The organism is Streptomyces sp. NPDC085946 (assembly GCF_044540485.1).
GTDB lineage: Bacteria > Actinomycetota > Actinomycetes > Streptomycetales > Streptomycetaceae > Streptomyces.
The window spans coordinates 168770-223923 of record NZ_JBITSF010000015.1 but is presented as its reverse complement, the minus strand read 5'-3'; the positions used below and the strand labels follow the sequence as shown (position 1 = coordinate 223923).

Genomic DNA, 55154 nt, shown 5'->3' with positions numbered 1-55154 from the left:
TCCCGCACCGGAAGATCGCCTACAAGCAGGTCACCCTGCCGGCGCTGATGACGCTGCACACCGGTTACTGGACGTTCACCGAGACCGAGACCGGGACCGCCGCGTCCTCGCAGCACACCGTCACCCTCAACACCGAGAACATCGCGCGGATCCTCGGCGCCGACGCCACCGTCGCCGACGCCCGGGAGTACGTGCAGTCGGCGCTGAGCACCAACAGCCGGGCCACCCTCGGCCACGCCAAGGACTACGCGGAAGCCAGGGCCTGACCATGACCGGGGACCGTACCGCAACCGAGGTGATCGTGGTCGGCGCGGGCCCCGTCGGGCTGATGCTCGCCGGGGAACTGCGCAGGGCAGGCGCGGACGTGGTGGTCCTCGAGAAGCTCACCGCGCCGACCACCGAGTCCCGGGCGTCCACCCTGCACGCCCGGACCATGGAGATCCTCGACAGCCGCGGCCTGCTGGAGCCGCTCGGCGAGGTGCCGAACGACCGCAGGGGGCACTTCGGGGGCATCCCGCTCGACCTCACCCTGCCCGGCCGCCACCCGGGCCAGTGGAAGGTCCTGCAGACCCGGCTGGAGGAGCTGCTGGGGCAGTGGGCGACGGACCTGGGAGCGGACGTCCGGCGCGGTCACGAGCTGACCGGGCTGGCCGTGACCGCGGACCACGTCGACGCCGACGTACGCCTCCCGGACGGCACGACGGGGCTCTTCCGGGCCCGGTACGTCGTCGGCTGCGACGGGGAGGACAGCGCCGTGCGCCGCCTGGGGGGCTTCGCCTTCCCCGGCACCGACGCGGAACGCGAACTGCTGCGCGCCGACGTGGCGGGCATCGAGATCCCCGACCGCCGCTTCCAGCGGCTGGCGGGCGGACTGGCGATCGCCGCCCGGCGTCCCGACGGAGTGACCCGGGTGATGGTGCACGAGTTCGGGGCCCGGCCGCGCGGCTCGCAGCCGCGGTTCCAGGACGTCGCCGACACCTGGAAGCGCGTCACGGGCGAGGACATCGGCCACGGCACGCCGCTGTGGGTGAACTCCTTCGGCGACGCCTCCCGGCAGGTCACCCGCTACCGCGACGGCCGGCTGTTCCTGGCCGGTGACGCGGCCCACCAGAAGATGCCCATCGGCGGGCAGGCGCTCAACCTGGGGCTGCAGGACGCCGTCAACCTCGGCTGGAAGCTGGCCGCCGCGGTGCGGGGGCGGGCCCCCGAGGGTCTGCTCGACAGCTACCACGACGAGCGGCACGCCGTCGGCCGCCGGACCCTGAGCAACATCCGGGCGCAGGCGCTGCTGCTGCTCGGGTCCGCCGAGGTCGAGGCGGTCCGGCAGGTGTTCGGCGAGCTGGCCGCCGGGAGCGCGAACGCGCGCGCCCACCTGGCCGGCATGATCTCCGGCCTCGACATCCGCTACGACGTGGGGGGCGGACGGCATCCGGTGCTGGGCCGGCGTCTGCCGCACGGCACCGTCACCACCTCCCACGGCACCGTCACCACCGCCGGTCTGTTGCGCGCCGGGCGCGGGGTGCTGCTCCTGCTGCCGGGCGGCGAGGCCCGCCGGGAGGAGCTGCGCGTCCTCGCCGCCCCCTGGGCGGACGTGGTGGACACGGTGACGGTGACCGCCGCCTCCCTGTCCGAGGACCTCGTGCCGGACCCGGGCGCGCTCCTGGTGCGGCCCGACGGTCACGTGGTGTGGACCGACGGCGGGGACACGGACAGCACGGACAGCACGGACAGCAGGGACACGGACATCACGACAGCTCTGAGCCGCTGGTTCGGCCGGCTCCCCGGGGTGAACAGGGCCGCGGCCGAGCGCCGGGCCCCGGCGCCCGCCACCGGGCCGGCGCGGCGGGACACGCAGGCCACCGCCACCGCGCGGGCGATGAGGACGACAAGAAATCGGAGTACACACATGAGCAGGCTCACGGGCAAGACCGCGCTCGTCACCGGGGCGAGCCGTGGCATGGGGCGTGCCACCGCCCTGCGGCTGGGGCAGGAGGGCGCGCTCGTCGCCGTCCACTACAGCACCAGCCAGGAGGCGGCCGAGGAAGTCGTCACGCTGATCGAGAAGGACGGCGGCCGGGCCTTCACCGTCCGAGCCGAGCTCGGCGTCCCCGGTGACGTGCACGAGCTGTTCCTGGGTCTGGAGAGCGGACTGCGCGAGCGCACCGGGAGCACGGATCTCGACATCCTGGTCAACAACGCCGGTGTCATGGGCGGCGTCAAGCCGGAGGACACCACCCCGGAGCAGTTCGACCGGCTGTTCGCCGTCAACGCCAAGGCGCCGTTCTTCCTGATCCAGCGGGCCCTGAAGAACATGCGCGACGGCGGACGCATCATCAACATCACCTCCGGTCTCACCCGCTTCGCCAACCCGGACGAGATCGCGTACGCGATGACGAAGGGCGCCGTGGACCAGCTGGCGCTGCACTTCGCGAAGGCGCTGGGCCCGCGCAACATCACGGTCAACAGCGTGGCGCCCGGCATCACCCGCAACGACAACCCGGTCTTCGGCATGCCGGAGGTGGTGGAGCAGATGGCGCAGCTGTCCGCCTTCAACCGGGTCGGCGAACCGGAGGACGTCGCCGACGTGGTGACGTTCCTCGCCACCGACGAGGCCCGCTGGATCACCGGCTCCTTCGTCGACGCCACCGGGGGCACCCTGCTCGGCTGAGACCGGCCCGAAGACGGGACGGCCGGCGGCCCCCGCCGGCCGGTGGCCGGCCGCCGCGCGCCGCGGCCGGCCGCCCCCTCCCCTGCTGTCACCGACCCCTACGGCTGAACGGGACCATGACCTCTTCGACGCCCTCCCGGACCACCGTGCCCACCGCGGCCGGCGAACGGTGGAGCCCCGCGCTGTGGGGCCTGCTGTTCGTGCTGGCGGGCAACATGCTCATCGACGCCTTGGAGGTGTCCGTCGCGCTGGTGGCGCTGCCCGCCATCGGCGACGACCTCGGCCTCGCCGTGCCGCAGGCGCAGTGGGTGGTCAGCGGTTTCGCCGTCGGCTTCGGCGGTCTGCTGCTGTTCGGCTCCCGCCTGGTCACGCTGCTCGGCCGCCGCCCCGTCTACCTCGCGGCCCTGCTGCTCTTCGCCGCGGCGTCCCTGGCGGGCGCCGCCGCGTCCGGCGGGCCGCTGCTCATCGGCACCCGCCTGGTGAAGGGCTGCTGCGCCGCGCTCACCGCGCCCACGGGGCTGGCCATCATCCTCGCGGTGTTCCCCGAGGGCCCCGCGCGCGGCAGGGCGGTGTCGGTGTACTCCTTCTTCGGCGCCGCCGGCTTCTCCGCCGGGCTGCTGCTGTCGGGGCTGCTCACCGAGGTGAGCTGGCGCTGGGCGTTCGCCTTCCCCGCCCCGGTCGTGCTGCTGCTGTTCGCGGCCGGGCTGCGGCTGATCCCGCGCGACGCGCCGGCCGGGGCCCGCACCGGCCGGTACGGCGTCCCGAGCGCGCTCGGCCTCACCGGCGCCACGCTGCTGCTGGTGTACGCGATCGCCTCGGTGCCCGCCACCGGCTGGCAGCACCCGCGGACCATCGGCGCGTTCGTCCTCGCGGCGCTGCTCGCCGTGGTGTACGTCCGCGGCGAACTGACCTCGGACAAGCCCCTGTCGCACCTGGACCTGCTCGCCCGGGGGCCCCTGGTGCGCTCCGCGGTCGGCGCCGCGGCGCTGAACGGCTCGTACCTGGGGCTGCTCCTGCTGAGCACCCTGCACCTGCAGCAGCGCGCGGGGTTCGGCCCGCTGCAGACCGGACTCGCGTTCCTGCCGGCCAGCGTCCCGCTCGCGCTGACCGCGCTCCACTCCGGGCGCGTCGCGGCGCGGTTCGGTCCCGCCCGGCTGATCGCGGCGGGTGCCGCCGCCGCGCCGGCCAGCTACCTGCTCTATCCGCGCGACGCACCCGCGCAGGTGCGCTACGCCACCGACGTACTGCCCACCATGCTGCTCGTGGGGCTGGCGTTCGTGCTCGCCTTCGCGGCCTTCCACCTGCAGGCCACCGGTTCGGTGCCCGCGCCCCGTCAGGCGGAGGCGAGCGGGCTCTACCAGACCGCCGTGCAGCTGGGCGCCGCGCTCATGGTCGCGCTGACCTCGGCGCTGTACGGCGTGGGACACGGCCCTGCCCTCTGGCTGGTCACCGCCGTCGGACTGTTCGGCTTCCTGGTCGCCCTGAGCGGGCTGCTGCCGCGGCCGGCGCGGGGTGCCGGCTGATCCACCACGTCTCGGAACGAAGGGAACACCATGTCGCACGAGGCTGCGCCGCGCGCGGTGACCGCGGGCCGGGTGCGCGAGGACCGCCGCGGCCCGGCCGTCCAGGCCCCGCCGCGGCACGACCGGAGCGGCCCGGGGGCGGGCGCGGCGGCACCCCGGCACGGTCGCGCGGGCCCGGCCCGATGACCGTCCGGCCGCAGGACGCCGTCGGCGGGGCACCCGCGCGGGCCCGGTTCACGGTCAGCCCGGACCGGCTCGACCTGTACCTGGTGCACAGCCCGCGGGGCCGCGCGGCGCGGGCGCTGGACCGCTCGGACCTCGACGAGGCCGAACGGCGCAGGGCCGCCTCCTTCGTCCGCCCCGACCAGGCGCTGCTCTACACGACCGCCCACATCGCGCTGCGCCGGCTGCTCGGCCGCTACACCGGCGTCGCGCCGAGGGACCTGCGGTTCGTGCGCGAGCCCTGCCCGGGCTGCGGTGCGCCCCACGGCCGTCCCGCGCTGGCCCCGGCCGAGCCGCCCCTGCACTTCTCCCTCTCCCACAGCGGCGGGATCGCCCTCGTCGGCGTGGCGGCCGTCCCCGTCGGCGTGGACGTGGAGCGGCTGCCCCGCGAGGAGACCGTCGAGATCTGCGCGGCGGCCCTGCACCCGCGGGAGCGTGCCGAGCTCGCCCGGGCGCCGCGGGAGGACAGGAGAGAGGTCTTCGGCCGCCTGTGGACCCGGAAGGAGGCATTCCTCAAAGCGCTGGGAACGGGGCTGAGCCGCTCCCCGGCGCGCGACTACCTCGGCGCCGACCGCGGCGGGCATCCGCCCGGCTGGACCGTGCTCGACGTGGCCTGCCCCGCGACGCACACCGCGGCGGCGGCCGTGCGGGGGACGCCTCCGCGGTCCGTCGGCGTCCACCGGCTCGACGGACGGTGGCTGGGCGTCCCGGACAGCGCGGGCGGCGACCCCGTCCCGCCGCCCACGACCCCCTGACGGCACCACCCCGCCCTCACCACTACCAAGGGAGACACCCCACCATGCCCACCGAAGAGAGCCTCCGGTCCCGGACGGAGGAACTGACCGCGATCAAGGAGTCGGCGCGGAGCGGGCCCGATCCGGCCGCCACCGAACGCCAGCACGCCAAGGGCAAGCTGACCGCGCACGAACGCATCGAACTGCTCCTGGACAAGGGGTCGTTCACCGAGGTCGAGCCCCTGCGGCGGCACCGGGCGAGCGGCTTCGGCCTGGAGCACAAGAAGCCGTACAGCGACGGTGTCGTCACCGGCTGGGGCACCGTGCACGGCCGTACGGTCTTCGTCTACGCCCACGACTTCCGGATCTTCGGCGGGGCGCTCGGCGAGGCGCACGCGCAGAAGATCCACAAGGTCCTGGACATGGCCATGGCGGCCGGCGCACCGGTGGTCAGCCTCAACGACGGCGCGGGCGCCCGCATCCAGGAGGGCGTCACCGCCCTGGCCGGGTACGGGGGCATCTTCCAGCGCAACACCAAGGCGTCGGGCGTCATCCCGCAGATCTCGGTGATGCTCGGCCCCTGCGCGGGCGGCGCCGCCTACAGTCCCGCCCTCACCGACTTCGTGTTCATGGTCCGCGAGACCTCGCAGATGTTCATCACCGGCCCCGACGTCGTCAAGGCCGTCACCGGCGAGGAGATCACCCAGAACGCCCTCGGCGGCGCCGACGTGCACGCCGGCACCTCGGGCGTGGCGCACTTCGCGTACGACGACGAGGAGCACTGCCTGGAGGACGTGCGGTACCTGCTGTCGCTGCTGCCCGCCAACAACCGGGAGCTGGCGCCCGCCGTGCCCTGCACCGACCCGGCGGACCGGCCGGGCGACGCCCTGCTCGATCTCGTCCCGGCCGGTTCGGGGCAGGCCTACGACATCCGCAAGGTCATCGAGGAGATCGTCGACGACGGGGAGTTCTTCGAGGTGCACCCGGCGTGGGCCACCAACCTCGTGTGCGCCCTGACCCGCCTCGACGGCCACGTCGTCGGCATCGTCGCCAACCAGCCCGCCGCCATGGCGGGTGTGCTGGACATCGAGGCCTCCGAGAAGGGCGCCCGGTTCGTCCAGTTCTGCGACGCGTTCAACATCCCCCTGGTCACCCTGGTCGACGTGCCCGGCTTCCTCCCGGGTGTCGACCAGGAGCACAACGGCATCATCCGGCGCGGGGCCAAGCTGCTGTACGCGTACTGCAACGCCACCGTGCCGCGGATCTCGCTGGTCCTGCGCAAGGCGTACGGGGGCGCCTACATCGTCATGGACTCCCGCTCGATCGGTGCCGACCTGACGCTGGCCTGGCCCACCAACGAGATCGCGGTGATGGGCGCGGAAGGCGCGGCCAACGTCGTCTTCCGCCGCGAGATCAACGCCGCCGACGACCCCGAGGCCGTGCGGAAGCAGCGGATCGCGGAGTACAAGGCGGAGCTCATGCACCCCTACTACGCGGCCGAACGCGGCCTGATCGACGACGTCATCGACCCCCGTGAGACCCGGTCCGTGCTGATCCGCTCGCTCGCCATGCTGCGGGCCAAGCACGCCGACCTGCCGACGCGCAAGCACGGCAACCCCCCGCAGTAGACAACGGCACGACAGGGAGCAACGACCGTGACACCACCCCTCGGGCCGCCGGCCCGGCAGTGCCAGAAGGCGCTGAACACCCTGCACTCCACCGTGTACTTCAGCCCCGACCTCGGCCGGGAGCTGGCCGGCCGGGGGGTGGACGACCCGATGGACTGGTACCTGGCGGGCCGGGCCGCGGCGCTGGGCCGGGTGGGGCCGGGAGTGGTCACCGCGGTGTTCCACACCTTCCGGTACGACCTGATCGCCCGGCATCTGCCCGCGCTCTGGGACCGGGTGCCCCCGGAGCAGGCGCTGGCCGCCCGGCTGCGCGCGGCCGACGCCACCTTGCGCCGGGTCCTCGGGCAGGAGGCGCTCACCGCACGCCCGATGCGGGACGCGGCCCGGCTGGCGCTGCGGGCCGTGGAGGCCTGCGGCCGTCCCGGGCGCCCGCTGTACGCCGCCCACGCCGATCAGCCGGTGCCCGAGGAACCGCACCTGGCGCTCTGGTACGCGGCCACCCTGCTGCGCGAGCACCGCGGCGACAGCCACGTCACCGCGTTGTGCGCGGCGGGGTTGGACGGGATCGAGGCGCTGGTCTCGCACTGCGCGAGCGACGAGGGCATGCCGCGCGAGGTGGTCATGACCAAGCGCGGCTGGACCAAGGAGGACTGGGACGCCGCCGAGGAACGGCTGCGCGAGCGCGGGCTGATGGCCGCGGACGGGACCCTGACGCCGCGGGGCGTGCGGCTGCGCCGGGAGCTGGAGGAGGAGACCGACCGCGGGGACCGCGAGCCGTACCGGCACCTGGGCCCGGCGGGGGTCGCGGAACTCACCCGGATCACCGAGGAGTTCGTACGGAAGGCGGCGGCGTCCGGCGCGTTCCCGCCGGAACTCCAGGGCTTCTTTCTGCCGCCGGCCCGTCGGCCGGACGCCGGGCCGTCCGCGGATTTGACGAAGACGTGACAGAGCGGCAGACCCCTTTGACACGGCACTCCTTGCACGAAGCCCGGCAGCCGAAGAAGCTGGTCGTCGGTGGTTCCCGGTCGTTCCGCCGACCCGCGGGGCGGCCTCGGACCCGGCCTTTCCCCGCCCCGCGGACGGCCGGCGCAAGGGCCACCACGGCTCCGGCGGGGGCCACGCGCCCCGGCCGGCGGCGCATGGCCGCCGCGGACCGGCCCGGCGCGTTCCCGGACCTGCCGGGACGCCCGGAGGGGCGGGACACGACCGTCCCCGGAGTCCCGGCGCGGGCACGGTGCCCGGCCTGCCGGGCAGTCACCGGGCGGAACAGCGCCCCGACGCCGGCGGAACAGCCACATCCTCATCTCGCGAGGGAGCACTCATGCCCGAACGGAACATCGTCCTGATCACCGCGGCGACGGGGAACGCCGGGCCGCACGCGGCGGCCCACCTGCTGGAGGCCGGTGCCCGCGTCCGGGCGCTGGTCCTCCCGGACGATCCGAATGCGGGCCGGCTGCCCGAGGGGGTCGAGATCCACCACGGCGACCTCGGGGACCCGGACAGCCTCGACGCCGCCCTGGAGGGCGTCGACGGTGTCTTCCTCATGTGGCCCTTCTTCTCCCTGCCGGTCGACACCGCGCCGGCGGTGCTGAAAAAGATCGAGGCCACGGCGCGACGCGTCGCCTTCGTCTCGTCGGTCGGTGTGCACATCGGCCTCGAACCCGTGGACAACAACTGCCATGCCTACATCGAGCACCTGCTGGAGCGGACCAGCCTGGAGTGGACGTTCCTGCGCATGACGGGGTTCCACTGCAACGCCATGGCCTTCGCCGAACAGATCCGCAACGGCGACGTGGTGCGGTACCCGTACGGTGCGGCCACCCGCACCCCCGTGCACGAGTCGGACCTCGCCGCCGTCGGTGCCGAGGCACTCACCAGCGACGGACACGGCCGGAAGAAGTACCTGGTCAGCGGGCCCGAGGAGCTCTCCCAGGCAGCGCAGGTGCGCATCATCGGCGAGGTGACCGGGCGGGACCTGCGCTGGCAGGACATCCCCCGCGACGCCGCCCGGCAGGCGATGGTCGACAGCGGCTGGCCGGCCGCGTACGTGGACGGGTCGCTCGACTACTTCGAGGCCCTCAGCAAGGAGCCCGAAGCGAGTTCGAACGTCGTGGAGGAGGTGACCGGCAGGCCGGCCCGGACCTTCCGGTCCTGGGTCGTCGAGCACGTCGACGCCTTCCGCTAGTGCCGCCGGCCACCGAGCCGTCCTCCCGGACAAGGACAGCACCCCGATGACCGCCGTCAGCAGCACGTCCCTCCAGGTCGAGACCGCTCTCGACGCCACCCGCGCCCACTCCCGCATCGGGTTCACCCGGTTCCGGCGGGCCGCCGAGCGGGCCACCGCGGGCATGGCGGCCGCCGGCACCGAGGAGGGCCCGTGCTGGACTTCGGGCGCGCCCTTCACGTGAACACCTTCGAGACGCACCGCCTCCTCGCCGCCGCGGTCCGGCCGGCCGCCGAGGCCGGCGTCCGGCCGGACCCGAACGGAGCCGGGGAGCTGCGGGCCGGGCCGGCCCGAGTGCGGGCTCCCGGGATCCGCACGGTGCCGGTGTTCCGCTCCGCCGGCGCGGTCGTCCTCAACGGCGCCCAGCCGGAGGAGGCCATCGAGCGCGCCTTCGAGGCCGCCTCGGCCGGCCTTCGAACCCACATGCCACCCACCGCCCTTTTCCTCCTCACTCTGGAGAACGCATGAGATCAGGACGCACACGTCTCGCCTGGGTCACCACCGCCGCCGGTGCGCTGCTGGCCCTCACCGCCACGGGCCCGGCCACCGCCGCCGCCCAGCCCGTGACCGCGCCCCCGGCCGCCGTGGTGCAGTCCGCAACGGAGGACCAGGGCCTCCAGGTCCTGGACGTCAGGTCCTCCGCCTCCGGCCTGGAGGCGCCGGCCACCGCGCGTCCCGGCCCGGCCTCGTTCCGCGTGTCCACCACGGACCCGGCGTCCGGCTGGATATCACTGGTTCGCCCGGAGCCCGGGGTGACCTTCGAGAGCTTCCGCTCCTCCCTCGTGAAGATGATCAGCACCGTCGGACCCGACATCGTCGCGGGCAGCGCCGAGATGCGGCAGAAGGCGAAGCTGCTCGGCGGCACGGTCATCCACCCGAACCTCCCGGCGTCCTTCACCACGACGCTCGCCCCGGGCACGTACTGGCTCTTCGACTACCTGCACGTCCAGGGCGAGAACCCGCGCCACACCGTCCTCCAGGTCGGCGGCACTGCGCTCACCGGCGCCGTGCCCGTTCCCACCGCCACCCTGACCGGCAAGATGATCGACGGCCGGCCGCGCTGGATCCTCGACGGCACCGTCCGGGCGGGCCGTCCCCTGCTGCTCCGCAACGCCATGACCGAGGGCAGGTACATCGAGGCCGTCCTGTTCCGCCTCGCCGACGACGTCACCGAGCAGGACGTCCGCGACTACATCGCCGACTTCGGCGACACCGGCACCTTCCCGGACTACACCGGGCCCCTCGCCCTGGACCAGGGAACCGGCGGTCTGCCCCTGACCGCCGGGGAGAGCACGCTGCTCGAACTCACGCTGCAGCCGGGCCGCTACGTCGTGGTCGACTTCCTGAAGGACGCCAAGGACGGCAGCAGCCTCATCAAGGACGGCCACTGGAAGATCTTCGAGGTCGAGTAAGACCGGAGGCCCGGCGCGCCGGGAGCTCGGCGCACCGCTCGACCCTCTCCCAGGCTCACCGGGCCGCACCGGCCCGGAGGCGGCCCGGTGAGCCCCGCATTCCCCCCTGTCCCGTGGGGAGCCCCTGTCCTCCCCCGGGCCCGTGACGACGGAGGCGATGACCATGAACCTGTCCGAGACGCTCATCCGCATCGAGAGCGGTGCCCCCGACGACGACGAACTGGCCGCGCTCACCGCGGTGTTGCTGGCCCGGATCGCGGCGCCGGCGCACGACGCCGACGCGGGCACGGACACGGGCCGGAACGTCGCCCGGTGGCGCCGCCTGGAGCGGATGCCCGGCCCCCGCATCCCCCACAGCTGGCAGAGCGCCACCGGGCGCACGAGCGGGTGGGCCGCGTGACCGAACGGCAACAGGCGCCCGACCTGGCGGAGTTGCTGGACACCGGTGCCCGGCCGGTCCGTGCCCTCACCCTCGACGCCGGCGGCGTCGAGATCTCGGGTCTGCTCGCCGTGCCGCGGGACCGGCCGCCGCGGGCCGTGGTGGTCGCCGTGCACGGTGGCGGCATGCGGGCCGGCTACTTCGACAACCGGTCCCGCCCCGGGCTCTCGCTGCTGGCCCTGGGAGCCGAGCTCGGCTACACCGTGCTCGCCGTGGACCGTCCCGGCTACGGCCTGTCCGCCGCCCGGCTGCCCGAGGGGCAGACGGTCGAGGAACAGGCGGCCACCCTGCACACCGCCCTGGCCGGCTTCGCGGCCGGCCACGACACCGGCGCGGGGTTCTTCGTGGTGGCTCACTCCTACGGGGGCAAGATCGCCCTGGCCGCCGCGGCGCAGGACGGCGGCGACGCCCTGATCGGCCTGGACATCTCGGGCCTGGGCAGCCGGTTCGCCGTCGAGCCGCACCAGTTGCCCGGCGCGGAGGGCGGCGGGGAGTGGCGCCGGCACTGGGGCGCCCTGCGGCTGTATCCGCCGGACGCCTTCCGGCTCAGCCGCGGCCTGGTCTCCCCGGTGCCGGCCCGGGAGGCGGCGGAGGGGCGCCTGTGGCCCGAGCGGTACCCGGGGATCGCCGCACGGGTCCGGGTGCCGGTCCGTTTCACCTTCGCCGAGCAGGAGCAGTGGTGGCGGTGCGACGAGGAGGCCCTGGCGGCGCTCAGGCGCCCGCTGGCCTCGCCCCGGGTGGTGATCGACCGCCAGCAGGACGCCGGGCACAACATCAGCCTCGGATGGGCTGCCCGTACGTACCACCTCCGCGCGCTGGCCTTCCTGGAGGAGTGCCTCCTGGCGCGGGACGCGGCGGCCCCGGCCGCCCGCCCGCGGATCGGGCAGACGCGGACGGTGTCCGACGCGATGGAGGAGCTTGATGCTGCGCTGCGCTGACCCCCGCGGAGAAAGCGGTAGGCCGGGCACGGACCTGGGTCCGCTCCGCCTGGAGTACCGGGTCCTGGCCCGTGAGGAGCACCCCCGCCCTCCGCGGCCCGCGTTCCTGGCCGGTGAGGAGGGGGAGACGCCCGACCCCCACATCTTCCGCGGAACCGACTGAGCCGGTCCGGTGGGAGGAGCGATGACGAGCCGGCAGGCCGGCTCCCGGCGGCGGCGCGGGGCCGCGCGGACGGTACGGGCGCGATGAGGGGCACCCTCGCCGGCATGTTCCAGTCCCTGACGGTCCGCAACTTCCGGCTGTTCGCGGCGGGCCAGATCGTGTCCGTCGGCGGCACCTGGATGATGGTCGTGGCCCAGGACTGGCTCGTGCTGTCCCTGACCGGCGACTCGGCCTCGGCGCTCGGGGTGATCACCGCCCTGCAGTTCGCGCCGCTGCTGCTGTTCACGCTGCACGCCGGGGGCCTCGCCGACCGCCGCGACAAGCGCCGGCTGCTGATCGGCGCGAACCTGGCCTCCTGCGCGCTGGCCGCGCTGCTCGGCGTGCTCGTCCTGGCCGGTGCGGTACGGCTGTGGCACGTCGGCCTGTTCGCGCTGGGGCTCGGCCTGGTCAACGCCGTCGAGGTGCCGGCGCGGATGTCGTTCGTCAGCGAGCTCGTCGGCACCGACCTGCTGCCGAACGCCTCCGCGCTGAGCGCCGCCTACTTCAACTGCGCGCGGGTGCTGGGCCCGGCGGTGGCCGGTCTGCTGATCGGCTGGTGCGGCACCGGCACGGTGATGCTGCTGAACGCGGTCAGCTATCTCGCGACGGTCACCGGGCTGTGGCTGATGCGCCCCGCCGAACTGCACCGCACCGCCCACCGGCCCCGGCGGGCACGGGTCACGGACGGGATCCGGCACGTGGTGGCCCGGCCGGACCTGCTGCTGCCGATGGCCCTGGCCGCGGTGATCGGCATGCTGGGCTTCAACTTCCAGCTCACCCTGCCGCTGCTCGCCAAGACGGTCTTCCACGCCGACGCCGCCGCCTTCGGACTGCTGACCACGGCGATGGCGGCCGGCTCGCTCGGCGCGGCCTTCGCCACGACGCTGCGCCGGGGCAGGCCACCGCTGCGCCGGGTCATCGGCACGGCGGCCGCGTTCGGCGTCCTGGAGTTCCTCGCGGGTCTCGCACCGACCTACACCACGGCCGGCCTCATGCTGTTCCTCACCGGCTTCGCGTCCGTGTACTTCGCGCAGGCCACCAACCACCGCATCCAGCTGGGCGCCGATCCGGCCTACCGGGGCCGGGTGCTGGCCCTCTACACCCTCGTGTTCCAGGGCACCACCCCGCTCGGGGCCCTCCTCCTCGGCGCCCTCAGCGAGTCCCTGGGAGCCCGCTCCGGCCTCCTCGCCGGCGGAGCCGCCTCCCTCCTCGCCGCCCTCGCCGCCCTCGTCGCCCACCGCGTGACCGGACGGCGGTCGCCGGCCGGGGACGCGTGGCACCCACCGCTCGACCGCCCCGCCGGAGCGCCGGGACGGGACCGGGCGGCTCCGTAGGGCGGGTCGGGCCACGTCGGCGTCTCGCCCGCAAGATGTTGAAAGAGTTACCAGTGTTTTTTGTGAGGTTTGTGCATACTTCGCCCGGTTCAGGTGACCTTGATGGTGAGCCTGAACCCGAGGGAGATGGTGACATGACCGCCAAGGAAACGCTGGTGAAGGAAGCCGTCGAGATCCCGGCCGTCGACGTCGAGGCGGTGCTGGACCCCGTCGAGTGCGACGGCGTCTACCGCGACAGCCGGCAGTGCGGCGCTCTCACGCTGCAGCAGGGAAGCACCGGACTGCTCCTGTCCCCGCCGCTCCCCCGCCCGAAGAAGAGCTGAGCGAGCCCGGGAGCGCCTCACCGTCGACGTGGCCTCCGCCCTCCGGGGCGGAGGCCACGCGCATGCGCGGCACGGTTCCGGCACGGCTCCGGACGCCGTCCCGCGCGTCGCCGGCCGGTGTGCCGGGCCACCCGTACGGCCGAACCGTCTCGCTGCCACGTGGCATGTCTGACACGGTCGAACGGGGGCAAACGGACACGCGCAACACCTTGCAGACCGACTCAGGAGCCGAGGTAGAACACATGACGCAGGACCTGACCCCGAAGTACACCGTTCCCGGCATCGAGCGCGAGGCGGCCGGGAGGCTGATCGGCGTGCTGCGCACGCGTCTGCACGCGCTCAACGATCTCCACCTGACCCTCAAGCACGTGCACTGGAACGTCGTCGGCCCGCACTTCATCGCCGTGCACGAGATGGTCGACCCGCAGGTGGACAGCGTGCGCGAGATGGCCGACGACGTCGCGGAGCGCATCGGCGCCCTCGGCGGCGTGGCCCAGGGAACGCCCGGCGCGCTGGTCGCGGAGCGGCACTGGGACGACTACTCCATCGGCCGGGCCGACGCCATCGCGCACCTGGCCGCCCTCGACCTCGTCTACACCGGGGTGATCGAAGGCGTGCGGGAGGCCATCAAGGTGGCCGGCGAGCTCGACCCGGCGACGGAGGACCTGCTGATCGGCCAGCTGCGCGACCTGGAGAAGTTCCAGTGGTTCGTGCGGGCGCACCTGGAGAACTCCGGCGGGAACCTGGCCACCGCGGGGGCGCACTCCGAGACCGAGGCCGCCGAGCGGGGCGCGGACCTGGGCTGAGCGCCCAGCGGTGAGCCGCCTCGGGGCGGGCACCGGACGCCGGTCGGCGCACCGGCGTCCTCCGCCCCGGCACCGGCCGCGGGCGGGGCCCGGTGCCTGCACCGGCACCGGCCGCGTCCGCTCATTCCGCGGCGTCGGCCGCGCCGCCGAGGACCTCGACGGTGCGGGTCACCGAGTCGTAGCTGCGGGCACCGGTGAAACTCGCCTCCCACGGATGTGCCAGCTCCGGCGGGAGGAGATGGGCGGGCCACCGCACCGACGTGTCGCGCGACCGGGCCAGGGTCAGATGGGGCACCCAACGGCCGGGCGCGTGCAGGGGGTTGAGGTGACCGCCGTCCGCGGCCAGCGTCTCCCACACCCGGCGGTGCAGGGCGGCGAGCTCCGGTCCGGCGGCGACGCGCCAGGCGAGGACACCGGTGCGTCCCGAGAAGCGCAGCAGCCCGTCCAGCCGGAACGGCGTGGGCAGGCCCTCGGCCAGGAGGTCCGCGAGCGCCGCCCGGGTGGCGGGCAGCAGGTCCTCGCACGTCGCGAGGGTCAGGTGGGGCCGATTGGTCGGGTGCCGGTGCGTGGCGAGACTGGGCAGTCCGGCGGCGGCGATCGCGCGCCACGTGTCCCGGACGAGCAGTTCGGTGGCGGTGTCCGGCAGCAGTTCCACGGTGCGCACGACGTCAGCGTAGGCGGCGGGGCCGCGGACGGGACGACCGCGGCCCGGGTGTCGTCTCCCCGGCCGGCGGAGGGCTACGGGGCGGGCACCGGTCAGTGACCGCGGGCCGCCCACTCCGCGAGATGAGGGGCCTCGGCGCCGATGGCGGCGTCCGGGCCGTGTCCGGTCCGCACGTCCGTGGCGGTGGGCAGGACGAGCAGCCGGTCGCGGACCGGGCGGATGACGGCCGGGAAGTCCGAGCACGACCGGCCGGCCGCGCCCGGTCCGCCGGCGAACAGCGTGCCGCCGACGGAGACGGTGCCCGGGCGGAGCACGTGGAGGCAGATGCCCCCGGGTGTGGCCGGGGTGGGGAGCACCCGCGGTTCGGTGCCGGCCACCTCGATGCGCTGGCTGCCGGAGGGGGGCCGCCGGGAGCGCGGTCGGGGTGGGTGCGCTTCCACAGCAGCAGGTCGTCGTGGTGGCGCCGGCGCGCTCCGCGAGGGCGGGCGCGGCGTCGATGTGGTCGTCGTGGGCGTGGGTGCGGACGACGGCCGTCAGGCGGCGGTCGCCGACGGCCTCGGCGATGGCGTCGGCGTCGTGGGCGGCGTCGATGGCGTCGGCGTCGTGGGCGGCGTCGATGACGACGGCCTCGTGGTCGTCGCCGACGATCCGGATGTCGTCGTCGATCTCCCAGGTGCCGCCGTCGAGGGTGAACGTGCCCGAGACGACCGCCTGTCGGATGCGGATGCCGCCATCCGAACGTCATCACCGAGCGCAGGACGTCGCCCTTGCGCACGCGCGCGAAGGCGTCCTCGGCCTCTCCCAGGGCGATGGTCCCGGTGACGAACGCCTCCGGGTCCAGGCGGCCTCGGAGGGCGGTGCGGGCCGACGAGCACCGAGGAGTCGCGGGAGGGCCGGCAGGCCGGAGGGCCACGCACGGACGCCCCGTACTCCTACGGCACGCTCCCGCACCCTCGGCCGGCGGCGGTCACGCTTCTCGCCGGGCGTCGATCTCCGCGACGAGGGCCTCGACACGGGTCCTGATCTCGTCGCGGATCGGGCGGACGGCCTCGACGCCCTTGCCGGCCGGGTCCTCCAGGGCCCAGTCGAGGTACTTCTTGCCGGGGAAGACGGGGCAGGCGTCGCCGCAGCCCATGGTGACGACGTAGTCCGACGCCTGGACGGCCTCGGTGGTGAGGATCCTCGGCTCGGCGGCGGAGATGTCGACGCCGACCTCCTTCATGGCCTCGACCGCGGCCGGGTTGACCCGGTCGCCGGGTACGGAACCGGCGGAACGGACCTCGACGCGGTCACCGGCGAGGTGGGTGAGGAAACCTGCGGCCATCTGCGAGCGGCCGGCGTTGTGGACGCAGACGAAGAGCACGGAGGCGAGCGGAGCGGAGGACATGCGTTCTTCCTTAGGTCGGCCACGGGCCTTCAGATCAGCCCCAGCTGGTATCAGCGCGGGATGATGTGACAGTATCAGCCCATGATGACGTCAGTCGACACTGACCTGATCAGGGTGCTGGCCGACCCGCTCAGGCTCCGGATCGTGACCCTGCTCGCCCGCGAGACGCTGTGCACCACCCACCTCGTCGAGGAGACCGGTGCCCGGCAGACCAACCTCTCCAACCACCTGAGGGTCCTGCGCGAGGCCGGGGTCGTCGACACCGAACCGTGCGGGCGCTTCACCTACTACAAGCTCCGCCCGGACGTCATCGCCCGACTCGCCGGGCAGTTCGCCGACCTCGCCGAACAGGCCCGCACCGCCGCCGACAACAAGAGGGCCTGCCCGTGACCCGCACCGAAGCACCCGCGACGACACGCGAGGCGTCCGTCTTCGCCAAGCTCTCCGCCCTCGACCGCTACCTCGCCGTGTGGATCCTGCTCGCCATGGCCGCCGGTCTCGGACTCGGGCGGGTGGTCCCCGGCCTGGACGACGCGCTGGCGAAGGTGGAGATCGGCGGCATCTCCCTGCCGATCGCGCTCGGCCTGCTGATCATGATGTACCCGGTCCTGGCCAAGGTCCGCTACGACAAGCTCGACGCCGTCACCGGCGACCGCAGGCTGATGGTCTCCTCCCTGGTCGTCAACTGGGTCCTCGGCCCCGCGGTGATGTTCGCGCTGGCGTGGATCTTCCTGCCCGACCTGCCCGAGTACCGCACCGGGCTGATCATCGTCGGCCTGGCCCGCTGCATCGCCATGGTGATCATCTGGAACGACCTCGCGTGCGGCGACCGCGAGGCCGCCGCCGTCCTGGTGGCGCTCAACAGCGTCTTCCAGGTCCTCGCCTTCGGCCTGCTCGGCTGGTTCTACCTCGACCTGCTGCCCGGCTGGCTGGGCCTGGGCGACGGCGAGCACCTGGACATCTCCATGTGGAAGATCGCGCTCAACGTGGTCATCTTCCTCGGTGTCCCACTGCTGGCCGGCTTCCTGACCCGCCGGATCGGCGAGCAGAAGATGGGCCGCGAAGGCTACGAGCAGCGCTTCCTGCCGAAGATCGGCCCGTGGGCGCTGTACGGGCTGCTGTTCACGATCGTCGTCCTCTTCGCCCTCCAGGGGAAGAGCATCACCTCGCAGCCGCTGGACGTGGCCCGGATCGCGCTGCCGCTCCTGGTCTACTTCGCGGTGATGTGGTTCGGCACCTTCGCCCTCGGCAAGGCCCTCGGCCTCGCCTACGACCGCACCGCCACCCTCGCCTTCACCGCCGCGGGCAACAACTTCGAGCTCGCCATCGCGGTGGCGATCGCCACCTTCGGCGTCACCTCCGGCCAGGCCCTCTCCGGCGTCGTCGGCCCGCTCATCGAGGTCCCCGTCCTGGTCGCGCTGGTCTACGTATCCCTCGCCTGGCGGCGCAAGTTCACCGTCGCGCCGCTGGGTTCATGACCAAGCACACCGATGTGGTGGTGGTCGGCGGCGGCCAAGCGGGGCTCGCCGCCGGCTACCACCTGCGCCGCCAAGGCCTCGACTTCGTGATCCTGGACGCCGAGGCGGCGCCGGGCGGGTCCTGGCAGCACATGTGGGACTCGCTGCGCCTGTTCTCCCCCGCCGCGCACTCGTCGCTGCCCGGCCGGCCGATGCCGGTCCAGCCCGGTGCGACGTACCCGGACGCCCGGCACGTCGTCGCCTACCTCGCCGACCACGAGAAGCGCTACGCCCTGCCGGTGCACCACGGCACCCGCGTGGTGGCCGTCCGCCGCGACGGCGGCCGGCTCCTGGTCGAGGCCGACACCGGCACCTGGCGGGCCCGGGCCGTGGTGAGCGCGACCGGCACCTGGTCGCGCCCGTTCGTCCCGGCCGTTCCCGGCCGGGACGTCTTCACCGGGCGGCAGCTGCACACGGTGGACTACCGCCGGCCGGACGACGTCCGGGGCCGGGTCGTCGTGGTCGGCGGCGGGAACTCCGGTGCGCAGATCGCCGCCGACCTCGCCCTGGCCGGGGCCGACGTGACGTGGGCGACCCGGCGCCCCCGCGCTTCCTGGCCGACGACATCGACGGCCGGGCGCTGTTCGAGGTGGCCACCGCCCGGCGCCGCGCCCTCGACGAGGGCCGTGGTGACACGGGCGGGGTCGCCTCGCTCGGTGACATCGTCGCCGTGCCGCCGGTACGCGCCGCCCGCGACGCCGGACTCCTGCGCACCCGGCCGATGTTCAGCCGGCTCACCGCGACCGGCGTCCGCCGGGCGGACGGCAGCCGGGCTGAGGCGGACACCGTCGTCTGGTGCACCGGCTTCCGGCCCGCCCTGGCCCACCTCGCCCCGCTCGGGCTGCGCGGCCCGCGCGGCCACGTAGCGACCGCGGGAACGCGGGCGGCCGGCGAACCCCGCCTGCACCTGCTCGGTTACGGCGACTGGACCGGCCCGGCCTCCGCCACCCTCATCGGCGTGGGCCGCACCGCCCGCGAGGCCGCACAGCGGATCGCACGCGACCTGGACGGCTGAGCCGACGGCCGGCCCGTTCGCGCACGTCGTCGTGGACGAGGCGCAGGAACTGACCGACGCGGAACGGCAGATGCTGCTGCTGCGCTGCCCGTCGCGCAGCTTCACCGTCGTCGGGGACCGCGCCCAGGCGCGGCACGGGTTCGCCGGGTCGTGGCGGGAACGGCTGGAACGGGTCGGGTTCGACCGGATCGAGTCGGCTTCCCCGAACGTCAACTACCGCACGCCCGAGGAGGTGACGGCGGAGGCCGAGCCGGTCGTCCGGGCCGCGGTCCCGGACGCCGACGTCCCGGTCTCCGTCCGCAGCGGCGGCGTCCCCGTCGTCCGCGGAGCCGCCGCGGACCTGCACGCGGTCCTCGACGCCCGGCTCGCCGCGCACGCCGACGGCATCGCCTGCGTCATCGGCGATCCCGCCTTCCCGCCGTCGACGCCCCGCGTCCGGTCGCCGGCCCCGGAGCTGTCGGAGGGGCTGGAGTCCGACCTCGTCGTCCTCGTCGACCCGGAGAAGTTCGGCGAGGGCGTCGCGGGGGCGGTCGACCGCTACGTCGCGATGACCCGGGCGGCCCGGCAACTCGTCCTCACGAGTTCCTGACGTCACCGGGCCTCGCCGGGCCGGTGACGACCGGGTGCGCCTCGGGGCACCCGCGCCCGCACCGGCCCGGCCCGGACGGCGTGCTCCCGGGACCGGGCCGGACGCGTCCGCCGGTCAGTCGAACACGGCGGAGAACATGCCGGGTTCGTAGGAACCGCCCTTCTGGTGCACGATCACGGCGAGCCGGTTGGCCGCGTTGATCAGGGCGACCAGGCAGACCAGCGCGGCGATCTGGTCGTCGTCGTAGTGCTTGCGCACCTGGGCCCAGGTCTCGTCGGACACCCCCTGGGAGGCGTCGGCGAGCCGGGTGCCCTCCTCGGCGAGCGCCAGCGCGGCCCGCTCCGCCTCGGTGAACACGGTGGACTCGCGCCACGCGGCGACCAGGTGGAGCCGGACCGCGCTCTCGCCCGCGGCCGCGGCCTCCTTGGTGTGCATGTCGATGCACCAGCCGCAGCCGTTGATCTGGCTGGCCCGCAGCGACACCAGCTCCTGCGTGGACCTCGGCAGCGGCGACTGCTGGATCACCAGCCCGGCGTTGGCGAACCGCTTGAAGAACCTGGTGGCGATCTCGTTGTCGAACAGGGTGAAGCGGGTGTCCATGACTCAGTCCTCACTCGTGGTCGTGCACGGGACGAACACGAGATGCCGGCGGGCCGCCGCGTGTGACGGTCCGGCGCTGTGACGTACGCCACCGCCCTCAGGGGCGGGTGCCGCGGTGCGGTTCACGCGCGGGGATCGGGCAGCACCTCCGACGCGGACTCGATGACCCGCTCCACCCGCAGGGTCAGGCAGTGCACGGTGCCGGCCCGGGCGACCAGGACGTCGGGGACGTCGGCCTCGTAGAAGCGGAGGTACCCGACGGTGCCGGTGCTCGTGGTGCGGCGGCCGAGCCACAGCACCATCCTGCGCAGGTCGTCGAACTCGTCGGGATGGGCCTCCGACCGCACGGTCAGCGCCCATCCCCACCCGTCGCGGCGGAGCTCGCCGACCAGTACGCCCCCGACCCGCCGCGCCGGTCCCCGGGCGTCCCACAGGGGATACGCGTACGCGCCGCGGTCACCCGCGTCAGAGGTACCGCCTTCCTCCCCCAAGTGCCAGCGGATCAGGGCGAGTTCCTGCGGCGGCAGGGTGTCCGGCAGGTCGAGGGTGAGCTGGAACTCGTAGACGTCGGCCATGACCGGAGGGCAGGCGGCCACCGCGCGGGGCGGGGCGGTGGGGCGTCCGGCGGCACCGCTCGCGGGCCCGCCCCGTCAGTGCTCGCGCGGGGGAAGGCCGCAGAGGCCGGTGTCGCGCAGGACGCGGTCGACGGTCGCCGTCAGCGCGCTGTCGGCGCCGATCACGGTCTCGGCGCCGCCGGGCAGCAGGTCGAGGGGCCTGTACCAGTCGCGCAGCTCCGCCTCGCCGAACTCCAGCGCCTGCGGCTTGGTGGCGTGCCGGGCGAGGGTCTCGGCGAACGGCACGTCCAGGTAGTAGGCGTGGGTCGGACCCCGGTGCTCGGCGCGCAGCCGGGCGAGCATCTCGCCGTAGTGGTCGGCGTGGAGGATGCCCTCGACGACGACGTGGTAGCCGGCGTCCAGGGCGTAGCGGGCGACGGTGTCGATGAGGCCGATGTTCGCCGCGCCGGGCCGGTCGCGTTCGCGCAGGACGACGCGGCGGAGGTTGTCCTGGCCGACCACGGCCAGGCCGCGGCCGAACCTCTCCCGCAGGCCGGCCGCGACGGACGACTTGCCCGAGGCGCTGTTGCCGCGCAGCACGACCAGCCGGGTGTCCCGGGTTCCCGTCATCACGGCGGTCAGGCTATCGGGGCCGGCGCCCGCCTGTGCCGGGGCTCGGCAGTGGTCGCCGACGGCACCGCACAGGCTGCGCGGAAACCGGGCCGAAGCAGCCGGACTGTCACCAGAGAGGCGCCGGAGTCGTCCCACATGGCCGATATCACCGGTCTTCCTGTCGCCGGGGCGCGGTGTGACGCGCGACGACCTCGTCGTGACAGCAGTGGTGGCCTGCTGCGGCGGACGCCGGCCCGCCACCGTGGAGCCGGCCGGCACCCCCGAGTCCGGCGCCCGGCCTGGCAGGTGACGACAAGCCTGCCCACGTGGCGACCATCGCGCTTCGGCTCACTACCGGGGCCCGCTCCCGGGTGGGGCCGCGGCCGTCAGAGGTCGAAGTCGACGTGCTCCACGTCGGTGAACTCGACGTCGAGGCCCCGGGCGCGCCGGTTGCGGTCGCGGAAGTAGATCTCGCCCAGGCCTTCGGCCGTGATGGCGCGCAACTGCTGTTCCGTGGCGCCCTCTTCGTGGGCCCGGAAGAGGCGGTCCGCGTACGCGGGGGGCAGGGCCACGGTGAGGTGCCGCAGCCGCGGGTCGTCGGTGGTGCCGGGGGCCGCGCTGTAGCCGAACCGGGCCCGGGTGTCGATGACGATGCCGCCGGTGGTGGCCGCCTGCCGCCTGGCCCGGGCGCGGACCCCCGGCTGCCACCGCCGGCGCACCTCGTGCTCCAGGCGTGCGGCCAGCTCCGGCCGGGGCGTTCTGATCTGGTTCCGCACGTAGCGTTCGACGGTGCGCCGGGTGACGCCGAGCAGCTCGGCCACGGGCCCGGTGCCGTTGAGCCGCTTGACGAGGTACCGCATCTGCGCGCCCGCGCTCCTGGGCACCGGGCGCGTGAACGCCTTGTGCAGCGCGGCGTCGAGGCCTTCCCCGACCGTGTCCACCAGGCAGCCTCCTCTACTCTCCGTCGTCCGTGGCGGTGACCCGGCCGTCCTTGATGTAGCGCGCGAGGTTGAGCTCCTGGCCGTGCTTCTCGCGCACCTCCTCGCCCCACAGGGTGGTCTGGGTGCCCTCGTGCTTGACCATCCCCGGGGAGACGCCGAGCCGGAAGCTGCCGGGCACGGTCGTGCCGTCGGCGGTGTAGGGCAGGACGTGCAGCGGGCTGGGGCCGTCGGCGGCGTACACGGCGCAGTCCGACAGGATCGCGACCGGGTACTGCCCGGTGGCCGCGGCGAGGGCGGTCATCTTGCGGTGCATGTTGACCCGGGCGCGGGAGATCACGGTGGCGCGGATGTCCGGCCGCCAGGTCGGGCGGGCGAGCGCGGGCCACGGCAGGCCCGGGCGCCAGCCGCCGCCGCGCGGCCGCTCCCGCAGTTTGCCGATGCCGCCCTTGACGGTCGCCTTGATCGCGGACAGCACGATCGCCAGGTGCGCGTCGCGCTGCCGGTGGCCCTCCATCGCCGCCAGGAACTCCTCCGGGGCCAGGCCCTCCGGCACCCCCAGGTCGGCCATGGTGGCGACGTAGGCGTCGCGCAGCCGCTTGTACCAGCCGTCCAGGTAGCGGCCGGCGGCGGGCCGGACGTACGCCTCGACCGGTTGCACGTCGTAGCCGAGTTCCACCGCGTACGCCACGGTCGGTGTCGCGTACCAGGCCGGGCCCTCGGGGCGTTCGCCGCCCGGGGTGAACGGGCTGGGCAGCAGCTCGCCGCGCAGGTGCCGCCACTCCTTGCCGACCCGTACGCGGGACAGGTCGACGTGGGAGAGGTCCACCAGCCAGCTGCCGGGGAGCTTGGGGTCGAACGCCGGGTTCCTGACGTGGACCGGTGCGCAGGCCAGGCCGACGACCGCGCCGTTGGCGGCCGCGCCGAAGGCGAGGTTGATGTCGATGCCGACCAGGTGGCGCTTCATGCACTCGTCGTCGGTGAGCGGCCGCGCCCAGTCGTACGCCTCCTCCAGCAGCATCTCGGCCGGGCCCCGCTGGTGGAACCGGGGCAGGCCGGCCAGCAGCGGGTGCCCGTCGGGGGCTTCGCAGGGCGCGCAGTCCACGGGGTCGGTGCCCAGCGAGCCGGGGTTGTGCTCGCTGTGCCGCCGGCCGTCGGCGTCGGGCCGCCCGGCCCGGGTCGGCGGGGTGAGGGCGGTCATCAGTTCCAGGCCGGTGACGGCGGTGGAGCCGCGCGGGGTCATGACCCGTGTCGCGTAGACGCCCAGGAGACGGGCCAGTTCCGCGGGGGGGAGCTGCGCGGCGCCGCCCCAGTGGCGGGGGTCGAGCGCGTCCCAGGACGGGATGCAGAGCTGGACGCAGGCGCGCCGCGCGCCCTGCGCGGGGCGGTAGATCCGGGCCCACGGCCCGAAACCGCGCCGCGTCAGCTGCCAGCCGGCCCGCTGCACCTGCTTGACGGCCTTGTGGGAGTCGGGGATGCGTCCGGCGAGGCGTTCCTCCTGGGAGAGGTGGACCGGCAGTCCGTACCGTTCGCAGGCGCCGGCGGTGAGCACGACCAGCGGATCGGCGTCCTTCCCGGAGCCGTTCAGCCGGGGCGCGCCCAGCCGGGCCTCGTCCAGGGCCCATTCGACCAGGGCGGGCAGGGACCTGGCGGGGACGTCCAGGACCAGGCCGCCGACGCAGTACGCGACGACCCGCCCGTCCTCGTCGGCCGCCAGGACGGCGAGCGGGCCGTGGGCGAAGCGGGGGTCGGCCGCGCTCGGCGCGGCCGCGGTGGTCCTCTCCCCCGGCGTCGGGCCGGAGCGCCGCGCTCCGGGTGTCCGGCCGGTGCCGGCAGCGCGGCGGGGTCGGGTCGCGGGCGCGGCGGGGGCCGTCGGTGCGCCGCCCGTGACGTCCGCCAGTGGTCCCGCGGGCGGCCGCGCGGGCGCCTGCGGGACCGGCCGCCCGGACGGCGGGAGGCCGGGCCCGCCGTCGGACGGTGCGACGGGTGCGGCAGGTGCCGGGCAGCGCCGGGCGAGGCCCTCCAGCAGTCTGCGGTAGGCCTCCAGACGCTCGCCCCTGGGTTCGGCGCGGCCCGCCTCCCATGCCTGGACGCTCGGCACGCGCACCCCCAGGGCCTGGGCGACGGCGGCCTCCGTGAGCCCGGCGGCCTCGCGCAGCCTGGTCCGCTCGGCCGGCGGGGGCAGCACGGTGCCGTCGTCGACGGCGGCGAGCAGCGAGTCGACGGCGCTGAACAGCTCCTGCGGCTGGTCGCTCATGTGTCTCCCCCTCCCTTACCGGACGCCCTGGCGGATCTCTTCGAGACGGGTCACCAGCCGCTGGTAGCGCTGCGAGGCGGCTTGTGAGGAGTTCAGGCCCTGGTGTCCGGCGATCTGCCGCCAGTCCATGCCGCGGCGCCGGGCCTCGATGACCACCTGCGTCTCCAGCCGGTCCAGCGACAGGCGCATGTCCGCGAACATGCCCAGCGCGGCGGCCACGTCGTCCGCGGTCACGTCCGGGTCCCGCCCGCCGTCCTCCTGCTGCCGCGCGGTGGCCGTCAGCAGCCGTTCCAGCAGCGCGGCGTCCTCCGCCAGACGACGGGCCGGAGCCCGCCCGCCGGTGGATTCCCCCGCCCCCGCGGACCGGCGTCCGCCGGCGGTGTCCCGTACCTCACGTGCCATGCGGCCACCCTATCGTCAGGGGACAACAGGACAACACGACGTTGTTCTGTTGTCCCACGTGCCGCACCTTCTCGCGGCACGTGGACGGAGGAGGCGCGGCGGACCGTGCGCGGTCCGGCGGTCGGGGTGCGGGACCCGGACGCCGGCCGGGCCCGGTGCGGAGCGGGATGCGCGCGTGGTCAGCGCACCGGGCAGCCCCACGGGGCCTCCGCCCCGGCTCGGGGGGTCACAAGGCGGAGGCCCCTGTCAATGTCTTCCGCTGCGGGGGAGCGTCCGGATGCACTCCCGCGGGCGGGAAAGGGACGGGGCGCCGGGACCGGTGGCCGGTTTCAGGGGGTGGGCGCGGAGGCGGGGCCGAACGTCGTCACCGGGGACGGGCCGTCGAGAATCCGGTGACCGGTTCCCGAAGGCGTCCGCTCACCGGCCGCGGTCCGGGCGGGTGCGTGTCACGCGGCACGGCGACCGGCCGGCGCAGGGCGGCCGGTGTCCCGGCGAGCGACCGCAGCGGATCGTGGCGGCGCCGTCCCGGCGCGGCCGGTGGCAGCACCAGGGCGACGGCCATGCCGGTGGTGGGCAGCGGCGGTCCGGGCGGAGCGCCGCCCGGCAGCAGCACGAGGGGGAGGACCGCCGCGTCGGGCGGCGCGGGGACGGCCGGGAGCAGCCGGGTGCGGAGGGATTCCCTGCCGGATGCGCGCGTGGGCGACGTGCCCCGCGCCCGCGCCTGCCTCGGGACGGGCGCCGTGTCCACCCTGAGGCAGAGGGGGTCTCCTGCCGGCGGGGGACGCCGCGGGCGGGCGGCGACGTCATGCTGATGCCCATGACCGTCTCGCCGCCGCTCACCCCGCTCCCCTATCACCGCATGGCCCGCTGCACGGACCGCCACCGATGGTGGCGCCCCCTGCTCGGCACGCTCCTGCTGATCGGCGGCTGGCTCCTGCTGGTGCTCGTCCTGGAGGTCGTGTCCTACGGCGTGGGCGCGGCGGCCGGCCGGCCCGAACACCCGGACGGCGGGATCGACTTCGGACCGCTGGCGGGCACGGCACTGGACCTGGCGTACATCGCGCTCGCCCTGCCGCTGGTGCTGCTCGCCGTGCGGTGGACGGGGCGGCGCCCGGCCGGCACGGTCTCGTCGGTCACCGGGCGGCTGCGGATGCGCTGGCTCGGCTGGTGCCTGCTCGCCGCCGTACCGGCCCAAATGGTGCTGGGTTCCTCCCTGTTCTGGCTCCCGGAACCGGAGGGCGGGACGGCCGGGCCGTCGGTGTGGGTGGGGCTGCCGGCGTTCCTCACCTCGCTGGCCGTGCTGGCGGTGCTCGTGCCGTTCCAGGCGGCCGCCGAGGAGTACGTGTTCCGGGGGTGGCTGACGCAGGCGGTGGGCGGGTTCCTGCGCTCGCCGTGGTGTGCGGTGGTGCCGCAGGCCGCGCTGTTCGCCGCCGCGCACGGCTGGGGCACCCCGTGGGGCTTCACCGACCTGCTGGTGTTCGGGCTGGTGGCCGGGTGGCTGACCCTCCGCACCGGGGGACTGGAGGCAGCCGTCGCCCTGCACGTGCTCAACAACCTGACGAGTTTCGGGCTGTCCGCGGCGGTGGTCGACGGGCTCGCCTCGGACGAGACCGCCGCCGACATGCCGTGGCAGCTCGCCGCCGTCGACATCACGGTCATCGCGCTCTACGCGGCGGCCGTCCTCTGGCTCGCGCGACGCCGCCGACCGGCGCGGGTCTCCCCACCGGCGGACCTGCCGATGCCGCCGCACCCGTTCGGCACACCGATGCCGCCGCACGCGTTCGGCACGCCGATGCCGTCATCCCCGTTCGGTACGCCGATGCCGCCGATGCAGCAGGTCCCGCAGGCACCGCAAGCACCGCAAGCACCGCAGGCACCGCAGGCACCGCCGTACGGGCCGGCACCGGCGACCTGGCAGACGCCGGCGGCGCCGGGACCCCGGCCGGGGCCGGCGCAGGAGGTCCCGCCGCCGTCCGGACGGCCACCGGCCTCCGGTCCGTGGGTCCCGCCGGGCGGGCACGGCACGCACTGACGCGGCGGCGCGCGGGCCTCGCGACCCCGGCCGGGGCGACCGGCCGGGGCGGGCCGGCCCCGGTGTCGGTGCGCGCCCGCCCCGGCCCGGTCGCCGGTGGGTCACCGGAAGGCGGCGGGGACGGTGCGACCCCGGGCGGTCACGGCGCGTGCCCTCCCTCGGCCGTCCAGTCCGCGTTCGCGCCGCAGAGGACCAGGCAGGGCAGGTCTCCGGGGACGTGACCGGCCAGCCACGCGGCGAACGGGAGCGCCGCGGCCGGTTCGACCGCGATCCGGCACTCCTCCCACAGCCGGTCGCGTGCCGCGAGGATCTGCGCGTCGGTGACCAGGACGGACGACACGTCGTACCCGCGCAGGACGCCGAACGGGACCGCGCCGACCCGGCTCGCGCCGGTCGCGGAGGCGGCGACGGAGTCCACCGCCGAGTCGACCGGCTCCCCGGCGGCGAGCGCGTCGTGCAGGCAGCGGCAGTGCTCCGGTTCGACGGCGACGACCCGGCGCCCGGCGCCGGCGAGGGCGGTGCCGGCCGCCAGGCCGCCGCCGCCGACGGCCGTCGCGATCGCGTCGGCGCCGGGTGCGTCGGCCACGATCTCGGCCGCCACAGTCCCCTGCCCCGCGACGACGGCCGGATCGTCGTACGGGTGCAGGAACCGGTGTCCCGGCCGCGTCGCGGCGTCCGCCGCCGCCGAGGCGGCCTCGGCGAAGGTGGCGCCGTGCCGGACCAGCCGCGCGCCGGCGGCCTCGATGCGGCGGGCCTTCGCCGCCGGGACCGTCTCCGGCACGTAGACCGTCGCGGCGGCGCCGAGCAGCGACGCGGCCGTCGCGACCGCCAGGCCGTGGTTGCCGCCGGACGCGGCGACGACGTGGTCGTCCAGCGGGCCGGAGAGCATCGCGTTGAGCGCGCCGCGCAGCTTGAAGGAGCCGCTGCGCTGGAGGTACTCCAGCTTGAGCAGGACGCGCCGGCCGCCGGTCTCCAGGTCGAGCAGCGGGGTGCGCCGGGCGTACGGGCGGATCCTGTCGGCGGCCGCGCGGACATCGGCGGGCGTGAGCGTGGGAGTCGGAGTCTTCACGGGGTCCATGCTTCAGCGGACGCCCCGTCAGCGCCAGCGACGATCGGTGAGCGGCCGTCAGCGGTGCTCACGACGGCGGCACGCCGGGAGAACCGGACGTCCGGCGCCTGCGGGTCCTGGTGGAGGTGGCACGCGCCGCCTCCGTCGCCGAGGCGGCGCGCGGGTTGTCCCCCACGCCCTCGGCGCTCTCCCCGCAGATCTCCCAACCGGAGGCGGAGTTGGGCACCCGCCTGCCCGGACGCCACTCGGCCGGCGTCACGCCGACCCCGGTCGGAGCCGTCCTGGCCGAGCACGCGAAGCGGGTGATCGGCGAGCTCCGGCAGGCGCGTGCCGCGCGGTCGAGGCCACGATGGGGGCACAGCCGCAGCGCCTCGCGCAGGGCTCGTTCGCCACCGCAGCGCAGACCTTGGGGCCAGCGGCCCTGGCCGCGCTCCGACGCGGTCACCCGGAAGCCGGGTTGTCGCTGATCGGCATCGAACCGCCCGACCGCCACGGGCCGGTGACGTCGGGCGATCTCGACGTGCTGATCACCCAGCGCCACCCGGGCGGGGCCCGACGCCCCGTTCGGGGCCCGACCGGCAGCCGCTGCCCGCCGATCCGCTGCGGTCGGTGCTGCCCTCCGGCCACCGCCTCGCCAGGGGCGCGGCACGCACCGGTACCGGCACCGGCATTGACTTGGAACGGCTCGGAACGAAACGTGGGTCTCCGGCGCACCCGGCGTTCCGAACCGGACCTGCCCGGAGACCTCGCCCACCGGTCCGGCATCGAACCCCGCGTCGCCCACGAGCCGGCCGGCTACCACGTCGTCCTGGCGCTGGTCGGCGCCGGCCCGGGCGTCGCCCTCGTGTCCGAGAGCCTGCTCGCCGGCACCGGCCGCACGCGGGTCCCGGTCCACGGTCTGCGCGGGCTCGCGCCGGCACGCGAGATCTGCGTCGTGCACCGCCGCCCGGCCGCCCTCGTGAGGGAACTCACGGCCTTCCTGCACACCGCCGCGGGAGTCCCGCACATGACGGCCGGGCCGCCGGCCGCCTCAGCAGGAACTGCCGCAGGACGACGACGAACTGCCGCACGAGGAGGACGAACTGCCGCAGGACGACGAGCTGCTGCCGCACGACGACGAACTGCCGCAGGAACACCCGCTGGACGACCCGCCGCCGGCGGTGTCCGTGTCGTACCAGGACGAGGAGCCGGACGGACTGCCACTGGTCGTCGCCGCCGGCGCGGAGTACGCGCCGCCGCTCGTCGTCCAGGGCCCGTTCCCGTACCCGGCAGCGGAGTTCAGCGGGGAGACCTGCCGGCCCAGGTCGTCCCAGGCCCGCCGCCAGGCCCGGCGGATCATCCAGCTGCACACCGCGACCAGTCCCAGCACGACACCGATCACGAAGACCCATCTCACTCCCATGATTCCCCCCTTCGGCCGGCCCTTCGTGCCGGCTGCCCGCAGGATGCCCGCGGTCGCGGCGGTCCGAAGCGCGTCTTGAGCAAGCCCAGAGCTTTCCGTTCGGCCACGGCACGCGGGGCACCCGTCGTGCGCCCCGTCGGCGGGGTCATCTGCCGCTCGCGCCGTCGAGTTCGCGCTTCACCGCCTGCTCGTCCCGGCCGGACAGGACTTCCTCCAGGCTGGTGTCGTCCTCGCGGGAGAAGCGTTCGCCGCGCGCCACGTCCTCCTTGCTCAGGACGCGACCGCACCACTCCCCCTGGGCGACGGTGCGGTCGTCGAAGGGGACGGCGGCGCCCTCGCCGAGGACGGTCCACCGGCCGTCCCTCCAGCGGAGCGCGAGCACGTACGTGTGGCCGGTCTCCAGGCGCGGGGCGGCCGCGGTCGTCCTCTTCACGCGGTCGCCGCTCCCCCGGTACACGTCCCAGCCGTCGGCCACCATGGTGAAGTCCTTGCCCAGGGGGCGCCGGGGGCTCTCGGCGGACCACAGGAGTTCGTCGTTGCGGAAGGTCACCTCGCGGTCGGTGCGGTGGCTGAGCGGCCCTTCGGTGAACTCGCGGCGGCCCGTGTCCTGTTCGGCGGTCGGCGTGGCCACGACGACGTGGTCGGCGTGGGTGACCCAGTCCTGCGCGGTCCGGGAGGGGAGGTCGTCGTTGGCGATGCCGCAGCCGACCACCGTGTGCAGACCGCCCTGGCCGGTCAGGACGGCGGCGGCGACTCCCGCGAGGGCGAGGCCGGCGGCGACGGGCCGCCCTGCCGGACGGCCCGGAAGTAAGGGCGACACAGGTCCTCTTCTCATGGTGGGAGGGGCCCGGGCCTCGCGCGGCACGCGCCGGGCCCGGTGATGTTCCTCCCCCAAGACGATCTTGTCGCCGCTCCGGTTGCGGACGGACCGTTGTCGCCTCGGTCACGGTGAGTCGCCGGGGACGCGCTTCCCGGCCGTCGCCGGTCGCCGTGGGTCCGCCGGGACCGCTCCCCCTCGCGGTCCGGCTCCGCGCGGCCGCGCCGGGAACGCTCCCCTCACGCCCGGCTTCCGCAACGGTGGTGCAGCGGGCGTTCAGGGCGGGCGCGGGCGGCCCGGACCGGCCGGTGAGGGATGCGGGTCGAATCAGGCGGCGGCCGGGTGGCCGCGCCGCAGGCGGCGTACCACGGTGCCGATCGGCCAGGCGTTCACCAGGGCCGCGACCAGCGTCGGCACGACGAACCGGGCGAGCCCGGCCGCTCCCCCGCCCTCCGGGAGGAACAGGAACGGCAGGCTGACCGGGGCGGTGATCAGCCACGGCCACACCGCCGCGTCCTCGTGCCGGACCAGGGTGGAGTCGATCGCGACCCACACCCAGACCGCCGCGTACAGCATCAGGCAGACCCGGCTGATCCAGTTGTCCGCGATCCGTCCGGCGACCCGCCCGACCATCTGTCCGGCCGTGTGCCGCCCGCCGTTCCGTTCGTTCGCCATGTGCTGCCTGCCTCGTTCCCGGGCGCCCCGGGCGCGCTGTCGGTGGTGCCGTACCGCCGTCCGCCGCTCGTGCGCCGCCGCGCGCGGGACGGACCGGCCGGGCAAGGGCGGCGGGTCCGTCCCGCGCCCCTCTCCCGGCACGACTCCGGTTTTCCGCCCCCGGACCGGCGGTTCGTCGCCCGGCGGCACGACCCGGCCTCCGTCCCCGGGGAGGGCGCCTGCCCTTCCGCCTACTCGCCCTCGGTCTCACGCCCGTTCTCGTCGAGCGCGTGCTCGTTCCAGTACTCGTCCCACTTGTCGCCGACGTGCTCGGGTACCTTGCCCTCGGGGTACCGCACATAGCCCTCGGGCGGCTCCTCCCCCTCCGGTACGCAGTCCCCGCCCCCCTCGTACCCCACGGCCGCCACCGGGTAGTGGCCTCCCCCGCAGACCGCGTCCTGGAGGGAGCAGCCGGTCAGGGACAGCGCCCCGGCCCCGAGCGCGAGCAGGACCGCCGCGGCGCGGTACCCGAACCGGTCATGATGCTGTGGCATGGCGACTCCCCGTGTGTGCTGGTGAGCGCAGTCTGTCCGCCGGTGCCGTCGGGTCGCCTGAGTACGCGTACTCAAGTGACGGCGACCAGGCCGCCGGAGGGCACTCGGGTACGGTCACGGGCCGGCGTCGCCGCCCCGCTTCCCCGGACCGGTCTCCGTGTCCGGGAGCACGGGCGGTCCGCCGTCCCGCCGGCGCAGCCCCACCTGGACGGCGCTCGCCAGCACCCGCGCCGCACCGCCCACGAGCAGCAGTCCTCCCGTCATCTGCAGCATGGTCACCACCCGCCCCGTCCCGGAGCGGGCGGTGATGTCGCCGAAGCCGACGGTGGTGAACGTGGTCAGCGTGAAGTACAGGGCGTCCGTCCTGCTCAGCGGCTCGCTGAAGGAGTGCGGGGTGGTGCGGTCCAGCAGGTAGTAGGTGCCGGCGAAGAGCACCAGGAACAGGGCCAGCGTGGCCGCCAGCGCCTCGACGGCCCTCAGCCGCGGGTGAGGCGAGCGCACGATGCTCCTGACCTCCCACGCGAACAGGACGAGGACCGCCAGCAGACCGCACACCAGCAGTGCCAGCGCGCCGCCCGTGCGCTGCTCGTCCAGGGGCAGCAGGTAGTAGGCGGTGACGAGACCGGCGGCGGTGAGCACGGCGCGGGCGGCCGACGCGACCGCCGTACGCCTGCGGGAAGAAGGCTTGCGGTCGCGCCCGGACGCGCCCGTCGCGGGCCGGGGGTGCCGTGTCCGGGCCGCCGAGGGGTCACTCATCCCGTCTCCCTTCGTTCCGCTCCCGCACAGGGCCGGTGCCCGCCGTCGACGACCACCCCAGCGCCCCGGTGCCGTGAACGGATCACCCTCCGGGGGTGATCCGGCGGGCGAAGGCGCGCGGGACGACGGCCCGGCCGGTCCCCGGCGCCGCCCGGCCGGCGGTCCGGGAGACACCCCGCGCGACGGCGTCCGCCAGGGGCCTCCGCCGTCGCGGCGGCTTCCTTCTCCGCTCCGTGCCCGCCGGAGCCGGGGTGCCGGCCCCGAAACCCCGACGCACGCCGGCGGATCGTCCCGTGGGCCCGGGAGCCCGGACACCGGGCGCCGCCGCGTTCCGGCGTACGCCTGCCCGGCCGTGCGGGCAGCCCGCGGGGGCGGGGGGGGGGGGGGCCCCCCCCCGCGGGGGGGGCGCCCCCCCCCCCCCCCGCCCCCCCCGCCCGGGGGCCCGGGCCCCCCGCCCCGGGCCCCCCGCGGGTGCCCGCCCCCCCCCGCCCCGCGGGGGGGGCCCCCCGGGGGGGGGGGCGGGCCCCCCCCCCCGCGGGGGGCGCCCCCGCCACCCCCGCCGTGCGCACGCTGGAGACGTCACGGCCGGGCCACCGCGCCGGCACGACCGAGGAGCGACATGAACGGGCCGACACACCTCGCGTACGGCCGTCCGCCGCTGGGCGCCTTCTGGACCATGCCGGTGTTCTCCCTGTGGATCGTGTGGTTCCTCCTGCTCTTCCGGATCGTCGCCGACATCTTCTGCGGCGGCATCCTGAACGGCCGGGCCGAGACGGGCCGGCTCGTGTCCGTCGTCGTGCCCTTCCCGGGCGTGTTCGTCCGCGTGATCCCCCGCGGCGAGCACATGGGGCGCCGGGAGGCGCGGCGGGCACGCGCCCGGCAGCAGGCCTTCGACGACCGTGTCCGGGAGACCGCCGGCAGAGGGCCCCGCGGCGTCGGCGAGCCCGTCGGGCTGTCCGGGATCCGCGCCCGCGGCGGCGTCACGGACGACGAGTTCCGCGGGGCCGGGGAGCCGGTCCTGAGCGGGTCCCGCCCGCCGGCCTGAACCCCGTCGCCCGTCCCCGCCGCACCGAACGCACCACACCGCACCGCACCGAAACACCGCACCGAACCGAACACCCCGAACCTGCAGGAAGCGAGGCAGCAGGATGACCGCCACCGACCCCACGCGCGGGCTCGGTCCGGCAGGACCGGGCGTCCCGGTGGGCGCGCGTCGCCGGCGTGGCCGCCGGGCTCGTCGCCGGCTTCCTCCCACTGTCCTCTTGCCCGGCCTGGTCGATCGTGAGTACCGCGGTGTCCGGGTGCGTCGTCCGGGCCCTGTGCGCGGCGCAGAAGGACGGCCCCCTCGCCCCGGGCGACGGGTGAGGGAGGGCGTCGCATGACCGGGCCCGGCCCCACGGCGGGCGCACCGGGCCCCCGCGCCGGAGCGGACGCCGGGCGGGGCCGCCCCGGCTGGGCGCGTCTGGCCCTGCTCGCGCTCGCCGCCGGCCTGCTGGTCCCGCTCGTCACCGCCGGGCTGCGCGGCCTGCTCTGGGTGCTGCCCGCTGTCGCCGGACTGGCCGTCGCCGCCGTCGGGGTGTGGTGGGCCCTGTCCCGCACCGGCGTGGTGCGGACGGCCGGAGTCCTCCTGTGTGCCACCGCGCCCCTCGCCGTGCTCGTGCTGTACGCCTCGACCGGCGTCCTGACGACGGTCCTGCTCTCCCTCGCCCTGTGGGTGCTGGCCACGATCGCGGCCCGCGTCGCGGGCACGCCCCGGCGCGCCCCGGACGAGCAGGGCTCCGCCCCGGTGCCCCGGCACCCGTGGATCCTCATGAACCCGCGCTCCGGCGGCGGCAAGGTCGGCCGGTTCCACCTGGAGGAGAAGGCACGGCGGGCGGGCGCCCGTGTGGTCCTGCTGGGCACCGGACCGCAGGACGCGGCCGGGCTGGCCCGGCAGGCCGTGGCGGAGGGGGCCGACCTCCTGGCGGTGGCGGGCGGCGACGGCACCCAGGCCCTGGTGGCCGAGGTCGCGGCCCGGCACGACCTGCCCTTCATGGTGATCCTCGCCGGCACCCGCAACCACTTCGCCCTCGACCTCGGCCTCGACCGCGACGACCCGGCCACAGCCCTGGACGCCCTCGCCGACGGCGTCGAACTCCGCGTCGACCTCGGCTTCGCGGCCGACCGGGTGTTCGTCAACAACGCTTCCTTCGGCACGTACGCGGCCATCGTGTCCGACCCCGCCTACCGCGGGCGGAAGGTGCACACGAGTCTGCAGAAGCTGCCCGCGCTCCTCACCGGACCGGACGCCCCCCGGCTGCGGATGAGGGCCGGCGGCACCCGCGCCGACGGGTTGCAGGCACTGCTCGTCAGCAACAACCCCTATCTGCGCGCCGTCGACGCGGCCCGGCCCGGGCGCCGGGTACGGCTCGACACCGGGCTGCTCGGGCTGCTGGGCCTGCGGGTCGGCACCACCGCACAGGCCGCGCGGATCGTGCGCGGCGCCCGCTCCACCAGCCTGCTGAGGCTCACCGCGAGGGAAGCGGTCGTGGAGAGCGACACGGACACCGTCCCCGTCGGGATCGACGGGGAACACGTGCTGCTCCCCGCGCCCGTGGTGTGCCGCACGGTACCGGGGGCGCTGCGGGTCCGCGTCCCGCGCGACCGCCCGGGCCCACCGGGGAGCGGAGCGACAGCCGACTGGCCGCGCGTCGTACGGCTCGCTCTGGGCCGCCCCGGAGACGGCTCGCGCTGAGGACCGTCGACGGCGGATCGCGCCGGGGCCGCTCACGGCGGCGCACGTCCTCCTCGGCTCCGGCGCCGCAGCCCCGTCGGGCCCGCGCCCGCGCCCGTCCGCGAGCGGCGCTCCTGCCGTCAGACCGGGTGCGGTCCGGGTGCCGGCGCCTCCCGGTTCCCCACCGGCCCGGTCACCTGTCGCACGGCGCACGGCGGCATCCCCGTCGTGCCGCCCGCCGTGTGGATCCGCCGGTAGGCGCCGGGCGACATGCCGACCAGCTCGGTGAAGCGGGTACCGAAGGCGCCCGGTGAGGCGCAGCCGACCGCGAAGCAGACGTCGGTGACGCCGAGGTCGCCGCGCCGCAGCAGCGCCGCCGCGCGCTCGATGCGGCGCGCCATCAGGTACGCGTACGGGGACTCGCCGTAGGCCTCCCGGAACTGCCGGCTCAGGTGGCCGGCGGGCAGGTGCGCACCGCGGGCGAGTTCCTCGACGTTCAGCGGCCGCGCGTACTCGCGGTCTATCCGGTCGCGGACGCGGCGCAGCCGCGCCAGGTCGCCGAGGCGCTGCGCGGCGGCGCGAGCGCGCCCCCAGGAGGGATGGCACATGACGGCACTCCTTCTCGTCGGCGGGCCCGGCCCACGGCCGCCGCCCGGACGGGTCAGCGGACCTCCTGGATGCGGATCAGGTTGCCGGCGGGATCGCGGAAGGCGCAGTCACGGATGCCGTACGGCTGCTCGGTCGGCTCCTGGACGACCTCCGCGTCGCGGGCCTGCACCTTCTCGAAGGTGCCGTCGAGATCGCGGGTGGCCAGCAGGATCCAGCCGTAGGTGCCCTTGGCCATCATCTCGGTGATGGTGCGGCGCTCGTCCTCGGTGATCCCGGGGTCGGCGGCCGGCGGCGCCAGGAGGAGGGACGTGTCGGGCCGGCCGGCGGGGCCGACCGTGATCCAGCGCATCCTGCCTTGCCCGACGTCGCTGCGGACCTCGAAGCCGAGGACGTCGCGGTAGAAGGCGAGGGCCGCGTCCGGGTCGTCGTGCGGGAGGACGCTGGTGTGGATGGTGATGTCCATGGCGGTCACCCTAGGTGCGGCTCCGCGGCAGCCGCTTCTCGATTCCTGCCCGATCCGCTCACCGGCGGCAGGAGTGCCAGGGCCTCCCGCAGGTTGTGCTCGGCGATCCCGAGCATGGCGGCCCGGTCCGGGTAGTCGCCGTCGAGCAGGCGCAACGGGCCGGCGACCAGGGACAGGCACATCGCGAGCCGATAGAGGTCCAGCCGCCGGGGGTCGAGACCGGGCCGGGACAGGACGGGGTAGTGCCCGCCGAAGCGGAGCCGGAGGAAGACGTGCTCCCACTCGACGTCGAAGTGCGTGAGGCCCTCGATGTCGATCAGCACCGCGTGGCCGTCGGCGTCGACCATGACGTGGTCGGGGCCCAGTTCTCCGTGGATCAGCCCGTACTCGGCCCGGGGAGCGACCCGTGCGGCGAGGCCGTGGAGGCGGTCGCGGACCCGGCCGTGCGCCGCGGCGAGCCTGCGGTCCCTGCCCGCGGCCTCTTCGAGATCGCGGAGCGCCCGGTCGAGCACCAGCTGCTCGCAGGAGGCTCCGCGTGCCGTGCCGCCCCGCTCCGGCGCGTCCGTCCGGCCGTGCTCCGGGGCGAGGTGCCCGTGCATGACCCGCACCTGTGCCGCCAGGTCGTTCAGGGCCGCGGCCGCACGGGCGGGATCGCTCTCCAGGAGGGCTTCGAGCGTGTCGGTGGAAAGGTCCTCGACGACGGCCACGTCCGCCGGCCGGCCGGTGTCCGCCAGGAGGAGCCGCGGCACCCTCACGCCCAGGTCGTCCAGCTTCTGCCGGGCGGCGAGGAACGGGGTGAGGCCCGAGGCGGGTGCGAGCGGATCCCCGGCGTCGGAGCCGCGCCCGCCCGGCCAGAAGTTCTCCTCCTCGGCCCAGCGGTAGACGATCACACTCGTCACCGGGGATCCGTCGACGCGCACCCGGTACACGCCCTTCCGGCTGCCCCCGCGCAGCCGGTCCACCGCGGCCACGCGGCAGCCCGGTCCCAGCGCGGCACGGACCGGCGCCGACAGGTCTTCGGTCTCGGTGAGCTTCCGCATCACGCGAACGTAGCGGACGGCGCGTGCGCACGGGCGGGCAACGCCGGTCCGTCCCACCTCCGTCGGGCGGGTCCGCCGGAACGTGGACCACGGAGCCGTGACGAAGCGGACGGCCCTGGCCACCGGCTCCGGACCGCTGCGCAAGCCGGCCGCGGCGGTCCGGGACGAGCGGCAGAAGCACGCGTACGTCAGCGGCGAGACCCACAGCCGCGACGTCGCCCCCAGCCCTTGACGGTCGGCGGTCACCGGGCCCGGGTGCCGGTCCGCGAGATGCGCTTCCGCGAGTACGGGGTCGAGGCCACGACGGACCTCTCCGCCGTCGTCGTGGTCGGCACCGGACGTCCCCGGGCCTCGCTGCTGTGGATCTCCCTGCCGGAGACCGGGAAGAAGCTCTGGCCGGACGTCAACATCCTGATCGACTCGCTGCGCGTCGGCTGACCGGTCCCCGGCCGGTCCTGCGGCCGGGGACCTGCTCGCGTCGGCCTCGCGCCTGACGGCCGCTCGGGCGCGGGACCGCCGCTCGGGCGCGGGATCCGGATCAGTCCAGGCCGAGGACCGCCATGGTCCGTTCGGCCATGCGCCGTTCGCCGAGGGCGTTGGGGTGGACGGGGACGATGCTGTGGCCGAAGAGGAGCGGCTCGATCCACCGGGTGCCGGACGCCTTGCACGCGTCGTGGCCCTCGGACGCCTGGGAGAAGTCCACGTACGTCGTGCCGGTCTCCTCGGCGGCGCGCTCGACGACGGCGTTGAGGTGCGCCTGGATGGCGCGCAGGTAGGGCACGTCACCGGAGGCGAGCGGGAGTCTGGCGAAGCAGGAGGGGTCGGCGGTGGCGGGCGTGATCCAGGGGTAACCCAGCGCGGCGACGCGGGCGTTGGGCGCCTTGGCGCGGATGCTCGACAGGGCGGCCTTGAGCGCGGGGTAGGTGTTCCTGTCGATCTGGTCGTCGAAGGAGGAGCCGTGCTTGTCCTTGCACGGGCTGCCCTTCCCGCCGCTGAGCAGGCCCGCGGTGCCGCAGGCCGTCAGGGCGCCGATGAAGGTGTTGTTGTCGTTGCCGCCGATCGTCAGGGTCACGAGGTCGGTGCCGGCGTCGAGGGCGTCCAACTGGGGGGCCGTGCCCGGGTACTGGGCTTCGCTGAAGTGCTTGGTCTGGGCGGCGCCGCAGGTCACGTCCTTGAGGCGGGCGCCCGTCGCGGCGGCGATGACGTGCGGGTAGTTGGCCGTGGAGCGCAGGCACAGCAGGTTGGTGGGGTCCACGGGGAGAACGCCGGAGCCGGCGCTGTAACTGTCGCCCAGGGCGACGTAGTCCACGGTCCGCACGGCGGCCGGGTCCGCCGCCGGTGCGGCGTGCGCGGTGGTGGCGCCGGTGAGGCCCAGGGACAGCGCGCCGGCCAGCGCTGTCGCGACCACGGCATGACGGGGAGGGTTCGGCATGTGCTCTCTCTTCTCGGGAAGCGGTGCGGGGACGCGGACACGACCGTGTCCGCGCGGGGTGCTTGTGCGAGAAAGAAGCGGCTCGAGCAGAAGGGCGCCGACGGCCGTGGGGCGGGCGGCACGTGGTGGGGGGGACGGCCGTGGGCCTGGTTGCGGGATTACCGATCGGTTCTACCGGTAAGTAATGTCGCTGCGTGGCGCGTTCGCGTCAACACAGGTGACAGAACTTCTTGAAATGCCGACCACCCGGTCCCCGTCACGTGCGGCAGGTCGGGTCCCCCTCGGGCAGGTCGCCGGAGACGAGGTAGGCGTTCACCGTGCGGTCGACGCAGGCGTTGCCGTACGTCCCGTACACGCCGTGGCCGATGGCACCGTCGAGGGTGAGCAGCCGGGAGCCGGTCAGGAGGCGGTGCAGGGCGCGGCTGCCGCGGTAGGTGGTGGCCGTGTCGCCGGTGGTGGAGACGATCAGCGCCGGGGTGCCGTTGGCGATCTCGGTCGGCGCCTCGCCCGGTGACCCGGGCCAGAAGGCGCAGGGGGCGATGTTGTGGGTGAGCGGTCCGAAGAGGGGGTGGCTCTGACGGCTGTCCTGGATCTCGCGCCAGTAGGTGTCGGGGTCGCGGGGGGCGGCGGTGTCGCCGCAGACGATCGCGGCCGCCTGGCCGCCGTAGGGCGAACCCGCGCCGTCGAGCAGGAAGCGCAGGAGCTCCTCCAGCTCCGGGGTCGGGGTGACCGGCAGCCGCCGCGCCGCCCGGTCCAGCGCCGTCACCATGCCTGAGAACGCGGCACGGTTCTCCTCCCGGTCGCTGCCGACACCCCGCATGATCAGATACGGCACCACGTGCTCGTCGACCTCGTGCGCCCCCACGCGCAGCGGCTGTCGCCCCGCCGCCCGGACGATCCGCCCCACGGTGGCGAGCACCTCGGCGCGGCTCCCGCCCAGGTGGTGGGCGGAGTGCCGGTCCGCGGCCCAGGACGCCCAGGCGCGCAGCGCCCGTTCCGCCGCGGGTTCGGTGCCCAGCCACGGCCCGGCTCCCCACCGGCGCGGGTCCGCGGCGCTGTCGAGGACCACCCGGTCGGTGCGCCCCGGGAACATCTGCGTGTACACGGCGCCGAGGTACGCGCCGTAGGAGTACCCGAGGTAGGAGATCCGGCGCTCGCCCAGCACGGCGCGCACGACGTCCATGTCACGGGCGGTGTTGCGGGTCGTCGCGTGCGGCAGCACGTCGCCGTGCCGCCGCGCGCACCGCTCGGCCAGGTCCTTCTGGAAGGCGGCCTGCCGGTCGAAGGCGGCCCGGCCGGTCCCGGCCGAGCGGATCCAGATGCCGGTGGGCCAGTCGCAGTCGATCGGCGCGCTGCGCCCCACGAAGCGGGGGTCCACCCCGATCAGGTCGTACCGCGCGGCGGCCCCACCGAGGTACGCGCGGGTCGCCAGGGGCATGTCGAGGGCCGCTTCGGCGGGTCCGCCGGGGTTGAGCACGAGGCTTCCGATGCGGCGGGCCGGGTCGGCCGCCGGCAGCCGCGACACGGCGATCTCGATCGTCCGGCCGGTCGGCCGGCCGTAGTCCAGCGGCACGGTCACGCGGGCGCAGTCGGCCCCGGCCCGGTCCAGGGCGCCGCCCGCCTCGTCGTCGGGCCCCTGCCGGCAGTCCGTCCAGGTGACGTGCTGACCGTAGTAGGCGGCCAGGCCGGCGGCGGGGGCCGCCCGGGGCGTGGCGGCGGTGGACGCGGCGGTGCCGGCCGGGGCTGTCCGCGTGTCCCCGACGGAGGCGGTGGTGCCGGGCGGGGCCGTCCGCGTGCCTCCGGTGGACGCGGTGGTGCCGGCGGCCGTGGCCGAGACCGCCAGGACCAGTGCCGCGGCGGGGAGGCCCAGCCGCCGGGCCCGGCCGCGGGAGACCTTCTCCGTGTTCGTGCCCTTCGGTTTCCTCGTCGTCATGACGGCGAAGCTAGGCCCGGCGCCGCCCGGGGAGAATGGTGCCCGCCACCGCCCGGACCTGTGGCCAGCCGTAGTGCGCCGCCGCCGACCCGCCCTCGACACTGGTGAGTCGGCGGCGGGACACGGCAGCAGCGGCACCGGTGATCGTGGGAGCCGGCGGGGGACGGACCGTCAGGCGTCGCCGCCGGACTCGCAGACGGCGGCGCCCACCACCTCGTTGCCCTGGGTTCCGTACCCAGGGAAGGTGAGGACCGCGCCGGGCGACGCCCACCGGCACGGGACGTCCGTGCCGTCGCGGTACACGACCGTCAGGGAGTACCCGTCGGAGCAGTCGTTGGTGACGAACGTGTAGCGCCAGCCCACGTTCAGGCGCACGCAGTCGGGCGCGCCGCTCGTCGGTGTCCCCGCCGTCTCCGGGGCCGCCGCGAAGGCCGGAACGCCCGCGGTCGCGAGTGCCAGGACCACCGCCACAGCCGGAACAGTTGAACGCATGAACCGCCGCATCGCACTGCTTCCCTTCACTTGGTGAACAGTCGGCCCCAGCGTAGGAAGGAACGGCGAGCGCCTGAAAAGATTTGCGGCAAGTTTCACAAGCAGGTGATTTCGCCTTCAACGGCCGACACCGGTGCGGCGCCAGGCGAATTCCCAGGTCACCACGGTTTTCTGACAGACCGTCACCATGCCGACCGGCATCGGGGGAAGGCCCTCGGGTCGCGGCGCACCACGTCCGGCATCTCGCCTGACGTGGCCATACTCGACTGCACAACCGGCTTCCGCCGTCCTCGAAGAACCGAAGCCAGGACAGGCGAAAAAATGACATGCCGTCAAGTGAGGCACGACGCATGCAAGTTCTTTCGCAAGCGTTTCAGAGGTGCTACGTTCGGTGGACGTCCGGTCCGGCGGATCGGAGGCCCGGCACCGTCCGGGCCCACGCGCCCGGCCCGCCGGACCGGATCACCAGCCCCGCCGGGCCGCGGAGCCGCCGCGGGACCACTCCGCCCCCTCGACACCGCACGGGGCCACGCCCGCCGGCGAGTCCCTGTCCGATGCACGCGGTGACCGCCTGCGGGTACAGTGGCCTGCCATGACCACGCGGCTCGCCGACATCGCAGCCCAGGCGGGCGTCAGCAAGGCCACCGTCAGCCGCGTGCTCAACGGCGCGCGGGGCGTGGCCTCGGGCACCCGGGACTCCGTGCTCGCCGCCCGCGACGCGCTGGGCTACGAGCAGTCGGCGCGGCAGCGGCGCGCGGAGCTGGTCGGCCTGATCACCCCGGAGCTGCACAACCCCGTCTTCCCCGCGCTGGCCCAGGTGATGGGGCAGGCGCTGACACGCCAGGGGTACACGCCCGTCCTGGCCACGCAGACGCCCGGGGGTTCGACCGAGGACGAGCTGACGCGGATGCTCGTGGACCGCGGGGCGGCCGGCATCGTCTTCGTCTCCGGGCTGCACGCCGACACCAGTGCCGACACCGGGCGGTACGACCGGCTGCACGAGCAGCACGTGCCCTTCGTGCTCGTCAACGGCCACTCCCCCGCGATCCGGGCGCCCTCCGTCTCCCCGGACGACCGGGCCGCCGTGCGGCTGGCCGTGGCCCACCTGGCGGAGCTGGGGCACGCGCGCATCGGCCTGGCGGTGGGACCGGAGCGCTTCGTGCCGGTGCGGCGCAAGATGGAGGGCTTCCGGACCGGCGTGCGCGAGCACCTGGGCCTGACGGCCGAGGCGGCCGGGGAGCTGGTCGAGCACTCCCTGTTCACGCTGGAGGGCGGTCAGGCCGCGGCGGCGGCCCTGCTCGACCGGGGGTGCACGGCGATCGTGTGCGCCAGCGACATGATGGCCCTCGGGGCCGTACGGGCCGCGCGGCAGCGCGGACTTCACGTACCCGGCGACGTCTCGGTCGTCGGCTTCGACGACTCCCCCCTGATCGCGTTCACCGACCCGCCGCTGACCACCGTCAGACAGCCCGTCAAGGCGATGGGGCAGATCGCCGTGGACGCGCTGCTGGAGGAGATGGCCGGGTCGCCGCCTCCCCCGACGGAGTTCGTCCTCATGCCGGAACTGGTGGTTCGGGGTTCCACCGCCGCCGGCCCGCACGGCGGCGCGCAGCGACCGGCGGAACGGCGCTGACCGGTCGACGGCCGCCCGGGCGATGCCCGGCACGCCCTCGACGGCCCGGCACGCCCTCGACGGCCCGCACGCCCTTGACGGCCCGCATGCCTTGACGGTCGGCGCACCCTCGACGGCCCGCACACCCCAGGCGCCCGCCCTCCCCTGAGGTCCGCCCTCCCTTGACGGACGGCCGGCCTGCGTGCGACGACGGACGCGTGGCCGGGGCGTCCGCCCGCACCGGCGCGGGCACCCCCGCCGGGTCCACCGGGTCCACCGGCCTGCCCGGCCTGCCCGGCCTGCGCCCGCCCGAGCTCGGCCGGGTGAGGAGGGGACCCCGGACGCACCCTCCCCGTCCCCGCGCGAACCCTTTACGCCCCTGACATGTACGAGTAATCTCCGGACGCCTGCAAGGAGTTGCCGGAACTTTCCGTCAAGCGATGCGTTGCAGGCACGGACGCCGGGGGCTTCGAGGCGCGTCAAGGTCCCCGCTCCACGTCCGTCGAAGATCCGTACCCTCCCCACGGCATCCTGGAGACGCGCATGAGACGCCGCCGGTCTTCCGCCCCACCCTGGGCGGCCGGAGCTCTTGCGGCAGGCATCCTCGTCCTGCCGGTCACCACCCCCACCGCACCCGGGGCCGCGGCCGAGCCCGCCTCGGCCACCGCCGCCGCCTCGGCCACCGTCTTCTACTACACGAAGACCAAGAACTGGACGGACCACTACCTCCACTACGCCCCGGACGGCGGAACGTGGACCACCGTGCCCGGCACGCGCATGCAGGCCGCCTGCACGGACTGGGTGAAACTGACGGTCGGCCTGGGCTCCGCCGAGGGGCTCCGGGCCACCTTCACCAACGGCTCGGGCACCTGGGACAACAACGGCGGGCAGAACTACGCCCTGGGCACCGGCAGCATCACGGTCAAGGACGGGACCGTGGCGCACAGCGATCCCTGTGCCGGCACCGACCCGGGGACGGCGGGCTCCGCCACCGTCTACTACTCCACCGAGACGCTCGGCTGGACCACCGCCAACCTGCACCACCGGCCCGCCGGCGGCTCCTGGACCACCGTGCCCGGCGTGGGCATGGAAGCCGCCTGCGCCGGCTGGTGGAAACGCACGGTCGACCTCGGCCCGGCGACCTCGCTGAAAGCGGCCTTCAACAACGGCAACGGCGTCTGGGACAACAACAACGGTTCCGACTACACCCTCACGGCCGGTACGAGCACGGTGCGGAACAACACCGTCACCGCGGACGCGAAGGACCCGTGCGCCGCCGCCGACCCCGACACCCGGGCGCCCGGCGTCCCGGGCGGCGTCGAGGCGAGCGCGTCCGGCACCTCCGTCGTCGTGTCCTGGAACGCCGCCACCGACGACACCGGCGTGACCGGGTACCAGGTGACCCGCACCGGCGGCACCAGGGGCACGACGGTCACCCACGTCACCTCCACCGTGCTCTCCGACACCGGTCTGGAGGAGAACACCGCCTACACCTACACGGTCAGGGCCCTGGACGCGGCCGGCAACGCCTCGGCCGCCTCCTCCGCGGCCACGGCCACCACCGGGAGGAAGCCGGCCGAGCCCGCCACCGGCACCCCGCTGGGCACGGACCCGCGCAAGGACCCGATCTACTTCGTCATGACCGCCCGCTTCCACGACGGCGACAGCGCCGACAACCGGGGCGGCAGCCAGCACACCAAGTCCGGCAACGCGGCGAACGACGACCCCATGTTCCGCGGCGACTTCAAGGGCCTGGTGGAGCGCCTCGACTACATCAAGGCCCTGGGCTTCTCGGCGGTGTGGATCACCCCGGTCGTCCTCAACCGCTCGGACTACGACTACCACGGCTACCACGGCTACGACTTCTACCGGGTCGACCCCCGCCTGGAGTCGGCCGGCGCCTCCTACCAGGACCTGATCGACGCCGCCCACGCCAAGGGCATGAAGATCTACCAGGACGTCGTCTACAACCACTCCTCGCGCTGGGGCGCCAAGGGCCTGTTCACCCCGACCGTGTTCGGCGTCCGGGACACCCAGTGGAGCTGGTACTACGACGAGAAGAACGAGGGCTTCGCGTACGACGGGCTGACCGTGGAGCCCAAGTCCGGGAAGTCGTACTACAACGGCGACCTGTGGTCCACCGCCGAGCCGACCGGCAACACCTGCCTCAACTGGGGCAAGCCCACCGGCGGCAGGAGCGCCGAGGGGTACACCGTCTACAACTGCCAGTGGCCGAGCCCCACCTCCGGCATGTTCCCCAAGGCGTACTACCACCAGTGCTGGATCGGCAACTGGGAGGGCGAGGACTCCCGTTCCTGCTGGCTGCACGAGGACCTCGCCGATCTCGACACCGAGAAGACGCAGGTGCAGAACTACCTGATCGGCGCCTACGACAAGTACATCGACATGGGCGTGGACGGCTTCCGCGTCGACACCGCCGTCCACATCCCGCGGGTCACCTGGAACCGCCGCTTCCTGCCCGCCATCCAGGAGCGCGTCACGCAGCGGTTCGGTGCCGAGGCGGCCAGGAACTTCTTCGTCTTCGGCGAGGTCGCCGCCTTCGTCAACGACAAGTGGAACCGCGGCTCGGTCAACCACTCGGCGCAGTTCTACACGTGGAAGGAACGCAAGGAGTACAGCGCCGACGACACCGCGGCCGCCCTGGAGCAGTACGCCCACGAGAACGACCTGGGCACCGCCGGCCAGCCGACCTCCACCAACGCCTTCCTGAACGGGAACACGTACCACGCCCCCGACCACAGCAGGTTCTCCGGCATGCACATCATCGACATGCGGATGCACATGAACTTCGGGGACGCGGCCAACGCCTTCCACAACGGCAAGGACTCCGACGACAGCGTCAACGACGCCACCTACAACGTCGTCTACGTCGACAGCCACGACTACGGGCCCAACAAGTCGAGCACCCGCTACGACGGCGGCACGGACGCCTGGGCCGAGAACATGTCCCTCATGTGGACCTTCCGCGGCATCCCCACCCTGTACTACGGGTCGGAGATCGAGTTCCAGAAGGGCCAGAAGATCGACTGCGGGCCGACCTGCCCGCTCGCCACGACCGGACGCGCCTACTACGGCGACCACCTGACCGGTGATCTGAAGGTGTCCGGCTTCAGCCAGGTCGAGTCGGCCGGCGGCAAGGTGGCCACCACCCTGCGACAGCCCCTGGTGCGGCACCTGCAGCGGCTCAACCAGATCCGCCGGGCCGTCCCGGCCCTGCAGACCGGCCAGTACTCCACCGAGAACGTCTCGGGCACCATGGCCTTCAAGCGCCGCTACACCAGCGGCGGCACCGACAGCTTCGCGCTCGTCACCGTGACCGGCGCGGCCGCCTACACGGGCATCCCCAACGGCACCTACCGGGACGCCGTCACCGGCGACACCAGGACCGTCACCGACGGCAGGCTCACCGTCGCGGCCCCCGGCAAGGGCAACCTCCGCGTCTACGTCCTCGACGGTCCCGGAAAGATCGGGGCGGACGGCCCCTACCTGAAGTAGCGCCGACACGGCCCGCGCACCCCGGCACCGTCCGGGGTGCGCAGGCATGTACCCGCGGTATCCGGGGCAATCTCCCGAAAACAATGGCCCGAATGTCACCGAGCGCTGTGGAGGGAAGCGTGGCAGGCACCGACGAACTCACGGGACCGGAGCGGCTGTCCGTCACCAGTGCCCTAGTGGACGGTGTCACGGTCGTCATGGTCAAGGGCGAGATCGACCACCACACCGCCGACCCGCTCCGTCAGGCCCTCACGCCGCCCGACGGGTTGACCAGGCCGCGCACCGTGGCCGACCTCAGCGGCGTCACCTTCATGGATTCCAGCGGCATCAACGCCCTCATCACCGCCCACCAGGCACACGGTGACGAGGGCCGCCTGCGGCTGGCCGGGGTCCGGCCGCAGGTCCTGCGCGTCCTGCGGCTCGTCGGCGTCGACGCCCTCATCGACTGCTACCCCACCCTCCGCGAGGCCCTGGCCCTCTGACGACCGGCACGGGGACCGGAAGCGGGGCCCGGCGGCGACGGACTCGCCCCGGCGCGGCCGGGCCGCCAAGTGCCGGGCGCAGGACGGGGTTCCGGTGGCGCGGGTGACCGTGCGGATCGGGTGCTCCCGGGAGATCCCCGCCTTGTCGGCCGGTTCGGCCGGCCGCGGGGTTGCGGAGAGGCCGGCGCGGAGCGGGGCGAGCACCGCGGCGACACGGGCGTCGGAGGGGCCGGAGCGCGGGTGCGCCGTCGCCTCACGGCCAGACCTAGCAGCCGCGACAACACGAACATCGGCCGCTCCTGGACCAGGTGCACCGGGTCGCAGAAGGTGCCCGCCGCAGCGCGGAACGCGTCGCGCAGGGGCGCGGAGCGCACGACGGCCGTTCGAACTCGCCCCGGGCGTCCCGGTCAGCGACTCCCTCACCGCCGGCGGGACGCGCCGGACGGCACCCGGGTGGTGCGCGACCGGGCCTGGCCCGGGTCGTGCACGGTGATCCCGTCCGCCTGCACGTCGGACGAGGCGCGGTCCGGCCGGATCCGTTCCGGGCCGCACGGGCTGACGCTGATCACGGATCACGTACGGTCGTGGCTGTGCCGCGGGGGCCCGCCCGACGCGGGACGCGCCGCCGCCAGCCGGCCTCCGCCCGTCACCGCACCGCGCGTGGACGAAGCGTACGGTTCCCCGTCACCGAGGGGCGACGGGGACCGAGGGGTGACTCCTACAGGGGCCGGCGTCCGGTGATCGCGCCGCTCGGGTCGTCCAGCAGTGCGATCCCGACGGTGATGCGCTTGCCCACCGGCTCCCGCTGCACCTCGAAGCCCTGCGCGACCGCCATCACGATCTCCAGGCCGTGCTGCCCCACCCGCCCCGGGTCGGCGGCCCGCGGCAGCGGCAGCACGGGCTCGGAGTCCCACACCACCACCTCCACCACGTCACCGGCGATCCGCAGGTCCATCAGCACCAGACCGGGCGCGTACTTGCGGGCGTTGGTGACCAGCTCGCTCACCACCAGCTGCGTCACGTCCATGGCGCGCTGCGAGACCGGCAGTCCGTGCACGGCCTGCACCCGGGTGAGGAACTCCACGGCCCGGTGGCGGGCCTGGGCGATGCAGGCGCCGTCCCCGTCGAGGGCCATCGTCGTCTGCAGGGCAGGCCTGTGGTGACCGCCCTGCGTGATCTGCGTGTCCGACGCCGCGCCGTCCCGGCCGAAGGGCCCGGGTTCCGTGCCGGTCGCCTTTGCTACCCCGTTCACATTCCGGCGCGTACCCGCAGTTCCCCGGGTCACGCCTCCCCTCCCCCTGTTGCCTCCACCACACAGGTGGCATCACCGGTCGCGCGCGGACAGCCGCCCGGGCGGCGGCCCCCCGTGTGCCGCCATCGCCGGCATGACCGAGGGAGACGTGGCGCAGACCGTACGAGCCGAGCGGCCCGAGCGGCTGTCGGTCGTGGCCACGGCCGCCTGCGGTGTCCGCGTCCTCGCCCTCGCCCTCGCCGGGGAGATCGACCACCACACCGGCGACCGGCTGCGCCTGGCCGCGCCCGCCGACGCCGTCATCGACTGCCGCCCGACCGTCCGCCAGGCCCTCGGCGTCTGACCGGTCGCGGGCCCTCTCCTCGGTCCCGGCCGCACCGGAATCCGACCGGAATCCGACCGGAAGAGAAGCGAAAGTTTCGGGATTGACAGACCTCGTGACGCACATCTCTCGGGCGTGTGACTTTGTCGGAATTTGTTCGGTTGTACGTTCACCCTTTCCGAGCTGGGGAAAAGCATTGCCGGACGGCGCACTTCCGCCTCGAATGTTTCGGATTGCTTACCGAAATATTGACTGTTGATGTGCTCAGGCCAACACTGACGCCGTGCTCGCGCCCCCACCGGTGTCATGAGGAGGACTCCCGCGCATGAGAACACTGAAGAGCGTCTGGGCGATCGCCCTGGCCGCCGTGCTCGCCCTGATCGCGCCCAGCGCCGCCAGTGCCGACACGGTGGTCACCACGAACCAGACCGGCACCAACAACGGCTACTACTACTCGTTCTGGACCGACGGCGGCGGCTCGGTCTCCATGAACCTCGGCTCCGGCGGCAACTACAGCACCCAGTGGAGCAACGTCGGCAACTTCGTGCTCGGCAAGGGCTGGAGCACCGGCGGCCGTAGGACCGTGACATACTCGGGCACCTTCAACCCGTCCGGCAACGCCTACCTGACGCTCTACGGCTGGTCGACCAACCCGCTCGTCGAGTACTACATCGTCGACAACTGGGGGACCTACCGCCCCACCGGCACGTTCAAGGGCACGGTCACCAGTGACGGCGGCACGTACGACATCTACGAGACGACCCGGTACAACGCCCCCTCCATCGAAGGCACCAAGACCTTCAAGCAGTACTGGAGCGTCCGCCAGTCGAAGCGGACCGGAGGCACCATCACCACCGGCAACCACTTCGACGCCTGGGCCCGGGCCGGCATGAACCTCGGCACCATGAACTACATGATCATGGCGACCGAGGGCTACCAGAGCAGCGGCAGCTCCAACATCACGGTCGGCGGCACGGGTTCCGGCGGGGGCGGCGGGGGCAGCACCGGCTGCACCGCGACCCTGTCCGCCGGACAGCAGTGGAGCGACCGCTACAACCTCGACGTCTCCGTCAGCGGCTCCTCGAACTGGACCGTCACCCTGAACGTGCCCTCCCCCGCCAAGGTGCTCTCGACCTGGAACGTCTCCGCCAGTTACCCCAGCAGCCAGGTCCTCGTCGCCAAACCCAACGGCAGCGGCAACACCTGGGGCCTGACCGTCCAGCACAACGGCACGTACACCTGGCCGTCCGTCTCCTGCTCCGCGAGCTGACCCCTCCCCCGACCGCTTCGCCGCCCCGACACGAAGGATCACCCGGATGCCGACCCCACGACACCCGTCCGCCCGCTCCCGCTCCCTCCGCTCCCCGCGGTCCCTGGCCGGACTCGCCGTCGCGGCCCTGGCCGCCGCGAGCACCGTCGCCGTGACGCCCGCCCCCGCGCAGGCCGCCGCCTGCAACGGCTACGTCGGCCTCACCTTCGACGACGGCCCCTCCAGCAGCACCCCCTCCCTGCTCAACGCCCTCAAGCAGAACGGGCTGCGGGCCACCATGTTCAACCAGGGCCAGTACGCCGCCGCCAACCCCGCCCAGGTCAAGGCACAGGTCGACGCGGGCATGTGGGTGGGCAACCACAGCTACACCCACCCGCACCTCACCCAGCTGAGCCAGGCCCAGATCGACTCGGAGATAGCGCGGACCCAGCAGGCCGTCGCGGCCGCGGGCGGCGGCACGCCCAAGCTGTTCCGCCCGCCGTACGGCGAGACCAACGCCACCGTGCGCTCGGTCGAGTCCAAGTACGGGCTCACCGAGGTCCTGTGGGACGTCGACTCGCAGGACTGGAACGGCGCCAGTACGGACGCGATCGTGCAGGCCGCGTCCCGGCTCGGCAACGGGCAGGTCATCCTGATGCACGACTGGTCCGCCAACACGCTCGCCGCGATCCCGCGCATCGCGCAGAACCTGGCCTCCCGGGGCCTGTGCGCCGGGATGATCTCGCCGCAGACCGGGCGTGCCGTGGCCCCCGACGGCGGCGGCTCCGGCGGCGGGGGCGGCACCGGCTGCACCGCGACCCTGTCCGCAGGACAGCAGTGGAGCGACCGCTACAACCTCAACGTCTCCGTCAGCGGCTCCTCGAACTGGACCGTCACCCTGAACGTCCCCTCCCCCGCCAAGGTGCTCTCGACCTGGAACGCCTCCGTCACCTACCCGAGCAGCCAGGTCCTCGTCGCCAAACCCAACGGCAGCGGCAACACCTGGGGCCTGACCGTCCAGCACAACGGCAACCGCACCTGGCCGACCGCCAGCTGCACCACCGGCTGACACCGGTCGACACCGGTCGACACCGGCGGGCCGGAACGCCCCTCAGCACGGAGGCGTTCCGGCCCGCTTCCCGTCGCCGGCCGCCTGCGCCGTACGAGGGAGGTGTGCAGGGGGACGGCAGAACCGATTCCGCAGTGGTCAACCAATGAGTAGTCCACGCAAGGAATCGGAGATGGATATGACCGTCAGGAAGTCCTCGGCCCTCGCCGTCGGCGCCGTGGTGTGCGCGGGCGTGCTCGGGACCGGCTGCGCGCAGCAGGCGCAGCAGTCCTCCTCGCCGGGCCCGGTGGCGTCCGGCAGCTCCGCGACACGGCCGGCGTCCGCGCGCCCCGCTCCCCCGGACTCGTCCGTCCGTCACCTCCCCGGACTGGGGCCCGCCATGCGGGCACGCGTCCCGGACGTCAGCCGGCAGGTCCTCGTCGTGACGGGCCGGACGCAGGACACCGGAAAGGCCGTGGCCGTCCTGTACGAACGGCATCCCTCGCAGGGCTGGCGTTCCGCCGCCGGTCCCTGGCCGGTCCACAACGGCCTGCGCGGCTGGAGCCACGACCACCGCGTGGGCGACCTGCGCACGCCCATCGGCGTCTTCGGGCTCAGCGACGCCGGGGGCCGGCTGCCCGACCCGGGGACCAGGCTGCCCTACGACCACGACCCCGAGTACGCGATCGACGGGACCGGGCACCTGGGCGAGCCGCTGGAGGGCTCGTTCGACTACGTGGTGGCCATCGACTACAACCGCGTGCCCGGCACCACCCCCATGGACGGGACACGGCCGATGGGCGAGGACAAGGGCGGCGGCGTGTGGATCCACGTGGACCACGGCGCGCCCACCAACGCCTGCCTCTCCCTGCACGAGGACCACATGCGCGCGTTGCTGCGGGCCCTGGACCCGGACAAGAGGCCGGTCGTGGTGATGGGCCCGCAGCAGGTGCTGGCGAGCTAGCGGGCCTCCTGCGGCCGGGGCGCCGGGTCGTCCTCGCGTCCGCGGGGCAGGGCGACGGTGTACGTGTGCGTGCCGGGGGCCGCCCGCAGGGGCGCGTGCCCGGCCCCGGGGAGGCGGATCTCGGCCTCCGTGCCCGGCGGGATCCCCACGGTGAGGGTGAAGTCGTCGCCCTGGTGCCGCCATCGGCTGGTGACCGGGCCGTGCAGGGAGTCGTGGCGGGCCTCGGCCGAGGTGAGTCCGCCGCCGGGCCGGGGCGCGATCGTGAAACGCCGGTACCCCGCGGCGTCCGCACCCGGGGTGCGCGGCAGGCGGATGCCGGCGACGTACTGGTGCAGGAAGGAGACGACCGCGCCCTTGCTGTAGTGGTTGTACGACATCTTGGGGCGGCCCCGTTCGTCGACGCCGTGCCAGTCCTCCCAGATGGTGGTGGCGCCCTTGTCCAGGGGGGCCAGCCAGGAGGGTGGGGTGGACTGCGTGAGCAAGGCGTAGGCGAGACCGAGGTGGCCGTGGTCGGCGAGGACCGGCAGCAGCAGGCCGGTGGTGAGGAAGCCGGTGGTCAGGTGGGTGCCGGCCGCGCGCACCAGCGCGGCGAGGCGGTCGGCCGCGGCGGTACGGAGGCGGTCCGGGACGAGGCCGAAGGCCAGGGCGCGGACGAGGGTGGCCTGGGTGTCGGGCACGGTGGTGCCTTCGGCGGTGAGGTATTCGGCCCGCCAAGCGGTGCGGGCGCCGTCGGCGAGGCGCCGGTAGCGGGCCTCGTCCTCCTGGAGGCCGAGCAGGGCCGCGGTGCGGGCGAGCAGGTCGGCCGAGCGGTGCAGGTAGGCGGTGGCGACGTCGCCGCGGTCCCGGGTGGGGTCCAGGTCGGGGGCGACGCCGGGCTCCAGCCACTCGCCGAAGTGGAATCCGGTGTCCCACAGGAACTCCTCGTGCGCGGCGGCCCGGGGACGTGCGGCGGCGCGGTCGGGGTGGCGGCGGGTGCGGGCCCGGCGCGCGGCGTACTCCACCCAGGCCCGCATCGACGGGTACTGCGTGCGCAGCAGGTCCAGGTCGCCGTAGGCGCGCCACATCTCCCAGGGCACGATGACCGCGGCGTCGCCCCAGCCGGCCGAACCGTTCATGCCGCCCTCGGGCGAGCGCCTGCGGGTCTCCTCGTCGGCGGGGTCGGGCACGAAGTTGGGCACGGTGCCGTCGGCCCACTGGTCGGCGGCCAGGTCGCGCAGCCACTTGGCGGTGAAGCCGGCGACGTCGTACAGGTAGGCGGCGGTGGGGGCGAAGACCTGCCAGTCGCCGGTCCAGGCGGCTCGTTCGCGCTGCGGGCAGTCGGTGGGGACGTCGCACATGTTGCCGCGCAGGCTCCGGACGGCGGCCTCGTGGAGCCGGACGAGGCGGTCGTCGCTCGTGGTGAACCAGCCGGTGCGGGTGAGGTCGCTGTGGACGACGATCCCGGTGACGTCGTCCGGGGTGAGGGGGCCGGGGTGGCCCTCGACGCGGACGTAGCGGAAGCCGTGGGTGGTGTGGCGCGGCTCGAAGGACTCCCCGGGGCGGCCGGCGGACACGACGGTGTCGGTCTGGCCGGCCGGCAGGGGCCGGCCGGTGGCGAAGTCGAAGGCGCGGATGTTCTCGGTGGTGACGTCGCCCCGTTCGTCGAGGGCCTCGCCGTGCACCAGGGTGAGGCGGGTGCCGGCCGGGCCGAGCCGGTCCAGGCGCACCCAGCCGTTGATGTTCTGCCCCAGGTCCACCACGTGCCGGCCGGGCCGCGGCCGGGTCACCGCGACGGGCCGGATCTCCTCGACCCGGCGCACGGGCGGGGCGAGGGGGCCGACGAGGCGGCCGGTGTCGTCGTAGAGCCCGCCGTCGGCGGGGGCCGCCCGGTCCCAGTGGCGGTCGTCGAAGGCGGCCGTCGACCAGCGCGGGTCGTGGGCGCGCAGGTCCGTCTCCTGGCCGTCCATGAGGTCGGCCGCGGTGACGGCCGAGGGGGTGCTGCGCCAGCCGGGTCCGGTGCCCAGCACGGTCGTGGTGCCGTCGGGGTGGGTGACGGTCAGCCGGGCCAGGAAGGCGGTGCGGGTGCCGAAGCCGTCGGCCTCGCGGGTGAAGCCGTGCCGGCCGCGGAACCAGCCGTCGGAGAGGACGGCCCCGAGGGCGTTGGCGCCCGGGGCGAGCAGTGCGGTGACGTCGTAGGTCTGCACCTGGAGGCGGGCGCGGTAGGCGGTGAAGCCGGGCGTGAGTTCCAGGTCCCCGACCCGGTGGCCGTTGAGGTGGGCCTCGTACACGCCGTGGGCGGTGGCGTACAGGCGGGCCTCGCGTACCGGCTTGCCGAGGGTGAAGGCGTGGCGCAGCAGGTGGGCGGGGCGGCGGCCGGCCGGGGCGGGTTCCGCCTCGGCCGGCTCGATCCACCGGGCCCGCCACTCCCGCGGCGGGAACGGTCCGGTCTCCCACCAGGACTCCTCCGACCAGTCGCTCTCGCCGAGGTCGGTCCACACCTTGACCCGCCAGGCGGTCCGGGTGGCCGGTGCGAGGGCGGGGCCGCCGTAGCGGAGGTAGGTGTTGGCCGCCGACCGGACCCGGCCCGAGTCCCAGGGGCCCGCCGCCACCCGGTACGCGTACTGCGTGCGGGAGCCGTGCGGCAGTCGCCAGGACAGGCGGGGCCGGGCGAGGTCGATGCCCAGGGGCCTGTCGAGGTGTTCGACGCGCAGGTGGGTGGGGCGGGCGGGATGCACGGGAGGTCCTTTCGGCGGACAGGTGGGGGTGGGTGGTGCGGGGTGCGGTCAGGCGGTGCGGGCGCCGTCGGCCGCCGCGGTGCCGGGAGCGCCCGCGGGGGCGGTGTCCGCGGGACGGGGGTCGCCGGCGGCGGCGTCCGCGGGCCGGGCCAGTCCCGGGATGGCCAGGGAGATCAGCAGGCCCACGGTGACGACCGCCGCCATGGCCAGGTAGGCGTTGGTGAAGGCCTGGTCGTGGTAGAAGGCGGTGCCCTCCAGCACGGTGGAGTCCGCGGCCAGGACCGCGTAGAGCATCTGGTTGGTCAGGGCCAGGAAGACCTGGGTCAGCAGGGAGGAAAGGCCGTTGGCGGCGGCCTGCTCGTCGGCGGAGACCACCGACACGATCATGGCCTGCTGACCGGCCATCAGGATGCCGCCGCCCAGTCCCATGACCACGCCGGTGGCGATGATCTGGGCGGTGTCGCGGTGGTAGAAGGCGGCCAGGACGAGGCCGGCGGCGAGGAGGACGAGTCCGGCGTACCAGACGGCGCGCGGGCTGACGGTGCGCACGGCCCGGCCCACGCCGACGCCGGCGGCGAAGGTGACGAGTCCGGCGGGGACGCCGACGAGGGCGATGCGGGTGGTGGACCAGCCGAGACCGTCGGAGACGTGCGGGATGGGCGGGAAGAGCGCGAGGAAGATCAGGACGGCCTGCGAGGCGAAGAAGGCCGCCTGCGGCACGGAGGAGCCCAGCAGCACGGTCGACAGGGAGCGGCGTCCCAGCATGCGCAGGTCGAGGATCGGGGCGGCGACGCGCAGTTCGACGACGGCGAACACGGCCAGGGCGGCCGCGCCCGTGAGGACGGCGGTCAGGACGCCCGCCGAGCCCCAGCCCCAGTCACGGCCCTGGCCGATCCCGAAGACCACCAGGGCGAGCCCGCCGCCCAGCAGCAGGGCGCCGGCCCAGTCCAGCCGTCCGGTCACGGCCCGCCGCGGGGTCTCGGGCACGGCGAGCAGGGTGGCGAGGGCGACGACGGTGGAGACGACCAGGAACCACAGCGC

53 protein-coding genes and 4 pseudogenes (2 of these 57 running past the window's edge) are annotated in these 55154 nt (G+C 74.5%); 33 read left to right on the top strand and 24 right to left on the bottom strand.

Going from position 1 to position 55154, the window contains the following annotated elements:
- From ACIF8T_RS27440 to ACIF8T_RS27370, 15 genes are all read left to right on the top strand, one after another.
- Positions 1-266: the 3' end of an aromatase/cyclase gene (locus tag ACIF8T_RS27440; protein WP_400038772.1), read on the top strand. Its footprint begins 679 nt before the window's first position; the window shows 266 of its 945 coding nt (coding positions 680-945); the start codon falls outside the window, past its left edge; it ends in the stop codon at positions 264-266.
- Between the two features lie 2 nt (positions 267-268).
- Positions 269-2668 (top strand): SDR family oxidoreductase, encoded by a 2400-nt coding sequence (locus ACIF8T_RS27435; protein ID WP_400038771.1) that lies wholly within the window; start codon positions 269-271, stop codon positions 2666-2668.
- A gap of 116 nt (positions 2669-2784) precedes the next feature.
- A complete protein-coding gene (locus ACIF8T_RS27430; RefSeq protein WP_400038770.1) occupies positions 2785-4191 on the top strand; it encodes an MFS transporter in 1407 nt (468 codons plus the stop codon).
- Between the two features lie 182 nt (positions 4192-4373).
- Positions 4374-5168, top strand: coding sequence for a 4'-phosphopantetheinyl transferase family protein (locus ACIF8T_RS27425; RefSeq protein WP_400038769.1), 795 nt, complete (start codon positions 4374-4376; stop codon positions 5166-5168).
- A gap of 44 nt (positions 5169-5212) precedes the next feature.
- On the top strand, positions 5213-6775 hold the full coding sequence (locus ACIF8T_RS27420; RefSeq protein ID WP_400038768.1) for an acyl-CoA carboxylase subunit beta: 1563 nt from the start codon (positions 5213-5215) through the stop codon (positions 6773-6775).
- A gap of 27 nt (positions 6776-6802) precedes the next feature.
- Positions 6803-7720: a hypothetical protein gene (locus ACIF8T_RS27415; protein ID WP_400038767.1), complete on the top strand. Its 918-nt coding sequence runs from the start codon at positions 6803-6805 to the stop codon at positions 7718-7720.
- A gap of 376 nt (positions 7721-8096) precedes the next feature.
- Positions 8097-8960, top strand: a complete 864-nt coding sequence (locus tag ACIF8T_RS27410) for an NAD(P)H-binding protein (RefSeq protein ID WP_400038766.1) — start codon at positions 8097-8099, stop codon at positions 8958-8960.
- Positions 8961-9006: 46 nt separating this feature from the next.
- Positions 9007-9183, top strand: coding sequence for a hypothetical protein (locus ACIF8T_RS27405; protein WP_400038765.1), 177 nt, complete (start codon positions 9007-9009; stop codon positions 9181-9183).
- Positions 9153-9467 carry a hypothetical protein gene (locus ACIF8T_RS27400; protein WP_400038764.1) on the top strand — a complete coding sequence of 105 codons (315 nt, stop codon included), beginning with the start codon at positions 9153-9155 and terminating at the stop codon, positions 9465-9467. The genes ACIF8T_RS27405 and ACIF8T_RS27400 overlap by 31 nt, the downstream gene beginning before the upstream one ends.
- Positions 9464-10411 carry a hypothetical protein gene (locus ACIF8T_RS27395; protein ID WP_400038763.1) on the top strand — a complete coding sequence of 316 codons (948 nt, stop codon included), beginning with the start codon at positions 9464-9466 and terminating at the stop codon, positions 10409-10411. Before ACIF8T_RS27400 ends, ACIF8T_RS27395 begins: the two co-directional genes overlap by 4 nt.
- 157 nt (positions 10412-10568) lie before the next feature.
- Positions 10569-10811: an acyl-CoA carboxylase epsilon subunit gene (locus tag ACIF8T_RS27390; RefSeq protein ID WP_400038762.1), complete on the top strand. Its 243-nt coding sequence runs from the start codon at positions 10569-10571 to the stop codon at positions 10809-10811.
- On the top strand, positions 10808-11788 hold the full coding sequence (locus ACIF8T_RS27385; protein ID WP_400038761.1) for an alpha/beta hydrolase: 981 nt from the start codon (positions 10808-10810) through the stop codon (positions 11786-11788). Before ACIF8T_RS27390 ends, ACIF8T_RS27385 begins: the two co-directional genes overlap by 4 nt.
- A gap of 267 nt (positions 11789-12055) precedes the next feature.
- A complete protein-coding gene (locus ACIF8T_RS27380) occupies positions 12056-13324 on the top strand; it encodes an MFS transporter (protein ID WP_400038760.1) in 1269 nt (422 codons plus the stop codon).
- 134 nt (positions 13325-13458) lie between these two features.
- On the top strand, positions 13459-13647 hold the full coding sequence (locus tag ACIF8T_RS27375) for a hypothetical protein (protein ID WP_400038759.1): 189 nt from the start codon (positions 13459-13461) through the stop codon (positions 13645-13647).
- Between the two features lie 242 nt (positions 13648-13889).
- Entirely contained in the window at positions 13890-14453 is a 564-nt protein-coding gene (locus tag ACIF8T_RS27370) for a Dps family protein (RefSeq protein ID WP_400038758.1), read from the top strand.
- 121 nt (positions 14454-14574) lie between these two features.
- Here the strand turns inward: ACIF8T_RS27370 and ACIF8T_RS27365 are convergent, their stop codons facing one another.
- From ACIF8T_RS27365 to ACIF8T_RS27355, 3 genes and pseudogenes are all read right to left on the bottom strand, one after another.
- A complete protein-coding gene (locus ACIF8T_RS27365) occupies positions 14575-15117 on the bottom strand; it encodes a 2'-5' RNA ligase family protein (protein WP_400038757.1) in 543 nt (180 codons plus the stop codon).
- Positions 15118-15209: 92 nt separating this feature from the next.
- A pseudogene (locus ACIF8T_RS27360) lies at positions 15210-15843 on the bottom strand (MBL fold metallo-hydrolase).
- A gap of 241 nt (positions 15844-16084) precedes the next feature.
- Positions 16085-16504 carry an arsenate reductase ArsC gene (locus ACIF8T_RS27355; protein ID WP_400038756.1) on the bottom strand — a complete coding sequence of 140 codons (420 nt, stop codon included), beginning with the start codon at positions 16502-16504 and terminating at the stop codon, positions 16085-16087.
- Positions 16505-16585: 81 nt separating this feature from the next.
- Between ACIF8T_RS27355 and ACIF8T_RS27350 the strand changes: the two genes are divergently transcribed.
- The 4 genes and pseudogenes from ACIF8T_RS27350 to ACIF8T_RS27335 all read left to right on the top strand — a co-directional run.
- On the top strand, positions 16586-16894 hold the full coding sequence (locus ACIF8T_RS27350; protein WP_400038755.1) for an ArsR/SmtB family transcription factor: 309 nt from the start codon (positions 16586-16588) through the stop codon (positions 16892-16894).
- A complete protein-coding gene (gene arsB, locus ACIF8T_RS27345; protein WP_400038754.1) occupies positions 16891-17982 on the top strand; it encodes an ACR3 family arsenite efflux transporter in 1092 nt (363 codons plus the stop codon). Before ACIF8T_RS27350 ends, arsB begins: the two co-directional genes overlap by 4 nt.
- Positions 17979-19036: pseudogene (locus ACIF8T_RS27340) on the top strand (ArsO family NAD(P)H-dependent flavin-containing monooxygenase). The gene arsB and the pseudogene ACIF8T_RS27340 overlap by 4 nt, the downstream one beginning before the upstream one ends.
- Positions 19032-19625 (top strand): annotated as a pseudogene (locus tag ACIF8T_RS27335) (AAA family ATPase); the annotation flags it as partial. The pseudogenes ACIF8T_RS27340 and ACIF8T_RS27335, both read left to right, overlap by 5 nt.
- A 114-nt stretch (positions 19626-19739) precedes the next feature.
- Here the strand turns inward: ACIF8T_RS27335 and ACIF8T_RS27330 are convergent.
- The 6 genes from ACIF8T_RS27330 to ACIF8T_RS27305 all read right to left on the bottom strand — a co-directional run bounded on the left by ACIF8T_RS27330 (position 19740) and on the right by ACIF8T_RS27305 (position 24988).
- A complete protein-coding gene (locus ACIF8T_RS27330; RefSeq protein WP_400038753.1) occupies positions 19740-20225 on the bottom strand; it encodes a carboxymuconolactone decarboxylase family protein in 486 nt (161 codons plus the stop codon).
- A gap of 122 nt (positions 20226-20347) precedes the next feature.
- Positions 20348-20800, bottom strand: coding sequence for a hypothetical protein (locus ACIF8T_RS27325; protein ID WP_400038752.1), 453 nt, complete (start codon positions 20798-20800; stop codon positions 20348-20350).
- Between the two features lie 75 nt (positions 20801-20875).
- Positions 20876-21409, bottom strand: coding sequence for a kinase (locus ACIF8T_RS27320; protein ID WP_400038789.1), 534 nt, complete (start codon positions 21407-21409; stop codon positions 20876-20878).
- 368 nt (positions 21410-21777) lie between these two features.
- Positions 21778-22332 (bottom strand): telomere-protecting terminal protein Tpg, encoded by a 555-nt coding sequence (gene tpg / locus ACIF8T_RS27315; RefSeq protein ID WP_400038751.1) that lies wholly within the window; start codon positions 22330-22332, stop codon positions 21778-21780.
- Between the two features lie 13 nt (positions 22333-22345).
- Positions 22346-24586, bottom strand: a complete 2241-nt coding sequence (gene tap / locus ACIF8T_RS27310) for a telomere-associated protein Tap (protein WP_400038750.1) — start codon at positions 24584-24586, stop codon at positions 22346-22348.
- 15 nt (positions 24587-24601) lie between these two features.
- Positions 24602-24988 (bottom strand): hypothetical protein, encoded by a 387-nt coding sequence (locus tag ACIF8T_RS27305; protein ID WP_400038749.1) that lies wholly within the window; start codon positions 24986-24988, stop codon positions 24602-24604.
- 817 nt (positions 24989-25805) lie between these two features.
- Between ACIF8T_RS27305 and ACIF8T_RS27300 the strand changes: the two genes are divergently transcribed.
- Positions 25806-27020 (top strand): lysostaphin resistance A-like protein, encoded by a 1215-nt coding sequence (locus ACIF8T_RS27300; protein ID WP_400038748.1) that lies wholly within the window; start codon positions 25806-25808, stop codon positions 27018-27020.
- A gap of 139 nt (positions 27021-27159) precedes the next feature.
- Here ACIF8T_RS27300 and ACIF8T_RS27295 read toward each other — a convergent pair whose 3' ends face one another.
- Positions 27160-28089 carry a serine/threonine dehydratase gene (locus ACIF8T_RS27295; protein WP_400038747.1) on the bottom strand — a complete coding sequence of 310 codons (930 nt, stop codon included), beginning with the start codon at positions 28087-28089 and terminating at the stop codon, positions 27160-27162.
- 107 nt (positions 28090-28196) lie between these two features.
- On the opposite strand from ACIF8T_RS27295, the gene ACIF8T_RS27290 reads away from it, so the two are divergent.
- Positions 28197-28556, top strand: coding sequence for a LysR family transcriptional regulator (locus ACIF8T_RS27290; RefSeq protein ID WP_400038788.1), 360 nt, complete (start codon positions 28197-28199; stop codon positions 28554-28556).
- Positions 28439-29062 (top strand): annotated as a pseudogene (locus tag ACIF8T_RS27285) (LysR substrate-binding domain-containing protein); the annotation flags it as partial. The gene ACIF8T_RS27290 and the pseudogene ACIF8T_RS27285, both read left to right, overlap by 118 nt.
- A gap of 57 nt (positions 29063-29119) precedes the next feature.
- On the opposite strand, the gene ACIF8T_RS27280 reads toward ACIF8T_RS27285, so the two are convergent.
- From ACIF8T_RS27280 to ACIF8T_RS27260, 5 genes are all read right to left on the bottom strand, one after another.
- Entirely contained in the window at positions 29120-29491 is a 372-nt protein-coding gene (locus ACIF8T_RS27280) for a hypothetical protein (protein WP_400038746.1), read from the bottom strand.
- 145 nt (positions 29492-29636) lie between these two features.
- Entirely contained in the window at positions 29637-30311 is a 675-nt protein-coding gene (locus tag ACIF8T_RS27275) for a hypothetical protein (RefSeq protein WP_400038745.1), read from the bottom strand.
- 324 nt (positions 30312-30635) lie between these two features.
- A complete protein-coding gene (locus ACIF8T_RS27270) occupies positions 30636-30983 on the bottom strand; it encodes an SCO4225 family membrane protein (RefSeq protein WP_400038744.1) in 348 nt (115 codons plus the stop codon).
- A gap of 230 nt (positions 30984-31213) precedes the next feature.
- Positions 31214-31516 carry an SCO0607 family lipoprotein gene (locus ACIF8T_RS27265; protein WP_400038743.1) on the bottom strand — a complete coding sequence of 101 codons (303 nt, stop codon included), beginning with the start codon at positions 31514-31516 and terminating at the stop codon, positions 31214-31216.
- A gap of 114 nt (positions 31517-31630) precedes the next feature.
- On the bottom strand, positions 31631-32272 hold the full coding sequence (locus ACIF8T_RS27260; RefSeq protein ID WP_400038742.1) for a potassium channel family protein: 642 nt from the start codon (positions 32270-32272) through the stop codon (positions 31631-31633).
- Between the two features lie 619 nt (positions 32273-32891).
- Here ACIF8T_RS27260 and ACIF8T_RS27255 point away from each other — a divergent pair.
- On the top strand, positions 32892-33317 hold the full coding sequence (locus tag ACIF8T_RS27255; protein ID WP_400038741.1) for an SHOCT domain-containing protein: 426 nt from the start codon (positions 32892-32894) through the stop codon (positions 33315-33317).
- Between the two features lie 333 nt (positions 33318-33650).
- Positions 33651-35006, top strand: a complete 1356-nt coding sequence (locus tag ACIF8T_RS27250) for a diacylglycerol/lipid kinase family protein (RefSeq protein WP_400038740.1) — start codon at positions 33651-33653, stop codon at positions 35004-35006.
- 119 nt (positions 35007-35125) lie between these two features.
- Here the strand turns inward: ACIF8T_RS27250 and ACIF8T_RS27245 are convergent, their stop codons facing one another.
- The 3 genes from ACIF8T_RS27245 to ACIF8T_RS27235 are packed head-to-tail and all read right to left on the bottom strand — an operon-like array spanning position 35126 to position 37097.
- The gene (locus tag ACIF8T_RS27245) at positions 35126-35593 is read right to left on the bottom strand and encodes a helix-turn-helix transcriptional regulator (protein WP_400038739.1); all 468 of its coding nucleotides are present in this window, start codon (positions 35591-35593) and stop codon (positions 35126-35128) included.
- A gap of 53 nt (positions 35594-35646) precedes the next feature.
- Positions 35647-36057 (bottom strand): VOC family protein, encoded by a 411-nt coding sequence (locus ACIF8T_RS27240; RefSeq protein ID WP_400038738.1) that lies wholly within the window; start codon positions 36055-36057, stop codon positions 35647-35649.
- 5 nt (positions 36058-36062) lie between these two features.
- Positions 36063-37097, bottom strand: a complete 1035-nt coding sequence (locus ACIF8T_RS27235) for a phosphotransferase (RefSeq protein ID WP_400038737.1) — start codon at positions 37095-37097, stop codon at positions 36063-36065.
- Between the two features lie 97 nt (positions 37098-37194).
- On the opposite strand from ACIF8T_RS27235, the gene ACIF8T_RS27230 reads away from it, so the two are divergent.
- Positions 37195-37329 (top strand): hypothetical protein, encoded by a 135-nt coding sequence (locus tag ACIF8T_RS27230; protein ID WP_400038736.1) that lies wholly within the window; start codon positions 37195-37197, stop codon positions 37327-37329.
- Positions 37326-37535 carry a hypothetical protein gene (locus ACIF8T_RS27225; protein WP_400038735.1) on the top strand — a complete coding sequence of 70 codons (210 nt, stop codon included), beginning with the start codon at positions 37326-37328 and terminating at the stop codon, positions 37533-37535. Before ACIF8T_RS27230 ends, ACIF8T_RS27225 begins: the two co-directional genes overlap by 4 nt.
- A gap of 100 nt (positions 37536-37635) precedes the next feature.
- On the opposite strand, the gene ACIF8T_RS27220 is transcribed toward ACIF8T_RS27225, so the two are convergent.
- The 3 genes from ACIF8T_RS27220 to ACIF8T_RS27210 all read right to left on the bottom strand — a co-directional run bounded on the left by ACIF8T_RS27220 (position 37636) and on the right by ACIF8T_RS27210 (position 40984).
- On the bottom strand, positions 37636-38529 hold the full coding sequence (locus tag ACIF8T_RS27220) for an SGNH/GDSL hydrolase family protein (RefSeq protein ID WP_400038734.1): 894 nt from the start codon (positions 38527-38529) through the stop codon (positions 37636-37638).
- 256 nt (positions 38530-38785) lie between these two features.
- Positions 38786-40462, bottom strand: a complete 1677-nt coding sequence (locus ACIF8T_RS27215; protein WP_400038733.1) for an alpha/beta hydrolase — start codon at positions 40460-40462, stop codon at positions 38786-38788.
- A gap of 171 nt (positions 40463-40633) precedes the next feature.
- Positions 40634-40984: an alpha-amylase gene (locus ACIF8T_RS27210; protein ID WP_400038732.1), complete on the bottom strand. Its 351-nt coding sequence runs from the start codon at positions 40982-40984 to the stop codon at positions 40634-40636.
- A gap of 562 nt (positions 40985-41546) precedes the next feature.
- Between ACIF8T_RS27210 and ACIF8T_RS27205 the strand changes: the two genes are divergently transcribed.
- The 3 genes from ACIF8T_RS27205 to ACIF8T_RS27195 all read left to right on the top strand — a co-directional run bounded on the left by ACIF8T_RS27205 (position 41547) and on the right by ACIF8T_RS27195 (position 46564).
- Entirely contained in the window at positions 41547-42587 is a 1041-nt protein-coding gene (locus tag ACIF8T_RS27205; protein ID WP_400038731.1) for a LacI family DNA-binding transcriptional regulator, read from the top strand.
- A gap of 522 nt (positions 42588-43109) precedes the next feature.
- Positions 43110-46082 (top strand): carbohydrate binding domain-containing protein, encoded by a 2973-nt coding sequence (locus tag ACIF8T_RS27200; RefSeq protein ID WP_400038730.1) that lies wholly within the window; start codon positions 43110-43112, stop codon positions 46080-46082.
- A 119-nt stretch (positions 46083-46201) separates the two neighbouring features.
- Positions 46202-46564 (top strand): STAS domain-containing protein, encoded by a 363-nt coding sequence (locus ACIF8T_RS27195; RefSeq protein ID WP_400038729.1) that lies wholly within the window; start codon positions 46202-46204, stop codon positions 46562-46564.
- Between the two features lie 718 nt (positions 46565-47282).
- Here ACIF8T_RS27195 and ACIF8T_RS27190 read toward each other — a convergent pair.
- The gene (locus ACIF8T_RS27190) at positions 47283-47699 is read right to left on the bottom strand and encodes an ATP-binding protein (protein WP_400038787.1); all 417 of its coding nucleotides are present in this window, start codon (positions 47697-47699) and stop codon (positions 47283-47285) included.
- A 250-nt stretch (positions 47700-47949) separates the two neighbouring features.
- On the opposite strand from ACIF8T_RS27190, the gene ACIF8T_RS27185 reads away from it, so the two are divergent.
- The 4 genes from ACIF8T_RS27185 to ACIF8T_RS27170 all read left to right on the top strand — a co-directional run bounded on the left by ACIF8T_RS27185 (position 47950) and on the right by ACIF8T_RS27170 (position 51399).
- Complete coding sequence (locus tag ACIF8T_RS27185; RefSeq protein WP_400038728.1) at positions 47950-48159, top strand: hypothetical protein; 210 nt, start codon at positions 47950-47952, stop codon at positions 48157-48159.
- A gap of 304 nt (positions 48160-48463) precedes the next feature.
- Positions 48464-49408: a glycoside hydrolase family 11 protein gene (locus ACIF8T_RS27180; RefSeq protein WP_400038727.1), complete on the top strand. Its 945-nt coding sequence runs from the start codon at positions 48464-48466 to the stop codon at positions 49406-49408.
- A gap of 46 nt (positions 49409-49454) precedes the next feature.
- On the top strand, positions 49455-50456 hold the full coding sequence (locus ACIF8T_RS27175) for a polysaccharide deacetylase family protein (RefSeq protein WP_400038726.1): 1002 nt from the start codon (positions 49455-49457) through the stop codon (positions 50454-50456).
- 178 nt (positions 50457-50634) lie between these two features.
- The gene (locus ACIF8T_RS27170; RefSeq protein WP_400038786.1) at positions 50635-51399 is read left to right on the top strand and encodes a L,D-transpeptidase family protein; all 765 of its coding nucleotides are present in this window, start codon (positions 50635-50637) and stop codon (positions 51397-51399) included.
- On the opposite strand, the gene ACIF8T_RS27165 is transcribed toward ACIF8T_RS27170, so the two are convergent.
- Positions 51396-54113, bottom strand: a complete 2718-nt coding sequence (locus tag ACIF8T_RS27165) for a family 78 glycoside hydrolase catalytic domain (protein ID WP_400038725.1) — start codon at positions 54111-54113, stop codon at positions 51396-51398. The genes ACIF8T_RS27170 and ACIF8T_RS27165 overlap by 4 nt on opposite strands.
- A 48-nt stretch (positions 54114-54161) precedes the next feature.
- Positions 54162-55154: the 3' portion of an MFS transporter gene (locus ACIF8T_RS27160; protein ID WP_400038724.1), read on the bottom strand. Its footprint extends 570 nt past the window's final position; 993 of the gene's 1563 nt are visible here — the last part of the coding sequence; the start codon falls outside the window, past its right edge — the gene reads right to left on this strand; it ends in the stop codon at positions 54162-54164.

What these genes read in the sequence shown, in the direction of transcription:
- ACIF8T_RS27435 (WP_400038771.1), top strand. Translation starts at nt 269, where the DNA reads ATGACCGGGGACCGTACCGCAACCGAGGTGATCGTGGTCGGCGCGGGC.
- ACIF8T_RS27430 (WP_400038770.1), top strand. Translation starts at nt 2,785, where the DNA reads ATGACCTCTTCGACGCCCTCCCGGACCACCGTGCCCACCGCGGCCGGC.
- ACIF8T_RS27425 (WP_400038769.1), top strand. Translation starts at nt 4,374, where the DNA reads ATGACCGTCCGGCCGCAGGACGCCGTCGGCGGGGCACCCGCGCGGGCC.
- ACIF8T_RS27420 (WP_400038768.1), top strand. Translation starts at nt 5,213, where the DNA reads ATGCCCACCGAAGAGAGCCTCCGGTCCCGGACGGAGGAACTGACCGCG.
- ACIF8T_RS27410 (WP_400038766.1), top strand. Translation starts at nt 8,097, where the DNA reads ATGCCCGAACGGAACATCGTCCTGATCACCGCGGCGACGGGGAACGCC.
- ACIF8T_RS27405 (WP_400038765.1), top strand. Translation starts at nt 9,007, where the DNA reads ATGACCGCCGTCAGCAGCACGTCCCTCCAGGTCGAGACCGCTCTCGAC.
- ACIF8T_RS27395 (WP_400038763.1), top strand. Translation starts at nt 9,464, where the DNA reads ATGAGATCAGGACGCACACGTCTCGCCTGGGTCACCACCGCCGCCGGT.
- ACIF8T_RS27390 (WP_400038762.1), top strand. Translation starts at nt 10,569, where the DNA reads ATGACCATGAACCTGTCCGAGACGCTCATCCGCATCGAGAGCGGTGCC.
- ACIF8T_RS27380 (WP_400038760.1), top strand. Translation starts at nt 12,056, where the DNA reads ATGTTCCAGTCCCTGACGGTCCGCAACTTCCGGCTGTTCGCGGCGGGC.
- ACIF8T_RS27375 (WP_400038759.1), top strand. Translation starts at nt 13,459, where the DNA reads ATGACCGCCAAGGAAACGCTGGTGAAGGAAGCCGTCGAGATCCCGGCC.
- ACIF8T_RS27370 (WP_400038758.1), top strand. Translation starts at nt 13,890, where the DNA reads ATGACGCAGGACCTGACCCCGAAGTACACCGTTCCCGGCATCGAGCGC.
- ACIF8T_RS27355 (WP_400038756.1), bottom strand. Translation starts at nt 16,504, where the DNA reads ATGTCCTCCGCTCCGCTCGCCTCCGTGCTCTTCGTCTGCGTCCACAAC.
- ACIF8T_RS27350 (WP_400038755.1), top strand. Translation starts at nt 16,586, where the DNA reads ATGATGACGTCAGTCGACACTGACCTGATCAGGGTGCTGGCCGACCCG.
- ACIF8T_RS27330 (WP_400038753.1), bottom strand. Translation starts at nt 20,225, where the DNA reads ATGGACACCCGCTTCACCCTGTTCGACAACGAGATCGCCACCAGGTTC.
- ACIF8T_RS27325 (WP_400038752.1), bottom strand. Translation starts at nt 20,800, where the DNA reads ATGGCCGACGTCTACGAGTTCCAGCTCACCCTCGACCTGCCGGACACC.
- ACIF8T_RS27320 (WP_400038789.1), bottom strand. Translation starts at nt 21,409, where the DNA reads ATGACGGGAACCCGGGACACCCGGCTGGTCGTGCTGCGCGGCAACAGC.
- tap (WP_400038750.1), bottom strand. Translation starts at nt 24,586, where the DNA reads ATGAGCGACCAGCCGCAGGAGCTGTTCAGCGCCGTCGACTCGCTGCTC.
- ACIF8T_RS27305 (WP_400038749.1), bottom strand. Translation starts at nt 24,988, where the DNA reads ATGGCACGTGAGGTACGGGACACCGCCGGCGGACGCCGGTCCGCGGGG.
- ACIF8T_RS27300 (WP_400038748.1), top strand. Translation starts at nt 25,806, where the DNA reads ATGACCGTCTCGCCGCCGCTCACCCCGCTCCCCTATCACCGCATGGCC.
- ACIF8T_RS27280 (WP_400038746.1), bottom strand. Translation starts at nt 29,491, where the DNA reads ATGGGAGTGAGATGGGTCTTCGTGATCGGTGTCGTGCTGGGACTGGTC.
- ACIF8T_RS27270 (WP_400038744.1), bottom strand. Translation starts at nt 30,983, where the DNA reads ATGGCGAACGAACGGAACGGCGGGCGGCACACGGCCGGACAGATGGTC.
- ACIF8T_RS27265 (WP_400038743.1), bottom strand. Translation starts at nt 31,516, where the DNA reads ATGCCACAGCATCATGACCGGTTCGGGTACCGCGCCGCGGCGGTCCTG.
- ACIF8T_RS27260 (WP_400038742.1), bottom strand. Translation starts at nt 32,272, where the DNA reads ATGAGTGACCCCTCGGCGGCCCGGACACGGCACCCCCGGCCCGCGACG.
- ACIF8T_RS27255 (WP_400038741.1), top strand. Translation starts at nt 32,892, where the DNA reads ATGAACGGGCCGACACACCTCGCGTACGGCCGTCCGCCGCTGGGCGCC.
- ACIF8T_RS27250 (WP_400038740.1), top strand. Translation starts at nt 33,651, where the DNA reads ATGACCGGGCCCGGCCCCACGGCGGGCGCACCGGGCCCCCGCGCCGGA.
- ACIF8T_RS27245 (WP_400038739.1), bottom strand. Translation starts at nt 35,593, where the DNA reads ATGTGCCATCCCTCCTGGGGGCGCGCTCGCGCCGCCGCGCAGCGCCTC.
- ACIF8T_RS27240 (WP_400038738.1), bottom strand. Translation starts at nt 36,057, where the DNA reads ATGGACATCACCATCCACACCAGCGTCCTCCCGCACGACGACCCGGAC.
- ACIF8T_RS27235 (WP_400038737.1), bottom strand. Translation starts at nt 37,097, where the DNA reads ATGCGGAAGCTCACCGAGACCGAAGACCTGTCGGCGCCGGTCCGTGCC.
- ACIF8T_RS27220 (WP_400038734.1), bottom strand. Translation starts at nt 38,529, where the DNA reads ATGCCGAACCCTCCCCGTCATGCCGTGGTCGCGACAGCGCTGGCCGGC.
- ACIF8T_RS27215 (WP_400038733.1), bottom strand. Translation starts at nt 40,462, where the DNA reads ATGACGACGAGGAAACCGAAGGGCACGAACACGGAGAAGGTCTCCCGC.
- ACIF8T_RS27205 (WP_400038731.1), top strand. Translation starts at nt 41,547, where the DNA reads ATGACCACGCGGCTCGCCGACATCGCAGCCCAGGCGGGCGTCAGCAAG.
- ACIF8T_RS27200 (WP_400038730.1), top strand. Translation starts at nt 43,110, where the DNA reads ATGAGACGCCGCCGGTCTTCCGCCCCACCCTGGGCGGCCGGAGCTCTT.
- ACIF8T_RS27190 (WP_400038787.1), bottom strand. Translation starts at nt 47,699, where the DNA reads ATGGCCCTCGACGGGGACGGCGCCTGCATCGCCCAGGCCCGCCACCGG.
- ACIF8T_RS27185 (WP_400038728.1), top strand. Translation starts at nt 47,950, where the DNA reads ATGACCGAGGGAGACGTGGCGCAGACCGTACGAGCCGAGCGGCCCGAG.
- ACIF8T_RS27180 (WP_400038727.1), top strand. Translation starts at nt 48,464, where the DNA reads ATGAGAACACTGAAGAGCGTCTGGGCGATCGCCCTGGCCGCCGTGCTC.
- ACIF8T_RS27175 (WP_400038726.1), top strand. Translation starts at nt 49,455, where the DNA reads ATGCCGACCCCACGACACCCGTCCGCCCGCTCCCGCTCCCTCCGCTCC.
- ACIF8T_RS27170 (WP_400038786.1), top strand. Translation starts at nt 50,635, where the DNA reads ATGACCGTCAGGAAGTCCTCGGCCCTCGCCGTCGGCGCCGTGGTGTGC.